Origin of the sequence: Streptomyces brasiliensis (assembly GCF_014647875.1) — a bacterium.
Taxonomy (GTDB): domain Bacteria; phylum Actinomycetota; class Actinomycetes; order Streptomycetales; family Streptomycetaceae; genus Streptomyces; species Streptomyces brasiliensis.
Genome location: NZ_BMQA01000006.1, coordinates 1 through 55,194, shown reverse-complemented (window position 1 = coordinate 55,194; position 55,194 = coordinate 1). Strand labels below are relative to the sequence as shown.

53 protein-coding genes, 1 other RNA gene, 5 pseudogenes and 1 riboswitch (1 of these 60 only partly in view) are annotated in these 55,194 nt (G+C 72.1%); of the genes and pseudogenes, 29 read left to right on the top strand and 30 right to left on the bottom strand.

From position 1 onward, the window contains the following. Together IEZ19_RS11385 and IEZ19_RS11380 are read left to right on the top strand one after the other, a co-directional pair. Window positions 1-823, top strand: the 3' portion of a protein-coding gene (locus IEZ19_RS11385) for a GMC family oxidoreductase (RefSeq protein ID WP_189311258.1). The gene continues 749 nt to the left of window position 1, outside the view; 823 of the gene's 1,572 nt are visible here — the last part of the coding sequence; the start codon falls outside the window, past its left edge; the stop codon is at window positions 821-823. Further along, window positions 805-2,577, top strand: a complete 1,773-nt coding sequence (locus tag IEZ19_RS11380; protein ID WP_189311014.1) for a SpoIIE family protein phosphatase — start codon at window positions 805-807, stop codon at window positions 2,575-2,577. The genes IEZ19_RS11385 and IEZ19_RS11380 overlap by 19 nt, the downstream gene beginning before the upstream one ends. A gap of 43 nt (window positions 2,578-2,620) precedes the next feature. Here the strand turns inward: IEZ19_RS11380 and IEZ19_RS11375 are convergent, their stop codons facing one another. Continuing rightward, window positions 2,621-3,040, bottom strand: a complete 420-nt coding sequence (locus IEZ19_RS11375; protein ID WP_189311013.1) for a DnaJ family domain-containing protein — start codon at window positions 3,038-3,040, stop codon at window positions 2,621-2,623. A gap of 98 nt (window positions 3,041-3,138) precedes the next feature. Here IEZ19_RS11375 and IEZ19_RS11370 point away from each other — a divergent pair, with 98 nt between their 5' ends. Beyond that, entirely contained in the window at window positions 3,139-3,531 is a 393-nt protein-coding gene (locus IEZ19_RS11370; protein ID WP_189311012.1) for a hypothetical protein, read from the top strand. A 16-nt stretch (window positions 3,532-3,547) separates the two neighbouring features. On the opposite strand, the gene IEZ19_RS11365 is transcribed toward IEZ19_RS11370, so the two are convergent. Both IEZ19_RS11365 and IEZ19_RS11360 read right to left on the bottom strand, forming a co-directional pair. Beyond that, window positions 3,548-4,219: an O-methyltransferase gene (locus IEZ19_RS11365; RefSeq protein WP_189311257.1), complete on the bottom strand. Its 672-nt coding sequence runs from the start codon at window positions 4,217-4,219 to the stop codon at window positions 3,548-3,550. A 154-nt stretch (window positions 4,220-4,373) separates the two neighbouring features. Further along, a complete protein-coding gene (locus IEZ19_RS11360; RefSeq protein ID WP_189311011.1) occupies window positions 4,374-5,717 on the bottom strand; it encodes an MFS transporter in 1,344 nt (447 codons plus the stop codon). A gap of 365 nt (window positions 5,718-6,082) precedes the next feature. Between IEZ19_RS11360 and IEZ19_RS11355 the strand changes: the two genes are divergently transcribed. Beyond that, window positions 6,083-8,116, top strand: a complete 2,034-nt coding sequence (locus IEZ19_RS11355; RefSeq protein WP_189311010.1) for a bifunctional glycosyltransferase 87/phosphatase PAP2 family protein — start codon at window positions 6,083-6,085, stop codon at window positions 8,114-8,116. A 25-nt stretch (window positions 8,117-8,141) separates the two neighbouring features. Here the strand turns inward: IEZ19_RS11355 and IEZ19_RS11350 are convergent, their stop codons facing one another. From IEZ19_RS11350 to IEZ19_RS11315, 8 genes are all read right to left on the bottom strand, one after another. Next, window positions 8,142-8,627 carry a GFA family protein gene (locus IEZ19_RS11350; protein WP_189311009.1) on the bottom strand — a complete coding sequence of 162 codons (486 nt, stop codon included), beginning with the start codon at window positions 8,625-8,627 and terminating at the stop codon, window positions 8,142-8,144. 65 nt (window positions 8,628-8,692) lie between these two features. Beyond that, on the bottom strand, window positions 8,693-9,379 hold the full coding sequence (locus IEZ19_RS11345; RefSeq protein WP_189311008.1) for a YoaK family protein: 687 nt from the start codon (window positions 9,377-9,379) through the stop codon (window positions 8,693-8,695). A gap of 115 nt (window positions 9,380-9,494) precedes the next feature. Next, window positions 9,495-9,911 (bottom strand): aggregation-promoting factor C-terminal-like domain-containing protein, encoded by a 417-nt coding sequence (locus IEZ19_RS11340; RefSeq protein WP_189311007.1) that lies wholly within the window; start codon window positions 9,909-9,911, stop codon window positions 9,495-9,497. Window positions 9,912-10,216: 305 nt separating this feature from the next. Continuing rightward, a complete protein-coding gene (locus IEZ19_RS11335) occupies window positions 10,217-11,053 on the bottom strand; it encodes an ECF transporter S component (RefSeq protein ID WP_189311006.1) in 837 nt (278 codons plus the stop codon). Then, window positions 11,050-12,717, bottom strand: a complete 1,668-nt coding sequence (locus tag IEZ19_RS11330) for an ABC transporter ATP-binding protein (RefSeq protein WP_189311005.1) — start codon at window positions 12,715-12,717, stop codon at window positions 11,050-11,052. The genes IEZ19_RS11335 and IEZ19_RS11330 overlap by 4 nt, the downstream gene beginning before the upstream one ends. Then, window positions 12,714-13,877, bottom strand: a complete 1,164-nt coding sequence (locus tag IEZ19_RS11325) for a CbiQ family ECF transporter T component (RefSeq protein WP_189311004.1) — start codon at window positions 13,875-13,877, stop codon at window positions 12,714-12,716. The genes IEZ19_RS11330 and IEZ19_RS11325 overlap by 4 nt, the downstream gene beginning before the upstream one ends. Before the next feature lie 25 nt (window positions 13,878-13,902). Next, on the bottom strand, window positions 13,903-14,535 hold the full coding sequence (locus tag IEZ19_RS11320) for an SCO2322 family protein (protein ID WP_189311003.1): 633 nt from the start codon (window positions 14,533-14,535) through the stop codon (window positions 13,903-13,905). Then, window positions 14,532-15,746, bottom strand: a complete 1,215-nt coding sequence (locus tag IEZ19_RS11315) for an SCO2321 family membrane protein (protein ID WP_189311002.1) — start codon at window positions 15,744-15,746, stop codon at window positions 14,532-14,534. Before IEZ19_RS11315 ends, IEZ19_RS11320 begins: the two co-directional genes overlap by 4 nt. Before the next feature lie 150 nt (window positions 15,747-15,896). Then, window positions 15,897-15,953, bottom strand: a riboswitch (cobalamin riboswitch). 92 nt (window positions 15,954-16,045) lie between these two features. On the opposite strand from IEZ19_RS11315, the gene IEZ19_RS11310 reads away from it, so the two are divergent. Continuing rightward, on the top strand, window positions 16,046-16,705 hold the full coding sequence (locus tag IEZ19_RS11310; RefSeq protein ID WP_189311001.1) for a phosphotransferase: 660 nt from the start codon (window positions 16,046-16,048) through the stop codon (window positions 16,703-16,705). A 14-nt stretch (window positions 16,706-16,719) separates the two neighbouring features. Here IEZ19_RS11310 and IEZ19_RS11305 read toward each other — a convergent pair. Further along, window positions 16,720-17,153: pseudogene (locus tag IEZ19_RS11305) on the bottom strand (nuclear transport factor 2 family protein). On the opposite strand from IEZ19_RS11305, the gene IEZ19_RS11300 reads away from it, so the two are divergent. Together IEZ19_RS11300 and IEZ19_RS11295 are read left to right on the top strand one after the other, a co-directional pair. Further along, window positions 17,143-17,358: a hypothetical protein gene (locus IEZ19_RS11300; RefSeq protein ID WP_189311279.1), complete on the top strand. Its 216-nt coding sequence runs from the start codon at window positions 17,143-17,145 to the stop codon at window positions 17,356-17,358. The pseudogene IEZ19_RS11305 and the gene IEZ19_RS11300 sit on opposite strands and share 11 nt — an antisense overlap. A 3-nt stretch (window positions 17,359-17,361) precedes the next feature. Beyond that, complete coding sequence (locus tag IEZ19_RS11295) at window positions 17,362-17,634, top strand: ferredoxin (protein WP_189311000.1); 273 nt, start codon at window positions 17,362-17,364, stop codon at window positions 17,632-17,634. Window positions 17,635-18,110: 476 nt separating this feature from the next. Here the strand turns inward: IEZ19_RS11295 and IEZ19_RS11290 are convergent, their stop codons facing one another. After that, window positions 18,111-18,761, bottom strand: coding sequence for a TetR family transcriptional regulator (locus IEZ19_RS11290; RefSeq protein WP_189310999.1), 651 nt, complete (start codon window positions 18,759-18,761; stop codon window positions 18,111-18,113). Between the two features lie 209 nt (window positions 18,762-18,970). Here IEZ19_RS11290 and IEZ19_RS11285 point away from each other — a divergent pair, with 209 nt between their 5' ends. From IEZ19_RS11285 to IEZ19_RS11275, 3 genes are read left to right on the top strand one after another with little or no spacing between them, the layout of a single operon-like run. Further along, window positions 18,971-20,380 (top strand): glycosyltransferase family 4 protein, encoded by a 1,410-nt coding sequence (locus IEZ19_RS11285; RefSeq protein ID WP_189310998.1) that lies wholly within the window; start codon window positions 18,971-18,973, stop codon window positions 20,378-20,380. Continuing rightward, the gene (locus tag IEZ19_RS11280) at window positions 20,374-21,108 is read left to right on the top strand and encodes a class I SAM-dependent methyltransferase (protein WP_189310997.1); all 735 of its coding nucleotides are present in this window, start codon (window positions 20,374-20,376) and stop codon (window positions 21,106-21,108) included. Before IEZ19_RS11285 ends, IEZ19_RS11280 begins: the two co-directional genes overlap by 7 nt. Beyond that, window positions 21,105-22,175 carry a prenyltransferase/squalene oxidase repeat-containing protein gene (locus IEZ19_RS11275; RefSeq protein ID WP_189310996.1) on the top strand — a complete coding sequence of 357 codons (1,071 nt, stop codon included), beginning with the start codon at window positions 21,105-21,107 and terminating at the stop codon, window positions 22,173-22,175. Before IEZ19_RS11280 ends, IEZ19_RS11275 begins: the two co-directional genes overlap by 4 nt. A gap of 152 nt (window positions 22,176-22,327) precedes the next feature. On the opposite strand, the gene IEZ19_RS11270 is transcribed toward IEZ19_RS11275, so the two are convergent. Then, window positions 22,328-22,621 (bottom strand): hypothetical protein, encoded by a 294-nt coding sequence (locus IEZ19_RS11270; RefSeq protein WP_189310995.1) that lies wholly within the window; start codon window positions 22,619-22,621, stop codon window positions 22,328-22,330. Between the two features lie 141 nt (window positions 22,622-22,762). Here IEZ19_RS11270 and IEZ19_RS11265 point away from each other — a divergent pair, with 141 nt between their 5' ends. Then, window positions 22,763-23,335, top strand: coding sequence for a hypothetical protein (locus IEZ19_RS11265; protein WP_189310994.1), 573 nt, complete (start codon window positions 22,763-22,765; stop codon window positions 23,333-23,335). Window positions 23,336-23,544: 209 nt separating this feature from the next. Here IEZ19_RS11265 and IEZ19_RS11260 read toward each other — a convergent pair. The 5 genes and pseudogenes from IEZ19_RS11260 to IEZ19_RS11240 form a co-directional block, all read right to left on the bottom strand. Beyond that, window positions 23,545-24,044, bottom strand: a pseudogene (locus tag IEZ19_RS11260) (LLM class flavin-dependent oxidoreductase); the annotation flags it as partial. Window positions 24,045-24,143: 99 nt separating this feature from the next. Continuing rightward, window positions 24,144-24,944: a DUF5336 domain-containing protein gene (locus IEZ19_RS11255; protein WP_189310993.1), complete on the bottom strand. Its 801-nt coding sequence runs from the start codon at window positions 24,942-24,944 to the stop codon at window positions 24,144-24,146. A 159-nt stretch (window positions 24,945-25,103) separates the two neighbouring features. Next, complete coding sequence (locus IEZ19_RS11250; RefSeq protein ID WP_189310992.1) at window positions 25,104-26,066, bottom strand: N-acetylmuramoyl-L-alanine amidase; 963 nt, start codon at window positions 26,064-26,066, stop codon at window positions 25,104-25,106. A gap of 204 nt (window positions 26,067-26,270) precedes the next feature. Next, window positions 26,271-26,921, bottom strand: coding sequence for a class I SAM-dependent methyltransferase (locus tag IEZ19_RS11245; RefSeq protein WP_189310991.1), 651 nt, complete (start codon window positions 26,919-26,921; stop codon window positions 26,271-26,273). Window positions 26,922-27,023: 102 nt separating this feature from the next. Next, on the bottom strand, window positions 27,024-28,763 hold the full coding sequence (locus tag IEZ19_RS11240) for an MFS transporter (protein ID WP_189310990.1): 1,740 nt from the start codon (window positions 28,761-28,763) through the stop codon (window positions 27,024-27,026). A 278-nt stretch (window positions 28,764-29,041) separates the two neighbouring features. Here IEZ19_RS11240 and IEZ19_RS11235 point away from each other — a divergent pair, with 278 nt between their 5' ends. The 3 genes from IEZ19_RS11235 to IEZ19_RS11225 all read left to right on the top strand — a co-directional run bounded on the left by IEZ19_RS11235 (window position 29,042) and on the right by IEZ19_RS11225 (window position 31,895). Next, complete coding sequence (locus tag IEZ19_RS11235; protein ID WP_373296951.1) at window positions 29,042-30,478, top strand: MFS transporter; 1,437 nt, start codon at window positions 29,042-29,044, stop codon at window positions 30,476-30,478. A 65-nt stretch (window positions 30,479-30,543) separates the two neighbouring features. Then, window positions 30,544-31,083, top strand: coding sequence for a SigE family RNA polymerase sigma factor (locus IEZ19_RS11230; protein WP_189310988.1), 540 nt, complete (start codon window positions 30,544-30,546; stop codon window positions 31,081-31,083). Between the two features lie 29 nt (window positions 31,084-31,112). Continuing rightward, entirely contained in the window at window positions 31,113-31,895 is a 783-nt protein-coding gene (locus IEZ19_RS11225) for a hypothetical protein (protein WP_229840217.1), read from the top strand. A 25-nt stretch (window positions 31,896-31,920) separates the two neighbouring features. On the opposite strand, the gene IEZ19_RS11220 is transcribed toward IEZ19_RS11225, so the two are convergent. Further along, window positions 31,921-32,493: a response regulator gene (locus IEZ19_RS11220; protein WP_229840250.1), complete on the bottom strand. Its 573-nt coding sequence runs from the start codon at window positions 32,491-32,493 to the stop codon at window positions 31,921-31,923. Window positions 32,494-32,745: 252 nt separating this feature from the next. On the opposite strand from IEZ19_RS11220, the pseudogene IEZ19_RS52575 reads away from it, so the two are divergent. Further along, window positions 32,746-34,289: pseudogene (locus IEZ19_RS52575) on the top strand (alpha-L-arabinofuranosidase B). Here IEZ19_RS52575 and IEZ19_RS11210 read toward each other — a convergent pair. The 3 genes from IEZ19_RS11210 to IEZ19_RS11200 are packed head-to-tail and all read right to left on the bottom strand — an operon-like array spanning window position 34,267 to window position 37,209. Continuing rightward, a complete protein-coding gene (locus IEZ19_RS11210) occupies window positions 34,267-35,529 on the bottom strand; it encodes a sensor histidine kinase (RefSeq protein ID WP_373296950.1) in 1,263 nt (420 codons plus the stop codon). The pseudogene IEZ19_RS52575 and the gene IEZ19_RS11210 overlap by 23 nt on opposite strands. Window positions 35,530-35,545: 16 nt before the next feature. Beyond that, complete coding sequence (locus IEZ19_RS11205) at window positions 35,546-36,262, bottom strand: ABC transporter permease (RefSeq protein ID WP_189310984.1); 717 nt, start codon at window positions 36,260-36,262, stop codon at window positions 35,546-35,548. Continuing rightward, window positions 36,262-37,209: an ABC transporter ATP-binding protein gene (locus IEZ19_RS11200; protein WP_189310983.1), complete on the bottom strand. Its 948-nt coding sequence runs from the start codon at window positions 37,207-37,209 to the stop codon at window positions 36,262-36,264. The genes IEZ19_RS11205 and IEZ19_RS11200 overlap by 1 nt, the downstream gene beginning before the upstream one ends. A 286-nt stretch (window positions 37,210-37,495) precedes the next feature. Between IEZ19_RS11200 and chsH3 the strand changes: the two genes are divergently transcribed. Next, window positions 37,496-38,356: an enoyl-CoA hydratase ChsH3 gene (gene chsH3 / locus IEZ19_RS11195; protein WP_189310982.1), complete on the top strand. Its 861-nt coding sequence runs from the start codon at window positions 37,496-37,498 to the stop codon at window positions 38,354-38,356. A 15-nt stretch (window positions 38,357-38,371) separates the two neighbouring features. Next, window positions 38,372-38,542 (top strand): annotated as a pseudogene (locus tag IEZ19_RS11190) (short chain dehydrogenase); the annotation flags it as partial. 64 nt (window positions 38,543-38,606) lie between these two features. Here the strand turns inward: IEZ19_RS11190 and IEZ19_RS11185 are convergent. Together IEZ19_RS11185 and IEZ19_RS11180 are read right to left on the bottom strand one after the other, a co-directional pair. Further along, window positions 38,607-38,759 (bottom strand): hypothetical protein, encoded by a 153-nt coding sequence (locus tag IEZ19_RS11185; RefSeq protein ID WP_189310981.1) that lies wholly within the window; start codon window positions 38,757-38,759, stop codon window positions 38,607-38,609. Between the two features lie 96 nt (window positions 38,760-38,855). After that, a complete protein-coding gene (locus IEZ19_RS11180; protein WP_189310980.1) occupies window positions 38,856-40,175 on the bottom strand; it encodes a hypothetical protein in 1,320 nt (439 codons plus the stop codon). A gap of 199 nt (window positions 40,176-40,374) precedes the next feature. Between IEZ19_RS11180 and IEZ19_RS11175 the strand changes: the two genes are divergently transcribed. The 4 genes from IEZ19_RS11175 (at window position 40,375) to IEZ19_RS53025 (ending at window position 43,687) form a co-directional block, all read left to right on the top strand. Further along, a complete protein-coding gene (locus IEZ19_RS11175) occupies window positions 40,375-41,229 on the top strand; it encodes a Nif3-like dinuclear metal center hexameric protein (protein ID WP_189310979.1) in 855 nt (284 codons plus the stop codon). Next, window positions 41,226-41,969: a zinc ribbon domain-containing protein gene (locus tag IEZ19_RS11170; RefSeq protein WP_189311256.1), complete on the top strand. Its 744-nt coding sequence runs from the start codon at window positions 41,226-41,228 to the stop codon at window positions 41,967-41,969. The genes IEZ19_RS11175 and IEZ19_RS11170 overlap by 4 nt, the downstream gene beginning before the upstream one ends. Before the next feature lie 28 nt (window positions 41,970-41,997). Further along, window positions 41,998-43,242, top strand: coding sequence for a bifunctional RNase H/acid phosphatase (locus tag IEZ19_RS11165; RefSeq protein WP_189310978.1), 1,245 nt, complete (start codon window positions 41,998-42,000; stop codon window positions 43,240-43,242). Window positions 43,243-43,438: 196 nt separating this feature from the next. Continuing rightward, window positions 43,439-43,687, top strand: a complete 249-nt coding sequence (locus IEZ19_RS53025) for a hypothetical protein (RefSeq protein ID WP_308428955.1) — start codon at window positions 43,439-43,441, stop codon at window positions 43,685-43,687. Here IEZ19_RS53025 and eda read toward each other — a convergent pair. Both eda and yaaA read right to left on the bottom strand, forming a co-directional pair. Next, window positions 43,674-44,300, bottom strand: a complete 627-nt coding sequence (gene eda, locus IEZ19_RS11155) for a bifunctional 4-hydroxy-2-oxoglutarate aldolase/2-dehydro-3-deoxy-phosphogluconate aldolase (protein ID WP_189310977.1) — start codon at window positions 44,298-44,300, stop codon at window positions 43,674-43,676. The genes IEZ19_RS53025 and eda overlap by 14 nt on opposite strands. A 76-nt stretch (window positions 44,301-44,376) precedes the next feature. After that, window positions 44,377-45,159 carry a peroxide stress protein YaaA gene (gene yaaA / locus IEZ19_RS11150; protein WP_189311255.1) on the bottom strand — a complete coding sequence of 261 codons (783 nt, stop codon included), beginning with the start codon at window positions 45,157-45,159 and terminating at the stop codon, window positions 44,377-44,379. A gap of 148 nt (window positions 45,160-45,307) precedes the next feature. Here yaaA and IEZ19_RS11145 point away from each other — a divergent pair, with 148 nt between their 5' ends. From IEZ19_RS11145 to IEZ19_RS11125, 5 genes and pseudogenes are all read left to right on the top strand, one after another. Beyond that, window positions 45,308-46,744: an RNB domain-containing ribonuclease gene (locus IEZ19_RS11145; protein ID WP_189310976.1), complete on the top strand. Its 1,437-nt coding sequence runs from the start codon at window positions 45,308-45,310 to the stop codon at window positions 46,742-46,744. Between the two features lie 158 nt (window positions 46,745-46,902). Continuing rightward, window positions 46,903-47,727, top strand: a complete 825-nt coding sequence (locus IEZ19_RS11140) for an AraC family transcriptional regulator (protein ID WP_189310975.1) — start codon at window positions 46,903-46,905, stop codon at window positions 47,725-47,727. A gap of 19 nt (window positions 47,728-47,746) precedes the next feature. Further along, window positions 47,747-48,529: pseudogene (locus IEZ19_RS53425) on the top strand (DMT family transporter); the annotation flags it as partial. A 115-nt stretch (window positions 48,530-48,644) separates the two neighbouring features. Next, an RNA gene (rnpB, locus tag IEZ19_RS11130) (RNase P RNA component class A) lies at window positions 48,645-49,047 on the top strand. A 140-nt stretch (window positions 49,048-49,187) separates the two neighbouring features. Beyond that, window positions 49,188-50,321 carry a lipid II:glycine glycyltransferase FemX gene (locus IEZ19_RS11125; RefSeq protein ID WP_189310974.1) on the top strand — a complete coding sequence of 378 codons (1,134 nt, stop codon included), beginning with the start codon at window positions 49,188-49,190 and terminating at the stop codon, window positions 50,319-50,321. A 27-nt stretch (window positions 50,322-50,348) separates the two neighbouring features. Here IEZ19_RS11125 and IEZ19_RS11120 read toward each other — a convergent pair whose 3' ends face one another. Next, window positions 50,349-50,696 (bottom strand): MazG-like family protein, encoded by a 348-nt coding sequence (locus IEZ19_RS11120; protein ID WP_189310973.1) that lies wholly within the window; start codon window positions 50,694-50,696, stop codon window positions 50,349-50,351. A 23-nt stretch (window positions 50,697-50,719) separates the two neighbouring features. Next, window positions 50,720-51,265, bottom strand: coding sequence for a DoxX family protein (locus tag IEZ19_RS11115; protein WP_189310972.1), 546 nt, complete (start codon window positions 51,263-51,265; stop codon window positions 50,720-50,722). A 142-nt stretch (window positions 51,266-51,407) separates the two neighbouring features. Between IEZ19_RS11115 and IEZ19_RS11110 the strand changes: the two genes are divergently transcribed. The 3 genes from IEZ19_RS11110 to IEZ19_RS11100 all read left to right on the top strand — a co-directional run bounded on the left by IEZ19_RS11110 (window position 51,408) and on the right by IEZ19_RS11100 (window position 54,075). Continuing rightward, window positions 51,408-51,734, top strand: a complete 327-nt coding sequence (locus tag IEZ19_RS11110; protein ID WP_189310971.1) for a nuclear transport factor 2-like protein — start codon at window positions 51,408-51,410, stop codon at window positions 51,732-51,734. Window positions 51,735-51,792: 58 nt separating this feature from the next. Continuing rightward, window positions 51,793-52,794 (top strand): aldo/keto reductase, encoded by a 1,002-nt coding sequence (locus IEZ19_RS11105; RefSeq protein ID WP_189310970.1) that lies wholly within the window; start codon window positions 51,793-51,795, stop codon window positions 52,792-52,794. Between the two features lie 108 nt (window positions 52,795-52,902). Continuing rightward, entirely contained in the window at window positions 52,903-54,075 is a 1,173-nt protein-coding gene (locus IEZ19_RS11100; RefSeq protein ID WP_189310969.1) for a D-alanyl-D-alanine carboxypeptidase family protein, read from the top strand. A gap of 291 nt (window positions 54,076-54,366) precedes the next feature. Here the strand turns inward: IEZ19_RS11100 and IEZ19_RS11095 are convergent, their stop codons facing one another. Then, window positions 54,367-55,125 carry an SDR family oxidoreductase gene (locus IEZ19_RS11095; RefSeq protein ID WP_189310968.1) on the bottom strand — a complete coding sequence of 253 codons (759 nt, stop codon included), beginning with the start codon at window positions 55,123-55,125 and terminating at the stop codon, window positions 54,367-54,369. Between the last annotated feature and the right edge of the window lie 69 nt (window positions 55,126-55,194).

Here is a 55,194-nt window from a genome sequence, read left to right as displayed (position 1 = left end):
GGTGCTCACCGCCGGCAGCATCGGGACCGCGCAGCTGCTGATGCTCTCCGGCATCGGCCCGGTGGGACACCTGAGCCGGATGGGCGTCAAGACCGTCCTGAACCTCCCGGGTGTGGGGGCGAACCTGCACGACCACCCGATCGCGTACGTCGTCTACGGCGCGGCGCGGCCCGTACCCGCGGGGGCCAACAACCACGGCGAGGCCCACGGCCTGGTGCGCACCCGGGACGGGCTGGACGGGCCCGACCTCCAGATGCTGTTCATCGACGCTCCGGGCCACATGCCCGTGGGCGAGGTGCCCGCCCTGGGCCAGGGGTACACGATCGGGATCTCCCCGATGCGGCCCCGCAGCCGCGGTACCGTCCGGCTCGCGAGCACGGAGCCGGGCGCGCTGCCCGTCGTGGACCCGAACTACCTCTCGGACGAGCGCGATCTGACCACGATGGTCACCGGCCTGCGGCTGGCCCGGGAGATCGGACAGGCAGGCGCCGTCGCGGGCTGGCGCGGCCACGAGGCGCAGCCGGGGCAGGGCGTCACCGGGGACGCCGACCTGCGGGCGTACGTGCGGCGGAACCTGGCCTCGTACATGCATCCCGTCGGTACCTGCCGCATCGGCCAGGACGCGCAGGCCGTCGTGGACGCCGAGCTGCGCGTCCGCGGCATCGCCGGACTCCGCGTCGCCGACGCCTCCGTACTGCCCTCCATCCCGTCGGCCAACACCGTCGCCACCGTCTACGCCGTCGCCGAACGCGCGGCGGAGCTGCTCCGGCGACAGGGCCGCCGCGGCGCCGGAGGCGCACCGTCATGGCAGCACACACGCTGAACCGCGCGCCGGTCCCGGCACAGCACCTCCTGAAGCGCATCGTGGACATCGCAGGACCGGCGCTGAGATCCCTGCTCACGCACTCCGCCGTAGGACTCGCCGTCTGGGACCCCGCACTGCGGTGCGTGTGGGTCAACGACACCCTGGAGCGCTACGACGGGATCCGTCCCAAGCAGCGGCTGGGCCGCCGGGCGGGCGCGGCGCTGGCCGGTGACGCGGAGGCGCTGGAAGCGGTCATGCTGCAGGTATTGCTGACCGGCACACCCGTGACCGGCCGCGAGTACCGCGTGTCCCGGCCGCACGGGAGCCGCCGTGCGCGCCGCGCGCACGCGCTGTCCGCCTCCGTCCTCCGTCTCGACGACGCCGACGGCCGGACGCTGGGCGTGTGCCTGGTGGTCATGGAACTCACCGAGAGCCGGTGGGCGGAGGACCGTCTGGCCCTGGTCAGCGAGGCCGGCGCCCGGATCGGCACCACCCTGGACGTCACGCGCACGGCACAGGAACTGGCCGAGTTCGCGGTCCCGTTGCTCGCCGACTACGTGACCGTCGATCTCACGGAGGCGGTGCGGCTCGGTGAGGAACCCCTGGATCGACTCGGCCCGATGGGCGGACGCGTCCCGAGGTTCCGCCGCGCGGGTGTGGCCTCGGTCCACCCCGGCACCCCGGAGTCCCTGTGGAACCGCGGCGAGGTGGTCTACGTACCCCACGACTCGCCCTTCACCCGGGTCCTCAACTCCGGGCGGCCCCTGCTCCAGCCCGTGCTCGAGACGGGCCCGGGCACCTGGCTGGACGAGGACCCGGCGCGGGCCGAGCGGATCCGCGTCATGGGCATGCACTCCCTGATGGTGCTGCCGGTCCACGCCCGGGGCGTCCTGATGGGCGTGGCGGTGTTCGTGCGGACCGACAACCCGGCGCCGTTCGACGAGGGCGATCTGCTCTTCGCCGAGGAAGTGCTCGCCAGGGCCGCGCTGAGTCTGGACAACGCCCGGCGCTACACCCGCGAGCGCGCCGCGGCCTTGGCGCTCCAGCGCAGCCTGCTGCCGCGCCGGGTGAGCGGCGGGAAGGCCCTGGACGTGGCCGCCCGCTATCTCCCGGCCGACGTCGAGGACGGGGTCGGCGGCGACTGGTTCGACGTCGTCCCGCTGCCCCGCGGACGCGTGGCCATGGTCGTCGGCGACGTCGTCGGGCACGGCATCAACGCCGCGGCGACCATGGGCCGGCTGCGTACGGCCGTACGCACCCTCGCCGACCTGGACCTGCCGCCGGACCAACTGCTCACCCAGCTCGACCGGACGGTCCTCCGTCTCGCCGAGGAGGACGCCGACGGCTCCGTCCCAACCGTGGGCGCCACCTGCATCTACGCGGTGTACGACCCCGTGACGCGGCGCTGCACGATGGCGCGGGCCGGGCATCCGCCGGCGGCCGTCGTCGGCCCCGACGGCACCGTCGCCTTCCCCGACGTCCCCTGCGGGACACCGCTCGGCCTCGGCATGCTGCCGTACGAGTCCGCGGAGTTGGAGGTGCCCGGCGGCAGCCTGATCGCCCTCTACAGCGACGGGCTCGTCGAGGACCGCCACGAGGACATCGACGCCGGGATGGAGCGCCTGCGCAACGCGCTGGCCCGGCCCGGCCTCCCGCTGGCGGACCTGTGCTCGGCGATCGTCGACACGCTGCCGGCCAGAAGCCCGTCCGACGACGTGACCCTGCTGCTCGCCCGCACTCACGCGACCCGTGATCCGGCCTTCGACGACTGAAGTGCCGACACCGGTCGCGAACCGGGCCCAGGCCGGCGGCCTCTCAGCCCTTCCCGACCGCGTCCGCCCGGCGCTCCCGCCACTCACGTACGACCTCTTCGACGTCGTACGGCTTCTTCCCCAGCGGGGGCCCGGGCGGGGGCTTGAACATCATGTCGCGGATCTTCACGTTGACATCGGTGATGATCTTCCGCACGATCCGCTCCGACGGAGCCGTGTAGGCCGCCGCGAGCGCGTCCTCCGCCTCCTTGCGCAGAGCCAGGGCAGGCGGCAGGACCGCCAGGCCCTCGCGGACCAACTTCCGTCTGACCCACCACAGTTCGTCGTACGACGTGTCGGTGCCCGGCGGCAGCGGCTCCCCCGCGCCCGCGAGCCGGTCGAACTCGCCACGCCTCTGTGCGTCACGGATCTGCTTGTCGGCCCAGGACTCGAACGGGACGCCCGGCGGCTTTCGCTCGGTCATGAGTCCATTGTGCCGGACGGGACCCGGCCGGGCGTTTTATCATGCGGCGGCGGTCACCGAACCGGCCGCCGCACCAGGACGTTTCAGGGGGATCGCACGTGCTCGAACTCACCATGGCCACCGTCTCCGGGGCGGACGCGGGTGCCACGGCCGGCATGCTCATGGCCGACGCGCCCAGCGAGCCCGGCGCCGTGCTGCGGGTCGGCCGGGACCGGGCCGTGTGCCGTCTCGTGACACCCGACGACTGGCTGTTCGTCTCCCGTGTCCACCTGGAGTTCCTGTGCGGGCCCGACCACGTGTGGCAGGTGACCTGGCTGCGCGGCTCCCAGGCCGAGCCGTCCTCCGAGGTCCGGCTGACGGTCGGGGAGTACGCCCAGGCCCTCGCCTACGGCGGCAGCGTACGGCTGCCCCGGGGCGGCTCCGGCGAGGTCGTCATCGTGGACCGCAGCGAACCGCGCAGCGTCAACGTCGGCTTCTACCACGAGATGTAGCACCCACCGGGGAGCCTCAGGCGAGCACCCGGGCCAGCGCGAAGCCGTCGTACCCCTTGCTGCCCACCGTCTGCAGGGCCGTGCCGGTCAGCCTCGGGTGCGTGGCGATCATCTCGATGGCGGCGCGGGTGCCGCGCACGTCCGGCTCGATGCTCTCGGAGTCGACCACCCGGCCGCCGCGCACGACGTTGTCCACCACGATCAGGCTGCCCGCGCGCGTGAGCCGGAGCGCCCACTCCAGGTAGTGCGGGTTGTTGGCCTTGTCGGCGTCGACGAAGACCAGGTCGAACGGGGCCGGGTTCTCGTCGGCCAGCTTGGGCAGCGACTCCAGGGCCGGGCCCACCCGCACCTCGACGACCTTGTCCAGCCCGGCGCGGGCGATGTTGCGGGTGGCGATCTCGGCGTGCTTGGCGCTGTACTCGAGCGAGATCAGCCGGCCGTCGGCCGGCAGCGCGCGGCCCAGCCAGATCGTGCTGTAGCCGCCGAGCGTGCCGATCTCCAGGATGTGCCGGGCGTCCTGGATCTGGGCCAGCAGCTGCAGGAACTTGCCTTGGTTCGCCGTGACGTTGACGTGCGGCAGCCCGGCGGCCTCGCTGTCGCGCAGGCAGGCCTGCAACGCCTCGTCGTCGGGCGAGAGGTGCGTGGTGAAGTAGAAGTCGACGTCGTCCCAGAGCTGCGAGCCGCTCATTGCGCCCATGCCTTTCCGTGTCCCACTGGTCGAGTACCCCGATTCCGCCGTCGGCGGAGGCCGGCCATCGCCAGTGTCCCCCGGTCGCTCACGAGCCACGCCGGTATCCGCGCGACCGGGCCCGCACGGATCACCTGCCGCGACGAGGGTTCGCTCAGATCCGCTCCACAGAAGTCGCCGAGCCCGGCAGCGGGCGGCCCGCCGACTCCGCCATGCGCCACACCGCGAAGCCGCCGATCACGGCTGCCGCCATCATGTAGTAGGCGGGCATCATCAGGTCGCCGGTGGTGCCGATCAGGGCCGTGACCACCAGGGGAGTCGTGCCGCCGAACAGGGACACCGAGACGTTGAAACCGATCGACAGGGAGCCGTAGCGGACCCTGGTCGGGAACAGGGCCGGCAGTGCCGCGGGCATCGCCGCCGTGAAGCAGACCAGCAGCAGGCCGAGGGCGCCCATGCCGAGGGCGACGGCGAGCAGGCTGCCCTGGCGGATCAGCAGCACGGCGGGGACGGACAGGAACAGGAAACCCGCGCAGCCCGCCGCGATCACCGGGCGGCGGCCGATCCGGTCCGTCAGGGCACCGGCGAACGGCTGCACGATCATCATCAGCACCATCACGCCGAGGACGACGAGCAGGCCGTGCGTCTCGTCGTACTTCAGCTCACCGGTGAGATAGCTGGGCATGTACGACAGCAGCATGTGGTCGGTGACGTCGAAGACCAGGACCAGGGCCACGCACAGCAGGAGGGCCCTCCACTGGCCCGCGACCATCTCGCGCAGCGGGACCTTGGGCCGGTTCGACTCCGCCTTCTCGGCCTCCGCCACGAACGCCGGGGTCTCCTCCAGCCGCATCCGCAGATACAGGCCGATGATCCCCGTCGGGCCGGCGATCAGGAACGGGATCCGCCAGCCCCAGGACACCAGGCCGTCCGACGACAGCAGCGCCGTCAGCAGCGTGACCAGGCCGGCGCCGCCGATGTAGCCCGCCAGGGTGCCGAACTCCAGCCAGCTGCCGAAGAAGCCGCGCTTCCTGTCCGGCGCGTACTCGGCGATGAAGGTCGACGCGCCCGCGTACTCACCGCCGGTCGAGAAGCCCTGCACCAGACGTGCGGCGAGCAGCAGCAGCGGCGCCCCGACGCCGATCGTCGCGTACGACGGGATCAAGCCGATCGCGAACGTGCCCGCGGCCATCATGATCATGGTGAGCGCGAGGACCTTCTGCCGGCCCACGCGGTCGCCCAGCGGCCCGAAGATCATGCCGCCCAGTGGCCGGACCAGGAACGCCGCCGCGAAGGCACCGAACGTGGACAGCAGCTGCGCGGTCGGGTTGCCGGACGGGAAGAAGACCTTGCCCAGTGTCACGGCGAGGTAGCTGTAGACGCCGAAGCCGAACCATTCCATCGCGTTGCCCAGCGCGGCGGCCTTCACGGCGCGCTTCACGAGGGCCGGGTCGGTCACGGTGACCTGCGGGGCCTGGGGTGCCTGAGGGGTCTTCACGGGGCGGGGGACAGCAGCGGCGGCCGGCAAAGCGACGCTCGCTCACCTTTCGACGGGGACATGGGCAAGGCCCGCACCATGGCGGACCGAAAATCGACCATAGAGGGACGTCCCTCGCTGACGTGACGTATAGATATCGATGCGCAGCGCAGCGAACCCCGGCCTGTGCAGGTGCCTATGTCGGCCTCCGTGCCTGTTTCCGGACAGGCCCCTGTGATCCATCTCGCGCTGCACGGACGCAACCGCACCCCCCTAGCACTATCGTCATCCGGACAAAAGGCGAGCAGACGTCAGGTGAGGCACGGATTGCCTGCGTCTCTCTCCGGGGCACGTGCGGGTACGACGGGGCGGGAGGCCGACGAGGCGTGGCGAACGTGGAGCATAGCGGGCGACCGGCGGATGCTTTCGGGGGTGCGACGGCCAGGCCACGTCTCACGGCGGTCCGGCTCGGACTGTGGGCGGTGGTCGCCGTCCTCGCCGTACGGCAGATGGCCGTCGTCCTGAGCACCCCCAGCGGACAGAGACTCACGGACCTGGAGACCTGGGTCGGCTCCGACGGCGTCCTGCACGTCACCGGCTCGCTCTACGACTCCAGCCGCTTCACCGGCACCCCCTTCGGAGGCCTGGTCCTCAAGCCGCTCACCCGCTCCGCCGAGCAGGCACTCGGCTGGGGCTGGACGTTCGGCACGCTGCTCCTGGTCGTCGCGCTCGGTGTCGTCGCCGCCCGAGCCCTGCCTCAGCCCGTCAGCCGCCGCACCTCGCTGCTGGCGGCACCGGTCGCGATCAGCCTGCTGATGCTGTCGCTCCCGGTCCGCAGCACCCTGTGGCTGGGCCAGACGAGCATCATCCCGGTGCTCCTGGTCCTGCTGGGCTGCTTCGCGGTACGCGGCGAACGGGCCGGCGGCGTGTGCATAGGCATGGCGGCGGCGCTGCAGCCCACGATCCTGCTCTTCGCCCCGCTCCTGTGGCTGACCGACCGCCGCCGGGCGGCCGCGTCCACCGTCGGCACGTTCACTGCGGCGACGGTGCTCGCCTGGGCCGCGATGCCGCACGACTCGTACACGTACTGGGTCCACCACATGGCCGGGGTGGGCCTGGGCGGCAAGGCGGACGACCTGGCCAACCAGTCCCTGCACGGCGCGCTGCTGCGGGTGGGCCTCACCGGCCCGCTGGAGATAGCTCTCTTCCTGCTGCTGGGCGCGGGGGTCGCCTTTCTCGGCCTGCGCCGAGCCGTCCACTACGCACGCGACGGCCAGCTCCTCCTCGCGGTGGCGATCACCGGCTGCGCGGCGGTGGTCGTCTCCCCGACGACGTGGCAGCACCAGTTGGTGTGGGTCCTGCTGGCGGTCGTGGGCCGGGTGGGCCAGCGAGCCTCGGACCGCTACGTCTGGCCGGTGGCGGTGGTCCTGGTCACCACGCTCCCCGCGAAGATGATGCTGCCGAACATGCCGGTCGTGTACCCGCTGCGGGACAACATCGTGCTGCTGGCGGCGGTGGGGGCGGCGACGGCCGTACCGTTCCTGTCCCGCGAGTCGCCGTACTACCGATCCCCGATACCGACGGAGTACGCGGAGCCGGTGCCGGCGCGTTTCCGGCACGTTCCTTTGATTCCTTACCTGCGCCGCGTGTTGACGCGCCCGAACCTGCTCCTGGAGCTGCTGCTGATCCGCGTGACGTACGCCGCGTATCAGCGGGTGCGGCTGGCGGCGACCGGCGGCAGCAACGAGGAGGGGCGGGCGACGGCGGAACGCCACGGCGACCTGCTCCTCGACGTCGAACGCTTCCTGCACGTCGACCTCGAGCACGCCGTGAACCACGCGGTGGTGAAGGTGGACTGGCTGCGGGCCTTCTTCGACTTCTACTACGAGTCGTTCCACTTCGTGGTCCCGCTGAGCGTGCTGGCCGTGCTGTACTGGCGCCGCCCGGTCGACTACCGCTGGGCGCGGTCGTCCCTGGGCTTCGCGACGCTCCTGGCCCTGGTCGGCTTCTGGCTGTTCCCGCTCGCCCCGCCGCGCCTGATGCCGACGCTGGGCATCATCGACACGGTCCACGGAGTCCAGGACTTCTCCAAGCCGGACTACGGCACGCTGACGGCGCTGACCAACCAGTACGCGGCGATGCCGTCACTGCACTTCGGCTGGTCGCTGTGGTGCGGGGTGGTGATCGCGGTGCTGGCGCCGAAGTGGTGGATGAAGGCGCTGGGGTTGTTGCACCCGCTGTTCACGGTGTCGGCGATCGTGGCGACGGGGAACCACTGGGTGCTGGACGCGGTGGGCGGTGCGGTGGTCGTGGGCGCGGGGTTCGGTCTGTCGTACGTCTTCCAGGGGCCGCGGGCGAGGAGTGCCACGGCGGTGACGGCGAGGGAGGAAGCACGTCGAGTGACCGTGGGCAGCGGGTGACCCGGCGGTGGGGGTGCGCGGTCGCTCACCGGCAGCCGGGTCCGCGGCCGCCGGCGCTGCTCATGGTCCACTCCTTGTTCGCGTTGCCGTCGAACCTCGCCCGGTGCGGGTCCGGTTCGATCCAGTCCTGGGCTCGGCGCCACCACACCTCGGCGGACGGCTTCAGCCCCGTGGGGTCGTCGAGGGTTCCGGCTCTGACGATGACGAGATCGGGCCGTTCGTGAAGGACCGCGAAGATCGGAGCACCGCACTCGCCGCAGAAAAGCCTGTCCCGCAGGTTGCCGTTCTCGGCTCCGACGGTCCGGTAGGACTTGGGCGTTCCCTTGATTTCCAGGGAATCGCGCGCCACCAGAACATTGACCGAGAACGCAGCACCGCTGTTTCGCCGGCACTGACCGCAGTGGCACAGGACGACGGTCTCGGGCTCCGCGTCGAATCGGTGACCGACCGAGCCGCACAGGCAGTGCCCGGTTCGCGCCCCGTGGGCGGGCGCCGACCCGATGTCAGTCATGGTCCTCCCCGGGGTGCAGCCCACTCCAAGTCAGCGCCCGCTGATGTGATCGACGGGTATCGCTCTCAGTCCTGTCCGGATGTCAGCAGGGCCAGGACGGCCGATGTCACCGCCGCGATCAGCAGCGGGAGGCCGAGGCCCTGGTGGCGCAGGAGGAGTCCGCCCGCCGTGGCGCCGATCAGCAGGGCGACGACGGCGCCGGCGCGGCGGAGGAAATGGCGGCCTTCGCCGTGGGGGTCGTCGGAGACCAGGCCGGTCATCGTCGTGGTGAGGACCGTGGTCGTCGTCAGGGAGGGCACGCCCAGCTTGCGGACCGTCGCGTTGCGGATGCCCATGGCGAGGGCGGTGAGACCGATCAGTGCGTACGTCGTAGCGTCCGCGTGCGGCTCCGCGAAGGCCACCGCGGCCGCCACACCCACCAGCACGGCCTCCACACCGAGCGTCGCCCGCGCCCAGGTCCGGCGCGAGCGGCCCTTGAACCACGTGGCCACCCGGCCGCCGGCATACGCGCCGACCAGGAAGCAGGCCAGCGAGGTCGCCGTGTGCGCCACCGAGAAGCCCGGCGTACCGGCCATGGCGAAGCCGAGCACCACCACGTTGCCGGTCATGTTGGCGGTGAAGACATGGCCGAGACCGAGATAGCTCACCGCGTCGATCAGTCCGCTCACCACGGTCAGGAGCAACAGCACGGGTACGAGCCCGATGCCGCGGGCCTCCGGGGCGGGGCCGGTCGTCTCGGTCGTCGCCGCCATCGGTCCTCCGGTCGGCCGGGCGATCAGTGGGCCTCAAGTTCACCACGGCCGGGCGGACGTACGAACGCACCCCCGCCCGGTGGGGGCGGGGGTGCGTCGGAGAGCGGGGGGCGGCTCAGTACCAGTGGTTGGTCTGCCAGAAGTTCCACGCGTCGACAGGGCTGCCGTAGCGGGTGTTCATGTAGTCCAGGCCCCACTTGATCTGGGTGGCCGGGTTGGTCTTCCAGTCGGCGCCGGCCGAGGCCATCTTGGAGCCGGGCAGCGCCTGGACCAGGCCGTAGGCGCCGGAGGAGGCGTTGGTGGCGGTGTGGTTCCAGCCGCTCTCGTGTTCAACGATCTTGCTGAACGCGTTGAACTGCGCGGCGTCCGGGATCATCTTGTGCGCGATCGCCTGAGCGGAGGAGGCCGAAGTGGGCGTGGCGGCCTGGGCGGGAACCGAGGTCAGAGCCATGCCGGCCGTGGCGGCGGCCACGGCGGCGGCGGCGAGGGCCTTCTTCGGGGAAGCGATGCGGCGGATGAAGGAGACGGACACAGAAAACCTCTTCGTCGGGGACAAGGGGTCGCGGTGGGCCCGAATCCCCGATCGAGTCGGTGGGGGCGTACACCTGGCTCCGCGGACCTCGAGGGCTTGCCGGTGCCTTGCGACGAGATCCAGAGAAGCAGGCCTGAGAATCGTCCGCAATCACCCCTTTTACTAGTTGTGGCCGAATTGGCGGCAAAGGTCGGCTGTGTGACCTGGCTCGCAAAACGCAGGTCAATGGGGGTGCCTTACCGTGCATATCGGACAAGTTGCACTACGAACCGGCGTCGTAGGTGATCCGGGTCATGTGGGGTGCTTCACGGTTCCGGAGCCTCGAATGTGGCCCCGGTCTCGAAGGCGGCCCGTCGTGTGGCCCGGCGCAGCGCGCGCAGCAGCGCCGGGCCGAGTGCGAGGGTCAGTACGACGGTGCAGACGGCCCGGCCCAGGTCCCAGCCCAGCGAGGTGGCCAGGCAGTACGCGACGAAACGGGCCAGGTTGGCGGGGACGCCGGCGTGCGCGTCGAAGGCGATGTTCGAGGCGAGGGCGCCCATGAAGGGCCAGCCCGCGAGGTTCATGACCGTGCCGTAGGCGAACGCGGCCAGGAAGCCGTAGCAGGCGAGCAGGGCGAGTTCGGCGCGGCCGCGCAGCCGGTCCGGCGCCGGCAGCAGCCCGGCCCCCATGGTGAACCAGCCCATCGCCAGCATCTGGAACGGCATCCAGGGGCCCACCCCGCCTGTGAGCAGCGCCGACGCGAACATGGTGAGCGAGCCGAGTGTGAAGCCGAAGCCCGGGCCGAGGACGCGTCCGCTCAGCACCATCAGGAAGAACATCGGCTCGATCCCGGCCGTGCCGGCCCCGATCGGCCGCAGCGCGGCCCCGGTCGCGGCGAGCACGCCCAGCATGGCCACCGCCTTCGGACCGAGCCCCGACTCGGAGATCGTCGCCGCGACCACCGCCACGAGGAGCGCCAGCAGCCCCGCGAACAGCCAGGGCGCGTCCTGTGCGTGCGCGCCGATCTGCGAGGACGGCGGCGCGAGAAAGGGCCAGCCGAACGCGACGACACCGACGGCGCCGACCAGGAGGAGGGCGGCGGTGGAGCGGGGGCCGAGGCGGACGGGGCGGGCTTGCGGAGTGGGGCTCGCGGTGGTGGTCATGCGAGCGCCTCCCGGACCTGGGCCACCGTGAGCCACTCCTGCGGGGCGAGGATCTTGGTGACCTGCGGGGCGAAGGACGGTGAGGAGACGACGATGCCGGACGTCGGGCCGTCCGCGATGACCTCACCGTCGGCCAGCAGCACCACCCGGTGGGCGATCTCCGCGGCCAGCTCCACGTCGTGCGTGGCCAGCACGATGGCGTGCCCCTCGGCGGCGAGTTCGCGCAGTACGGCGACCAGCCGGGCCTTCGCCGCGTAGTCCAGCCCACGCGTCGGCTCGTCGAGGAGGAGCAGGGGCGGGCGTGCGGTCAGGACGACGGACAGGGCGAGCGCGAGGCGCTGGCCCTCGGAGAGGTCGCGGGGGTGAACGTCGTCGGCGACGCCCGGGAGGAGGACCGACACCAGTGCCCGGCACGTCCCCGGGCCGGCGCCCGCGTCCCGCTCGGCGGCGGTGCACTCGGCGGCGACCGTGTCGGCGTACAGCAGATCACGCGGCTCCTGCGGCACGAGCCCGACGCGGCGCACCAGGTCGCGGGGCGCGGCGCGATGCGGAACGGCTCCGCCGACGCGGACGGAACCGGTGGTGGGTTCGACGAGCCCGACGAGAGCGCTCAGCAGCGTCGACTTTCCGGCACCGTTACGGCCCATCAGCGCGACGGTCTCGCCGGGGGCGACGGAGAGGCCGACGTTGCGCAGAGCGTCGACGCGGCCCCTGCGGACGGCGAGGGAGCGGACTTCGGCGATCTGTGCGGGAGCCGGGTCGGGGGTGCGCTTGCGGAGGAAGCGGCGGGGGGACGGGAGGACGGGTGGCGCAGGTGCCGGACCTGGCTGCGCGCGGGGTGCCTCGCGGTCGGCCAGGCGCGTGCGCAGGTCGGTGGCCCGGCGGCGGGCGTCGCGGACGGTGAGGGGGAGGGGGGACCAGCCCGCGAGGCGGCCCAGGCCGACGACCGGCGGGTACACCGGGGAGACGGCCATGACCTCGGCCGGAGTGCCGAGGACGGGCGCGGCTCCCGGTTCGGGCATGAGGACGACCTGGTCGGCGTACTGGATCACCCGCTCGAGCCGGTGCTCGGCCATCAGTACGGTCGTACCGAGGTCGTGCACGAGGCGCTGCAGAACCGCGAGGACCTCCTCCGCCGCGGCCGGGTCGAGAGCCGACGTCGGCTCGTCGAGGACCAGGACGCCGGGGTGCGGGGTGAGGACCGAGCCGATCGCGACCCGCTGCTGCTGGCCGCCGGAGAGCGTGGCGATGGGCCGGTCGCGCAGATCGGCGAGCCCGAGCAGGTCCAGGGTCTCCTCCACCCGGCGTCGCATCACGTTCGGCGCGATGCCCAACGACTCCATGCCGTAGGCGAGTTCGTCCTCGACCGTGTCCGTCACGAAGTGCGCGAGCGGGTCCTGCCCCACCGTGCCGACGACGTCGGCGAGTTCACGCGGCTTGTGCGTACGGGTGTCACGGCCGGCCACAGTGACCCGGCCGCGCAGAGTGCCGCCGGTGAAGTGCGGCACGAGTCCGCCGACCGCGCCGAGCACGGTCGACTTGCCGACGCCGGACGGCCCGACGAGTAGGACGAGTTCGCCTTCCGGCACCTCGAAGTCGACTCCACGGACCGTGGGTTCGGCGGCGCCGTCGTACGTCACGCTGACATCCTCGAAGCGGATCACGACGGCTCCCGGGGTACGACGAAGGCGGGCAACAGGGCGAGGAGTACGGCCGCCGCGGGCCACAGGGGCAGGGTGGGCGCGGTGAGCGGGACGACACCGGGGTGCAGGGTGGAGGAGTCGCGCACGGACGCGAGGGAGAGCAGCGCGGCGACGGCGACGCCGGACGCGGTGACCAGCCAGGCGCGCATGTCCCAGGGGTCGGGGCGGTACCGGGTGCGCGGCGAGCGGCGGCCGCCGAGACGCAGACCCGCGAGAGCGGCGACGACTCCGGCGAACAGCACGGGCAGACCGTAGGTGCCGCCCTCGGCGGTGAGCAGTCCGTACGTTCCCGCGCAGACGCCCAGCAGGCCGCCGAGCGTGAGGGCGGTGGTCGTACGGCGGACGGGGGCGGGGACCTCGGCGGTACGGCCGTATCCACGGGCGTCCATCGCGGCGGCGAGGGAGACGGACCGTTCCAGGGCACCTTCGAGGACGGGGAGGCCGACCTGGAGGAGACCGCGGATGCCGCTGTCGGGGCGGCCGCGGAGCCGACGGGCGGCGCGCAGCCGCTGGACGTCGGCGATGAGGTTGGGCGCGAAGGTGAGCGCGACGACCACGGCCACGCCCATTTCGTAGAGCGCGCCGGGGAGGGACTTGAGGAGCCGGGCCGGGTTGGCGAGGGCGTTCGCCGCGCCTATGCAGATGAGGAGGGTGGCGAGGCGGAGGCCGTCGTAGAGGGCGAAGACGAGTGATTCGGCTGTGACCCGGCCGCCCAGGCGGATGCCCTGCGCCCAGTGGGGGAGGGGGACTTCGGGGAGGGTGACGAGGGTGTGGGTGCCGGGGATGGGGGAACCGAGGACCACGGCGAAGGCGAGGCGGACGAGCAGGACGGCGAGCGCGAGTTTGGCGAAGGCCGAGTAGGAGCGGGACCAGGGGGCGGTGGTGCGGTGCGTGGCCACTACGTAGCCCGCTGTGGCTATGAGGAGGGCCAGGAGGAGGGGGTTGGTGGTGCGGGTTGCTGCGGTGCCGAGGGAGAGGGACCAGAGCCACCAGGCGCCCGGGTGGAGTCGTCCGCGGGACTGGCGCCGGGCGGGGGTGGGGACGCTCGTCGGTGCCGGCGGGGTGCCGTCCGCGCCCGCCCTCCCCCATGCTCGGCTTCGCCCGGGCGGGGGCGCCCCCATCGCCCTGCGGCCCGAGTGCCCGCGGCTAGGAGCGGGAGTTGTTTCGCGCACGCCACATCGCCGCCGCTCCCACGAGTACCACTGCCCCTGTCCCGGCCCACAGTCCCAGTGACGGGCCCTTGTCCGGAGTCGTCGTCTCCTTCGGCTTCGTCTCCTGTGCCACCTGCTCCCCGCAGCCCTTCGCCGGATATCCGGCGATCGCGCACAGCAGGGCGTTCGTGTCGTAGCGCAGGGGCTTGGCGACCGAGGCGAGGGCCTCGGCCGTCGTTGCGTCCGGGGACACCTGGGCGCAGGCCGTTCGGGGCTTCGGTGGCGTTTCGCCCGACGGGGCATCCGTGGCCGTACCGAAGTCGATGACCAGCGCCACCCGCTTACTGCCCTCCTTCGCCGGCGTCTTCGCGCAGATCGAGGCGAAGTCCGCCGCGCCGCGCGGTTGCGTCGCGTCGGACGAGTCCTCGCTCACCGCGAAGCGGAAGCCCTGGACGTCGCCGTCGGAGGGGCGGGCCGTGGACGGGCCCTCGGTGGCGTAGGTCCAGCGGGCGCCGTCCCGCTCCCAGAACGACCAGTAGCGGTAGCCGACGGCCTGCGCCTGGACCGCGGTTCCCAGGACGAGGAACGCGGTCAGGAGCAGGAGTGCGGTCCGGCGGGCGGCGGTCACAGCTGCTGCTGCTTTCTGCGGCCGCTGAGCAGGAAGCCGATGCCGATGCCGGCGACGAGTCCGGTACCGACGATCCACCAGACGTTGATGCCGGAGTCGCCGTCGTCCTTCTTCGTCTCGGACTTGGCCGAGTCCTTCGCGGCCTGTGGGGCGGGGCCCGTCGCGTTCAACGCCCGTACCAGGTCCGTGCCGCCGAAGTCGCGGGGATCCGTGCCCATGGCGTCGGCCGCGAAGATCAGCTGGGCGTAGGCGGCCGGGCCGCTCTGCTTCGCCCAGGCCGCGGCGTTCTTCTCCAGCCACTCCAGGGGCTTTTGAGCCTGCTCGGCCCCGCCCTGCGCGGCGAGTGCGACGACGGCGTCCGCCGTGTTGCCGTAGTCGGGCTGGGCGGGGGCGCCCGGGAGCGCGGAGGTGAGGTGGCCGTCCTCGGCGACGGCGTGCGCGAGGTACGAGGCGCCGCCCGCGGCCGCCTGGGCCGGGGTCGGCTTGTCGGAGTCGGTGCAGGCGGCGTCCGCCTTCCGCCCCGCCCCGGCGTCGAGGCCCTGCCCCAGGACACCCACCACGGCCGCCGCGGTCGCGTCCGCGTTGGCGGTGAGCTTCCCCTTCTTGTCGGGCTGGTAGGCGAAGGCGCCCGCATCGTCGCCGGTGCAGGGGAGGGCGAGCTTCAGGAGTGCGTCGTAGGGGGACTTGCTGCCCTTGACGACGTCGGCGGGCTTCTGGCCGGCCGCGGTGAGGGCGCCGATGACGACGGACGTCGAGTTCGCGTCGCTGGGCCCGCCGGCGGTGTAGCCCCACCCGCCGTCGGTGTTCTGCACGGACTTCAGCCAGCCGACGGCCTTGGCTGTGGAGCCGCTCTGCCCGCCGACCGCCTGCAAGGCCTGGACGGCTGCCGCCGTGCTGTTGGTGTCGACCATCACCTTGGAGTCGCAGGCCTTGGCGGGGTCGGGGCGGAAGGCGGGGAAGGCGCCGTTCGCGCACTGCTGTCCGGTCAGCCAGTCCACGGCCTTGGCGGCGGGAACGTAGCCGGTCGAGCGCTGGGCGAGCAGGGCGAGGGACTGGCGCCAGACGCCGTCGTACTTGGGGTCCGTGCTGCCGTACAGCCCGGACGGGAGCACGGGGGACGCGGACGGCGACGGATCGGCGGCCAGGGCGGGTGATGCGGCGGCGAGCACGCCGACGGCGGCCAGAGCCGCTGCGCTGCGACGGACGTTCATGGTCGGCGGGTGCCTCTCCCTGCGGGGAGTCGGGCAGCACGGGACGGAACCCACCCCGGGCGGCTCGGCTCCGTATACCTCGACGGTGCGGTGCGCTGGCGGGTGCCGGCGCACATGAGCCGGTCAACGTCCCCTACGAGGCAGTCCGGCTCACCGCGCTCTCGGCGGCTCACGGTTGCGGGTCAGCGCCGGAATTGCACCGGCTTCCCCCCGTACGGGTGTGATGACGACCTGGCCACTCTACCGGGCCGTAGCCGGAGGGCTGAGGGGCGGCCGTGCGCGGTCGTACGGTGTGCGCCATGACGATGGGGAGACTGCTCGGCTCGGGGCGCTCGGCCGACGTGTACGAGATCGACGAGGGGTGGGTGCTGCGCCGGGACCGCGAGGGGCGGGGGGACGCGGCGGCCGAGGGGGCGGTGATGACGTACGTACGGGAGCACGGCTATCCGGTGCCGCGGGTACGACCGTCCGGCTCCCGCACGGATCTGGTGATGGAGCGGCTGCCGGGCCCGACCATGCTGACCGCGCTCATGGAGGGTTCGCTGGACCCGGCGGAGGCGGGCACGGAGATCGCCCGGCTCCTGCGCCGGCTGCACGCCGTCCCGGGCAGGGACGTGGCCGACCCATCCGCCCGCGTCCTGCACCTGGACCTGCACCCGGACAACGTGATCCTCACGCCCGACGGCCCCCGGGTCATCGACTGGACCAACGCGGAGAACGGCCACCCGGGCCTCGACTGGGGCATGTCCGCGGTGATCCTCGCCCAGGTCGCCGTCGGCGCCGATCCGCTCGCCGACCCCGCCCGCGCGATCCTCGCGGCCCTCCTCGCCGACCCGTCCGACCTGACACCGGCCGGTCTGACCGGTGCCCGGCGCCGCCGCGCGCTCAATCCGACGATGAGCAGGCGGGAGGTCGAACTCCTCGGGGAGGCCGAGGACTTGATACGGACCCTGCTCTGACGGACGGAACGGCTTCAGCCCGCCCGCGGGGTCGGGCCGCCGAACGGCAGGTGCAGGACCCGGGTCGCCGGCGGCCGTCGACGCGGCGGAACGTGTCCTCGTGGTCGCCGACTTGTACGGGCGGGCCGGCGGGGACCATGCCGCCCTCGTGTCCGTCGACGCGGTACGTCGAGTACGAGGTGGCGGTGGCCGTGTCCGGGCCCGTCACCGTGACCAGGACGTTGGACATCAGGCGGCGCGAGAGCCGGTCGGCGGGCCGTGAGCCGAAGTAGGCCCGAAGCGCGTCCCGGCCCTCGATCCGGCGCCCGCCGTCGGGCCACTCCCAGGTGCCGTCCTCGGTGAACAGGTCGGCCACCGAGGACGGATCACCGAGGTCCAGACGGCTGAGGACGAGCAGGATGACGTGTGCGCAGGCGTGCCGGGCGAGGAGGCTCTCCGTGAGGTCCATGAGCCGCTGTCCAGCAGCCACGGGCCGAATCGGGCGAGCGTTTCACACCGCGACGTACGTCACCGGGTCGCTCCCCGTCACCGGTTCCGCCCGGCCCTGTTTCACCAGCCGCCGCAGATGCCTGGGGCGGGAGTTCGGACCCGAGGGCTACGGGGAGTACCTGGAGCACAAGATGATCCACCTCCCGGCCGGCTGGGAGGCGTGAGGGATGGGGGGACCTCCCGCGCGAGCGCATTCGAGCGCAGGGGCGGGTGACCGCTGGCACGTCCAGGTCGACCGCTCCGTCTGCATCGGCTCGGCCCAGTGCACCCACCACGCCCCCGACGCGTTCACCCTCGACACCGGCCGCCAGTCCCGTCCGGCGTCCCCGGACACGGACGCGAGCGAACCCGTCCTGACGGCGGCGGAGAGCTGCCCGGTGGAGGCGATCGTGATCACGCTGGTGGGGAGCGGGGAGGGGGTGTTTCCGCCGGAGGAATAGGGGGCGGCGCCTCCTGCGTGACCCCGGCCGACGACGCGTCGTCGGAGCAGCCGCGATGTCACCGACGAAACACGGCAAAAACGTCAGCCCCTGCCATGTGCCGGTGCCGTGCGACACCGGACGATCACCCTGACGCAAGGCCGGCGAAGGGCTCGCCGCCGAGCCGAGGGTGTGTCGGACCTGCCGCTTTTCGCGACGGTCCGCGATATCTCGGGACTGCGGCCTCCCCTCGAAGCCGAAGAAAAAATGCACTTCGGGGGGTTCCGTATCCATCTGTCCGGTCTATGCTGGAAATGACCTACGAGGCGAGTGAGGGAGTTCGACCGGAGTAGCCGACTTGGGCGTGACGCTGCGGCATCCGCCGAGGCCGACGTCGACGGTCGGGCTGAGAGGCCGGAAGGCAGCAGTTGGGCCGGAAGGCGACCCCCAATACCTGATCCGGACAATGCCGGCGAAGGGAACCCGTCTCGTGGGTCCTACTTGTGCCCGCCGGGCTCCCCCGGTGTCGTCAGGTCGATCAACCGGCACACCGTCTCGATGTCGATCTTGACCTGGGCGATGGACGCGCGGCCCGAGAGCCAGGTGATGAGCGCCGAGTGCCAGGTGTGCTCGATGACGCGGACCGCCGAGAGCTGCTCCGGCGTGGGGTTCTCCAGACCCGTCGCGTCCAGGATGATCGCCGTCGTCTGACGGGAGACCTGGTCCACCTCGGGCGAGACGCTGCGGTCGGCGAAGGTCAGGGCGCGGACCATCGCGTCGGCCAGGTGCGGCTCGCGCTGCAGCGCGCGGAACGCCCGCATCAGGCTCTCCGTGACCCGCTCCGCCGCCGTGTCACCCGTCGGCGGCTTCTTGCCGAGCGTGCCGTGCAGATGCTCCAGCTGGTCCTGCATCGTGGCGACCAGGAGGTGCACCTTGGACGGGAAGTAGCGGTAGAGCGTGCCGAGGGCGACCTGTGAGGACTCGGCGACCTCCCGCATCTGTACAGCGTCGAAACCGCCCCGGCTCGCCAGCTGCGCGCTCGCGTGCAGGATCCGCCGACGGCGGGCCTCCTGCCGCTCGGTGAGGGGCGGCGAGGCCGGCTGTCTGGCGTGGGCGGCAGTGGCTTCCACCTTGGCTTCCGCAGGCATGGGCACCGTTCCGTGACAGTCGGTGAGGGCAGGTGATCACACAGCATGACAGGGGTCCGCGCCGTGGCGCGAATCACCTGATCCACTGCTCACAGCACCCCTACCTGCCGGTAGATTCAGAGCCTCTTGAACGATCAAGTCTGAAACTTGTTCTAGATTAGCGTCCCGAAGTAGTCTCGCGGGAAAGCGCAGGGAGAAGGGGGTCCAGAGTGACCGCTGAGGCCAGGGGTGCGGGTGCCCGGCAGGACTCCGCAGCCGACGGCGAGCGACCGCTCAACATCGCGCTTCTCACCTATAAAGGGAACCCGTTCTGCGGCGGACAGGGTGTCTACGTACGGCACCTCTCGCGCGAGCTGGCCCGCCTCGGCCACCGGGTCGAGGTCATCGGCTCCCAGCCCTACCCGGTCCTCGACGAGGGCGCGGACCACCGCGACCGGCTGAGCCTGACCGAACTGCCCAGCCTCGACCTCTACCGCCAGCCCGACCCCTTCCGTACGCCCGGACGGGGCGAGTACCGGGACTGGATCGACGCGCTCGAAGTGGCGACCATGTGGACCGGCGGCTTCCCGGAGCCGCTCACCTTCTCCCTTCGGGCACGCCGTCATCTGCGCGCGCGGCGTGGTGAGTTCGACGTCGTGCACGACAACCAGACGCTGGGATACGGCCTGTTGGGCGACGTCGGTGCGCCGCTGGTCACGACGATCCATCACCCCATCACCGTGGACCGGCAGTTGGAGCTGGACGCGGCCCAAGGCTGGCAGCGCCGCTACTCGGTGCGCCGCTGGTACGCGTTCACGCGCATGCAGAAGCGCGTCGCCCGGCGCCTGCCGTCCGTGCTGACGGTCTCCGGCACCTCGCGGCAGGAGATCGTGGACCACCTCGGCGTCTCCCGGGACCGCGTCCACGTCGTCCACATCGGCGCCGACACCGACCTCTTCTCGCCGGATCCGTCCGTGCCCGTCGTACCGGGCCGGATCGTCACCACGTCCAGTGCCGACGTGCCGCTCAAGGGCCTGGTCTTCCTCGTCGAGGCGCTGGCGAAGGTGCGTACGGAGCGCCCCGACGCGCACCTCGTCGTCGTGGGCAACCGGCCCTCGGAGGGGCCGGTGGCGCAGGCGGTCGAGCACTACGGCCTCGAGGGCGCCGTCGACTTCGTCAAGGGCATCTCCGACGCGGAACTGGTCGGCCTGGTCCGCTCGGCCGAGGTCGCCTGCGTGCCGTCGCTGTACGAGGGCTTCTCCCTGCCGGCGGCGGAGGCGATGGCGACGGCCACGCCGCTCGTCGCCACGACGGGCGGGGCGATTCCCGAGGTGGCGGGGCGGGACGGGGAGACATGCCTCGCCGTGGCGCCGGGTGACGCGGGAGCGCTGGCCGCCGCTCTGGTACGGCTGCTGGGCGACCCGGAGCTGAGAGTGCGCCTCGGCCGGGCCGGCCGTGCGCGGGTGCTGGAGCGCTTCACGTGGGCCCGGGCGGCGGAGGGCACGGTGTCCCACTACCGCGACGCCATGGACCGCTCCGCGAGCACGCCCCCGGGCCGCGCCGTGGCCCCGCACGCTCCCGCCACCCTCGCCACCGAGCAATTCGCCGCATCCGACCCCGAAAGCAGGGCCACGTGCTGACCGTCGACTTCTCCCGGTTCCCGCTCGCCCCGGGCGACCGCGTCCTGGACCTCGGCTGCGGGGCCGGGCGGCATGCCTTCGAGTGCTACCGGCGCGGCGCGCAGGTCGTGGCCCTCGACCGCAACGGCGAGGAGATCCGCGAGGTCGCCAAGTGGTTCGCGGCGATGAAGGAGGCCGGGGAGGCGCCCGCCGGGGCGACGGCCACCGCCATGGAGGGCGACGCCCTCGCGCTGCCCTTCCCCGACGAGTCCTTCGACGTCGTGATCATCTCCGAGGTGATGGAGCACATCCCCGACGACAAGGGCGTCCTCGCGGAGATGGTGCGCGTCCTGAAGCCGGGCGGGCGGATCGCCGTCACCGTGCCGCGCTACGGCCCCGAGAAGGTCTGCTGGGCGCTGTCCGACGCCTACCACGAGGTCGAGGGCGGGCACATCCGTATCTACAAGGCCGACGAACTGCTGGCGAAGATCAGAGAGGCGGGCCTGCGGCCGTACGGCACGCACCACGCCCACGCCCTGCACTCGCCGTACTGGTGGCTGAAGTGCGCCTTCGGCGTCGACAACGACAAGGCGCTGCCCGTGCAGGCGTACCACAAGCTGCTGGTCTGGGACATCATGAAGAAGCCGCTGGCCACCCGGGTCGCCGAGCAGGCGCTGAACCCGCTCATCGGCAAGAGCTTCGTGGCGTACGCGACCAAGCCCCACCTTCCCCGGGTGGACTCCAAGTGACCACTCCCCGGACAGAACACCTCGTCCTGCCCGGGGTCCTCACCGCCGAGCAGGCTGCCGCGACCGTCCGCGGCATCCTCGCCGTGCAGCGGGAGGACGGTGGCATTCCGTGGTTCCGCGGACACCATCTGGACCCGTGGGACCACACCGAGGCCGCGATGGCCCTGGACGCGGCGGGGGAGCACGCGGCGGCCGAGCGGGCGTACGGCTGGCTCGCCACGCACCAGAACGAGGACGGCTCCTGGTACGCGGCGTACGCGGACGGGGCGCACGACGACGTCACCGACCGCGCCCGCGAGTCGAACTTCGTCGCCTACATAGCGGTGGGCGTCTGGCACCACTACCTCTCGACCGGCGACGACACGTTCCTGGACCGCATGTGGCCGTGCGTGTACGCGGCCGTCGAATGGGTCCTGCGGCTCCAGCGGCCCGGCGGGCAGATCGGCTGGCGGCGCGAGGACGACGGCACGCCCACCGACGACGCGCTGCTGACCGGCAGTTCGTCGATCCATCACGCCCTGCGGTGCGCGCTCGCCATCGCCGAGCAGCGAGAAGAGCCGCAGCCGGACTGGGAGTTGGCGCTCGGCGCGCTGAGGCACGCGATCCGCCGGCATCCGGAGCGGTTCCTCGACAAGGACCGCTACTCGATGGACTGGTACTACCCGATCCTGGGCGGCGCGCTCACCGGTCCGGAGGCCAAGTCCCGTATGGAGGAGTCCTGGGACCGCTTCGTGGTCCCCGGCCTCGGTGTGCGCTGCGTCGTGCCCAACCCCTGGGTCACCGGCGGCGAGTCCTCCGAACTCGCCCTGACCCTGTGGGTGATGGGCGAGTCCGACCGCGCGCTGGAGATCCTCCAGTCCATCCAGCACCTGCGCGACACGGAGTCCGGCCTGTACTGGACGGGCTACGTCTTCGACGACGGCACCGTCTGGCCCCGCGAACTCACCACCTGGACGGCGGGCTCACTCCTCCTGGCGGTGGCGGCCCTGGGCGGCCACGAGGCCACGTGCGCGGTCTTCGGCGGCGAGTACCTTCCCACCGGCCTGGACCCCGACTGCTGCGCCTGAGCGCTTCGCTGGAAGTGCCGCGATATTCCGTCGTCCGTCCGCGCCGGCATCGTGGCTGGTCGCGCTCGGACGGCGGAGCCGCATGTCGATACGGTCCCGCGCCCTTCGGGGCGCTGCCGAACCGCAGCGACATGATCGGCCCGCGGCGCGGCTCAGTGCCGGTGCAGCCGGTTGGCGACGGCGTGGCCGACGAAGAGGTAGACGACGGCGGCGAGGCCGTATCCGGCGACCACCCGGGCCCATGCGTCGTCGAACGTGAACAGATCGTGTGACCAGCCCGCGAGCCATGCGGCAACGTCGTGCACGAACTGGACGAGATCGTTTGCACGGTTCGCGTCCAGCAGGTACATCGCGATCCACAGGCCCAGCACGAAGGCCATGACGTCGGCCACGATCGCGACGACCGTGCCGGCTTGGTTCGTTCCGTTGCGATATCGAGGGGACATGTCCTTCGGCTTGCCGCTGACGCCCCGGTGAAACAGGAAAGGTGAATCCGGTTCCGGTTTCCCCCAAGTGGCGTAACCGGCCGAGTTGCGTGACGGTGGCTGGGGGGACAACTGCTCGCGGAGAGAACCCCGGAGGACCTCGTGTCCGTACCGATAGGGCGCCTCGTCGTGGCGCTCACGCTGTGCTGTGCCCTGCTCGCCGGTGGTACCACCGCTTGTGCGAGCGGCGAGACCACCGGCCGGGACTCCGCGGCCGTCGTGGCCGCACCCACGCCCAGTCCCAGTACGTCCGCGGAGAAACAGAAACTCGCCAAGACCCGCTTCGTACTGAACGCGGGCCTCGCGGCCGGAGCGACCTACCAGTGGATCGTGAAGCCGTGGAAGGCCGGGAAGTTCAAGAAGGGAGCCCACGGACGCAGGCGCGCCCTCGTCAAGGCGGGACTCGCCGGGGCCTTCACGTACAACCGGCTGAAGGCGGCCCTGCGCAACGCCCAGGGCGACCCCCTGCTGTCCAAGGCCGTCGCACCGCTCACGTCCGGCATCGACGCGCTCAAGGACCTGCCGAAGAAGCTGCGCAAGGGCGACAGCACCGACTCGGTGGCCGGTTCCTTCGACGACATCATCAACAACGTCAAGGATGCGGGAAAGAGCGCGGGCGTCGACGTGAAGAACAAGGTGCCGTCCACCTCTCAACTCACGGGGTCTCAGCGATAGGTGACATTGCGTCAAATCGGCACGGCCGTCCTGTCGTTCGTCCCGACTTCGCCCGGTGTTGGTTCTTCCGACGGTGACTGTTGGGTGTGGTTCCTGATGATTCTGCCCCCGGAGAGGCAGGAGCGCAGGTGTCCGACGCCAGATTCGTTACCACCGAGGAGCCCCGGCTCACCATCAGCCCAGGAACCCGGCGCCGTCTACCGCGCCGGGTCCTGCTCGTGCTCCCGGGTAATCGGCTTGAGCGGCTTGCCGAGGCCGGTGCCGTCCGGACCCCGGTAGGGGAGGGGGTGGAAGCGGCCGTCCGAGGCCACCGGTGCCTCGCGGCGCAGCACCTGCCGTACGACCTCGACGTACTCCCGGGTCGAGGCCAGCGGCGACGCCGGGAACGGCCGCCCGTACCAGCCCTCCACCACCTGCGGCCCGGACAGCCCGAGTCCCAGCATCACGCGCCCGCCCGAGAGATGGTCCAGGGTGAGCGCGTGCATCGCCGTCGTGGTGGGGGAGCGGGTAGCCATCTGCGCAACCGCCGTACCCAGTTTGATCGTTGACGTCCGCGCGGCGATCCAGGTCAGCGGCGTGAAGGCGTCCGAGCCCCAGACTCGGCCGTCCACACCGAGTCGTAGCCGAGCCGCTCCGCCTCCCGTGCCGGCGGCACATGGTCCGCGGAGGGGCCGCGCCCCCAGTAGCCGAGTGCCGGTCCGAGCCGCATGCCCATCTCCTGACGGTACATCAGATATCGGAGGAGGCGACTGTACGGCAACGGCCCCCCGCCCGGAAGGGCGAGGGGCCATGCGCGACGCCCGCGGGCTCAGCCGCGCTGGATCCCGGACGTGTCCTGCAGCACGCCGCGGCGGCCGTCCTGGGTCTGCGCGATCAACTGCTGGCCGCGCTGTTCTACGGCGAGGTACCAGGTGCCCGGCGCCAGTTCGGCGATCGGCGTCGGCGAGCCGTCCTCCGAGAACAGCGGACGCGGCACCGGCACGGCGAACCAGAACGGCGAGAAGTCCGGGGCCGGGGCGGCCGGCTGGGGCTGCTGCCCGTACGGCTGCTGCGGCTGAGCGCCGTACGACGGCTGCTGGGCGCCCGGGTAGCCGTAACCGGCCTGCGGCTGCGCGCCGTAGGGTTGCGGGGCGGCGGGCTTGGGCGCCGGGATCAGACCGGCCTGGAGGGCGGGGACGAGCGGGGTGGCGACGGCCGCCGCGGCCATGACGAGGGTGGCCACCAGGGCCAGGACGAGGCCGATCCCGGCGCTGGGGCCGTTGCCGCCGCCCTGGCCAGGGAGGTTGTCGGCGGCGCCCGCCGGGTCGATGACGTTGCCGAGCGCGCTCCATGCGGCGAACACCGTGAACGCGACGCCGAACGGGCCGAGGTCGAGACCGGCGACCTTGCGGGGCTGCGGCAGCGCGCGGGCCGCGACGACGAGCGCGGCCCCGATGATCCCGGCCAGCACGACGCTGAGCAGGACCGGTCCGCTCTTCCAGAGGCTCGGGAGGTCGAGGCTGTCCGGTGCCCCGTCGTACGAGTAGTTGTCGAGGAACGACGCGATGAACAGCAACACCGCTGCTCCGATCACCACGCCGTCGCCTCGACTGAGGGAGCGGATATTCACTTCAGGTGTCCTTCGTAGGTCGTCTCGTGGTCGTAGAGGCGTCGCTGTCACCCTGTCGCCCTCGGGCCCCGGTGTGAAGCGCGGGGGTGGCCCCTCATCGTAGGGACGACATTATCGTCCGTACGATCACGGTGTCCGCCGGGATCGGCAGGCCGGTGCCTACCCGCGCAGGAAACTCACGATTCCCTCAGAGATCCCCTGCGCCGCCTTCTGCCGCCACGCGCCGCTCTTCAGCAGCGCCGCGTCCTTGCCGTCGCGCATGTTGCCGCACTCGATGAACACCTTCGGGACCGTGGACAGATTGAGACCGCCCAGGTCGGTCCGGGTGTCCAGGCCCGTACCGCCGCCGATGTAGTTGGAGGGCGCGCTGCCCGTGACGCGCACGAAGCCGCCCGCGATGCGCTCGCCGAGGTCGCGCGAGGGGCCGACGATCGGGCGGGTGTCCGCGGCACCGGCGTGCACGGAGCCCGGCAGGATGACGTGGAAGCCGCGGTTGCCGACGGCAGAGCCGTCCGCGTGGATGGAGATCGCCGCGTCCGCGCGCGAGGTGTTGCCGATACGGGCCCGCTCGTCCACGCACGGACCCCACGGCGGCTCGTCCCCGTCGCGCGTCAGCTTCACCGTGGCGCCCTCCTGCTCGAGGAGCGTGCGCAGCCGGTGCGAGACGTCCAGCGTGAACCGGGCCTCCGAATAACCGTCGTTGGTGGACGTCCCCGTCGTGTCGCACTCCTTGCGGCTGTTGCCGATGTCCACCTTCCGGTTGATCTCGGCGGTGTGGCGGTAGTTGCCGGAGTTGTGCCCAGGATCGATCACCACGACCTTGCCGGCGAGGGGGCCGGTGCCGGCTGGTGCGGAACCGGTGCGCGCGGTGCCGGGCTTCTTGCCGTCGTCGGCGGGGGAGGAGGACGCACTCGGGGTGCGTGAGGTGTCGGTCGCCGACGTCAGGGCGCCCCCTGGCTTGGCCGAGTCCCCCGACCCGCCGCCCCCGGTCGCGCCCACCGCCTCGTACACGAGCCAGCCGAGCAGCGCCCCCGGCACCAGTGCGGCGAGCGCCACGGTCAGGGGGGCGCGGCGGGGCCGGCGCGGTTGCGGGGGATCGAAGTCCGGGCCTACGTACGACACGCCTGCCACCCTAGCGGCCGGTCTGTTCGCCCACCGGCGCCGTGCGCCGGGCGGGTGGACCGCCGGCGGGCCGTAAGGCGCCCACTTGCCCGAGCATCTTGCGCCCCGCCGCCGTCGACGATCAGGAGCAAACCGATCAAAAGGCCCGCAGACGCACTCCGTCCGATGTGAGGGCGAGATCACAGTCCCACACCGAGGCGTCTGTCAGATGCCCGCCCCCGTCCGCCGCAGCACGCGCAGCGACCCGGTGACGGAGGTCTCGGTGAAGGCACCCGACTCCAAGGCGCGCAGGTACACGCGGTACGGAGCCTGCCCGGTGAACTCGTCCTCCGGCTCGGGGAACACGTCATGGATGACGAGCAGACCGCCCTCGGCCACATGCGGCGCCCAGCCCTCGTAGTCGGCCGTGGCGTGCTCGTCGGTGTGACCGCCGTCCACGAAGACGAGCCCGAGCGGCGAGTTCCAGATCTTCGCCACCTGCGGGGAGCGCCCCACCAGGGCCACCACGTGCTCCTCGAGCCCGGCCTTGTGCAGGGTCCGGCGGAAGGCGGGCAGGGTGTCCATCAGACCCACCTCAGGGTCGACGGTCTCCGGGTCGTGGTAGTCCCACCCCGGCTGCTGCTCCTCACTGCCCCGGTGGTGGTCCACGGTGAGCGCGGTGACCCCGGCCTGCCGGGCGGCGTCCGCGAGCAGAAGGGTGGACCGCCCGCAGTACGTCCCGACCTCCAGCAACGGCAGCCCCAGCTCGCCCGCCTCCACACCGGCGCCGTACAACGCGAGCCCCTCGTCCACGGGCATGAACCCCTTCGCGGCCTCGAACGCGGCCAGGATGTCGGGCTTGGGTGCCGCGGGCATGGGGTTCCTCTCGGTCGTACGACGTTCTCGGCGCCCCATGCTGTCGCACCCCCCGCCGCCGGGGCGACAGGGGGTGCGGGTGGTGTGGATCTCAGCCGGCTGTTACGCGTTGACCGTCTCGCCCGGCAGGGAAAGGTCCAGGTCGATCGTCCCCGCGGTGCCCGTGTGGGTTGCCGAGGAGGCGTGCGGGCCGTGGCCCGTGGCCCTTGCCGCCAGGACGTAGGCGCCCTCGGACGGGACCGGGAGGGCGTAACTGCCGTCCTCGCGGGAGAGCGTGGCGCCCGCCTGGCGGCCCCGGCGGTCGATCAGGGTGACCTTGGCGCGGGCGACCGGGGTGCCGGCCGCGTCCAGGACCCGGCCGCGGAAGCCGCGCAGCGCCTCCTCGGCGTGCGCGAGCCCCGCGTCCTCCTCGCTGCTGGCCCGCAGCTGGGTGTGCTGGGCCGCGCGGCTCTGCTTCGGCAGGAAAAGGGCCAGGAGCAGGCCCAGCGCCACCGCGCCGGTCGCGATCAGGAAGGAGACGTGGAAGCCGCGCATCGTCGGGATCGCCACCCCGCCCACGGTGTGCGCGGTGTTGGCCAGCACCATGCCGATCACGGCACTCGACACCGACGTGCCGATGGACCGCATCAGCGTGTTCAGGCCGTTGGCCGCGCCCGTCTCGGACGCCGGGACCGCGCCGACGATCAGCGCGGGCAGCGAGGAGTAGGCGAGGCCGATGCCCGCACCGAGGATCACCGCGATGACGAGGCTCTGCCACGGGGCGCTCATCAGGCCGAGGCCGGCACCGTAGCCGATCCCGATGATCAGCATGCCGAGGATGAGGGTGACCTTGGGGCCGTACTTCGCCGAGAGACGGGCGTAGACGGGCGCGGTGAACATCATCGTCAGGCCGAGCGGCGCCACGAGCAGACCCGCAGCGACCATCGACTGGCCGAGGCCGTAGCCGGTCGCCTTCGGCAGCTGGAGGAGCTGGGGCAGGACGAGTGAGACGACGTAGAAGGAGACGCCGACCATGATCGACGAGAGGTTGGTGAAGAGGACGGCCGGGCGGGCCGTGGTGCGCAGGTCGACCAGCGGCGCCTTCAGGCGCAGTTCCAGGACGCCCCACAGGAGGAGGACGACGGCCGCGGCACCGAACAGACCGAGCGTGGTGCCCGAGGTCCAGCCCCAGTCGCTGCCCTTGGTGATCGGCAGGAGGAAGAGGACCAGGCCCGCGGACAGGCCGAGCGCGCCCAGCAGGTCGAAGGTGCCCTCGGCGCGCGCCGGGGACTCCGGTACGACGAGGAGGGTGAGGGCGATGGAGAGGACGCCGAGACCGGCGGCGCCGTAGAACAGGGCGTGCCAGTCGGCGTGTTGCGCGACCAGGGCCGCGGCCGGCAGCGCGAGCCCGCCGCCGACGCCGATCGAGGAACTCATCAGGGCCATCGCGGAGCCGAGCCGCTCGCGCGGCAGCATGTCGCGCATCAGGCCGATGCCGAGCGGGATCGCGCCCATCGCGAATCCCTGGAGCGCACGGCCGGCGATCATTGTGAGCAGCTGGCTGGTGAGCGCGCTGATCAGGGCGCCGACCACCATCACCGCGAGGCTGAGGATCAGCATCCGGCGCTTGCCGTACAGGTCGCCGAGGCGGCCCATGATCGGGGTGGCCACCGCGCCCGAGAGCAGGGTGGAGGTCAGGACCCATGTGGCGTTGCTCGGCGCGGTGTCCAGCAGTTGCGGCAGGTCCTTGATGACCGGGACGAGCAGTGTCTGCATCACCGCGACCACGATGCCCGCGAAGGCGAGCACGGGGACGACGGCCCCGTTCGCGCTCCGGGCGGGCTGGTCGGTCGTGTGCGTCATTGAGTAAGGCCTCCCGCGTGACATAAGTGGTGGAGGAACCTCGTATGCACAGGCAACTATTCCGTTGCTTCGGGCCTCTAAGGAATTCTTGACCGACCCATGGGTTTCTGATTTTCCGTCAGGTGCAGGACGTCGATGAAACCTGTTCGACCTGTCGACGGTGCTCGGTCCGGCGCGTTGGTGGAAGGTGGCGTGGGCCGGGGTGGCGGTCTAGGTCCTACGACCGAGGTGCAGGTGGGGCGAAATCCCGATGCAAGGGCCGTAACCGGGTTGAGAGCATGACACCCATGCTGGAAGCCGCCGACACCACTCCGCTGTCCCGGCGCATCGCGCCCCCCACCTGGCTGGTGGTGGCACTCGCCTGCGCCGGACAGTTCCTGGTCGTGCTGGACGTGTCCGTCGTCAACGTGGCGCTGCCGTCCATGCGGGCCGACCTGGGGCTGAGCGCCTCGGGACTCCAGTGGGTGGTGAACGCGTACGCCATCGCCTTCGCGGGGTTCATGCTGCTCGGCGGGCGGGCCGGCGACCTCTACGGGCGCAAGCGCATGTTCCTCGTCGGCCTCGGCCTGTTCACGCTGGCCTCGCTGGGCGGCGGGCTGGCCCAGGACGGCTGGCAGTTGCTGCTCGCCCGGGCCGTGCAGGGACTCGGGGCGGCGGTGCTCGCGCCGTCGACGCTCACGCTGCTGACCGCCGCCGTGCCGGAAGGCGCGGCACGGGCGCGGGCCATAGCCACCTGGACCGCCGTGGGCGCGGGTGGCGGCGCGGCGGGCGGGCTCGTCGGCGGGGTGCTGGTGGACGTGCTGTCGTGGCGCTGGGTGCTGCTCATCAACGTGCCCGTGGGTGCCGTGGTGCTGGCCGGATCGCTGGTCCGGCTGGTGGAGAGCCGCACGGGGGACGGGCGGCGCCTCGACCTGCCGGGCGCGCTGCTGGTGACGGCCGGGCTCGCGACCCTCGCCTACGGGATCGGGCAGACCGAGGCGGAGGGGTGGACGGCGGCGGCCACGCTGGTGCCGCTGGCCGCCGGGCTCGCGCTCCTCGGACTGTTCCTCGTCGTCGAAGCGCGTACGGCGGTCCCGCTGATGCCGCTCGGACTGCTGCGGCTGCGCGCGGTCGCGTCCGCGAACGCGGCGATGCTGCTGAGCGGTTCGGCGATGTTCTGTATGTGGTACTTCATGACGCTCTACGCCCAGAACGTGCTGGGCTACTCACCGCTGGACGCCGGACTGGCCCTCGTGCCCAGCTCGCTGGCCGTGGTCGCGGGCTCGAAACTGGCGCCGCGGTTCATGCGGGTCGCCGGGGCGCGGACCGTGGCGACGTCCGGCACGCTGGTGGCCGCCACCGGGTTCGCCTGGCAGTCGACGATGAGCGCGCACGGGGAGTATCTGACGGCGATCATGTTCCCGGGCATCCTGATGATGCTGGGCGCGGGCCTGGCCGCGACCCCGCTCGCCGCGCTGGCCACGTCCGGGGCGGCGCCGGGGGAGGCCGGACTGGTCTCCGGGCTGATCAACACGTCGCGCACGATGGGCGGTTCGCTGGGACTCGCGGTCATGTCGACGATTGCGGCGGCCCGCACGGGCGGCGACGGCGGGGCGGGGGCGCTGACGGACGGATACGCGCTGGCGTTCCGGACGAGTACGGCGGTGCTGCTGGGCGGGGCGGCGGTGATGGTGGTGTGGCTGCCGAGGAGGGTGGCGGCGGGGACGCCGAAATGATGTCCGTGAGGTGAGGCAACGGTCCGGGGTGTTCGTGGACTCCTCTTTACATCTAGGAGGTGCCCATGGGGGATCGGAACACGGCTCGGGACGAGGAGTTCCAGAGCTTCGTCGTCGGCCGCTGGCCACGGCTGATGCGTACGGCATTTCTCCTCACGGGGGAGCAGCACGCCGCCGAGGACCTCGTCCAGTCGACGCTCGAACAGGTCTATGTGGCCTGGCGCAGGGTCGGCTCGGCCGATGACCCGGAGGCATACGTACGGCGCGTGATGATCAACGCGCACGCGCGCAAACACCGCAGAAGGCTCAAGGAGTTCCTGGCTCCGAAGGACGACTCGGGCCTGGTGCACGAGGTGCCCGACACGGGCGACAGCATCGCCCAGGCCGACGACCGCCGCGCCCTGCTGACGGCGCTGGCCCAACTGCCTGCGCGGCAGCGGGAGGCGGTGGTCCTGCGGTACTGGGAGGACCTGACGGAGACGCAGGCGGCCGAGGCGATGGGCTGCTCGGTCGGCACGGTCAAGAGCAACGCGGCCAAGGGGATCGCGAAGCTCCGCGCCATACCGGGACTGGCCGAGACGGTGACGCAGGGAGGGCGGAAGTGACGAGCGCTGACCGGGAGAGGAAGCACGACATGACGCAGACGGACATCGCCCTCCTCCTCGCGGACGCCGCGGACGAGGTCGAGATCGGCATAGCCCCGGTGCAGGCAGTCATCCGCGGCGGCCGGCGCCGCAGGGCCCGGCGCTGGGCGGTGGCGGGTGCCACGGCACTGGTCCTCGCGGGCTCGACGGGCGCAACGGTGGCGCTCACCGGGCTTCACGGCGGAGGCGACGGGGGGACGGTGACGCCGGCGACGCGGTCGCCGGCTCCCGACGGTCGGCAGGTGGAGCTGCCTCAGCGGACCGAGCTGGCGAAGGGCACGGACCGCGGCACGCGGTGGCGGGTCGTCGTCGACGTCTGGGAGGCGCCGCGCAACGAGGCGGAGGCCCGGGTGCAGCTCGACGCGATGCACACGTTCAAGGAGGCACCGGCGGACGTGCGCAGGGCGGCCGATCTGGTCGGCAAGGAGTCGTACTTCGTGAAGCGGGGCCTGGACGATGACTTCGGGCAGGTCGTGCTGCAGAACACGCGGCCCGCGACGGACGCGGCCCTGTCGGGCAGGGACATCCAGACGGAGGCCATCCCGCTCCGGCCCGCCGACCCCCAGCGCCTGGTGATCGGCCAGGTCGCGGTCACCGCCCGACAGGTCACCTGCACCTGGCAGAACGGCACGACGAGCGTCGTCCGGGTGCTGTCCGAGGAGTACGAACCCGGGGACATGGTGATCCGCCCGCTGCCAGGGTCCTCGGACAACTGGTTCGTGTGCCTGGCCCCGAAAGGCACTGCCTACAAGTCGGTGGAGGTGACCGAGTAGGGACGGCCGACGCGCGGCGGCGCGGTCACAGCCACCCCTGCTGCCGCGCCTCCCGCATCGCCTCCATCCGGTTGCGGGTGCCGGTCTTGCCGATGGCGGAGGACAGGTAGTTGCGGACCGTAGACTCCGACAGATGGAGCTTCGCCGCGATGTCGGCGACGGTCGCGCCGTCCACGGACGCCTTCAGTACGTCGCACTCGCGGGCGGTGAGCGGACTGGGCCCGGCGCTGAGCGCGGCGGCGGCCAGCGCCGGGTCGACGACGGTCTCGCCGGTGAGCACGCGCCGGATCGCCACGGCCAGGTCCTCCACCGGCCCGTCCTTGACGAGGAAGCCCGCCGCCCCCGCCTCCATGGCCCGGCGCAGATAGCCGGGCCGGCCGAAGGTCGTGAGGATGAGCACCCGGCAGTCGGGCGCCTGCTCGCGCAGCTCGGCCGCCGCGTCCAGGCCGCTCAGACCCGGTAGTTCGATGTCCAGGAGGGCCACGTCGGGCCGGTGGGCCAGCGCGGCGTCCACGATCGCGTCCCCCGCCGCCACCTGTGCGACGACCTCGATGTCCGGCTCCATGCCGAGCAACAGGGCGAGGGCCCCGCGCATCATGCCCTGGTCCTCGGCGAGCAGAACCCTGATGTTCTTCACGGACCAAGCCTAGCCAACCAAAGAATCGGCATTGTCCGGTCCATGGGGTTGACGCCCGACGGGGGCGCAAAACAATCGCCTCTGCGTTTCCGGTAATTGTTCGGAATTACGACTCCGAACGGGTTCGGCATTTCGATCGAACCATGTTCGGGATATCGGACAGGCCTGTCGGCCAGACCCGCACAGTCCTCCGAGCAACCGAAGAGGTGCACCTTGTCACGACACCCCGTCCGCCGCCTGAGAAGGGCCGTCCTCGGCGCGCTCGCGACCGTCGCCGCCCTCGTCGTCGGCCTCGGTGCACCGCAGGCCGCCGCCGCGAGTTCGCTGCCCTGCGACGTCTACGGCGCCACGGGCACCCCTGCGTCGCCGCGCACGGTCTCGTCCGCGCGCTGTACGCCTCGTACAACGGCCCGCTCTGCCAGGTGCAGCGAGCCTCGGACAACGCCACGACCAACGTCGGACTGCTGACCGCGGGCGGCTGTGCCGACGTAGCCGCGCAGGACTCCTTCTGTTCCGGTACGACCTGCATCATCACCAGGATCTACGACCAGTCGGCCCGCCACAACGGCCTCACCGTCGAGGGCGCCGGCGGCCGGGGCGGCCGATGTCGACGAGCCCGCGGACGCGCTGCCGGTGACCGTCAACGGTCACCAGGTCTACGGCCTGGAGATATCCGCCGGGATGGGCTACCGCTCCAACTCGACCTCGGGCGCCGCCGTGAACGGGCAGGCCGAGGGGATGTACATGGTGACCTCCGGCACCCACGTCGACAACCGCTGCTGCTTCGGCTACGGCAACGCCGAGACCAACGACATCGACACCGGCAACGGCCACCTGGACGCGATCAATTTCGGCGCCGAGTGCTGGTTCTCGCCGTGCTACGGGCAGGGGCCGTGAGTGCAGGCCGACCTGGAGAACGGGCTGTTCCAGTCGGACGCCGGATACAGCAAGAACACGTCCAACGCCGGAACCGGACCGCTGCCGTTCGTGACCGCGCTGCTGAAGAACAACGGGCAGAACCACTTCGCTCTGAAATACGGCAATGCGCAATCCGGCGGACTCACGACCACCTATTCCGGAGGCGAACCCACTGCCGGCGGCTACTCGCCGATGCACCAGGAGGGCGCCATCGTCCTGGGCACCGGCGGTGACAACAGCAGCGGCTCGATCGGGTCCTTCTTCGAGGGCGTGATGACCTCCGGCATTCCGACCGATGCCGCCGCCGACGCCGTCCAGGCCGACATCGTGTCCGTCGGGGACGGCGGGCCGACCGGCAGCACCGGATCACTTAACCCGGGCTCGGAGATTTCGCTGCGCGCGACGACGTCCTGCTGCACACCGACTACGTCCGCCACCAGAACGACGCGGCCCTCATCTTCCCGGTGACGTCGGGCAGTCCGGTCCTGGACAAGAACGACGCCACCTGGATCGTGCGCCGGGGACCCGCGAGCAGCTCCTGCGTCTCCTTCGAGTCGCGCAACTACCCGGGCGACCTCCTGCGGCACTACGACTACCGGCTCCACCGGCAGCCCATGGACGGCACCGCCCAGTTCCGGGCCGACGCCACCTTCTGTCCGCAGACCGGGAAGAGCGGCACGGGCACGTCGTTCGCCTCCTACAACTACCCGACCCGCCATCTGCGCCACTACAACCTGAACCTCTGCACAGCGAGCAACGGGGGCTCGAACGCCTGGGACAGCGCGACCTCCTGGGCCGGCGACGTGAGCTGGGCGGTCACCTCGCCCTGGGCGCCGTAGCCAGGACGATGTCCGGCAACTCCGCTGGTTCGACGGGGAGTTCGGCCTTGACCGTGAAACCGCCGCGCGGCGACGGGCCGGCCCGCAGGGAGCCGCCCGCCGTCGCGAGGCGCTCGGTCAGCCCCTTGAGACCAGTGCCGCCGATGCCCTGCCGGGGCTGGGTGACCTTCGCGCCGGTGCCGTTGTCCGTGACCGTGAGCCGTACACGCTCGGCTGCCGAGTCGACGGTGATCTCGCAGCGGCTGGCGTCGCTGTGCCGGACGACATTGGTGACGGCCTCGCGGACCACCCAGCCCAGCAGGGCCTCCGTCTGCGGGGCGAGCGGGGTGCCGGACTGCCGCACCACCGGCTCCACGCTCGCCGCGGACAGGGCCGAGTCGGCACGGGCCAGCTCCGTGGCCAGGCTGCCCTCGCGGTAGCCGGTCACCGCCTCGCGGATCTCGGTCAGCGCCTGCCGGCCGACGGACTCGATGTCGCCGATCTGCGCCAGCGCGGCGTCCGTGTCGCGCGGGGCCAGCCGGCGGGCCGCCTCGGACTTCACCACGATCACCGAGAGGGTGTGGCCGAGCAGGTCGTGCAGATCGCGGGAGAAGCGCAGGCGCTCCTTCTCGACCGCGCGGCGGGCCAGCTCCTCGCGGGCGGCGCGCAGCTCCCGTACGGCCTCGGAGAGGGAGAGGATCGCGGCGGTCACCATCGTCGCCAGGAACGTGCTGTACGCGATGTTCACCGCGTCCCACCCCTCCCGCACCCCGGAGACACCGCCCGCGAGAGCGCTCAGCGCCAGTCCGGTCCGGCCCAGGTGCGGCCCGCGCAGGATCGCGCCGACCGCGAGTCCGAGCAGGGGGAAGAACAGCAGCCAGTTGCCGCCGTAACCGATGGCCAGAACACAGGTCACCAGGGCCATCAGCAGCAGCGCCACCCGGGTGGAGATTTCCGCGCGCTTGTGCGGGTCGAAGGCGCGGAACACGACGTAGATGTACAGCGAGTTGAAGGTGAGCAGGCCCAGGCCACCGACCCACGGGTTGGGGGTCTGCCCCTGGAGGAGGTTGGAGAGACAACCGAGGCCCATCAGCAGCCAGGGCAGCAGCGCGAACCCGGTGGGCGGGGGACCCGGGTGCACCTCCCCGTCCTTCCAGGCGTCCTTCTGCGCGGCCTTGTACCGCCCCATTTCCTCGCGCCACTCGGACCGCGCCGACTGCCACTCGTTCATCTGGCACGAGACCCTGCTCCACCACGGCATGTTCCGCTCCCCCCGGTCAGATGTTCTCGGCGCTGCGGCGGTACGACAGGACAGCGTACGAACCGAACGCCAGCAGCCAGGCCGCCAGCACGAGCATCGCACCGGGCGCCGGGGAGTGTCCGTCGGCGACCGAGGTGCCGAGCTGGGCGAAGCGGTTGGTGGGGGTGTACGCGGACAGGGAGCGCAGCCAGTCCGGGAACAGTGTGATGGGGAACCACAGGCCGCCCACCACCGCCAGACCCAGGTTGCACACCATGTTCGCCACACCCGTGGCCGGGCCGGTCAGCCGGTAGCCGTTGCCGAGGCCGAGCAGCGTGAAGGGGATCGAGCCGAGCCACAGCAGCAGCGTGATCACGGCCCACTGCCAGGCCGCGAGCCGTACGCCGTTCACCAGGCCGCCCGCCGCGAGCACCGCCACGATCGCCGGCAACACCGTCACCGCGCCGGTCAGCGCCCGGCCGGTGACCACCTGGCGCGGGGTCATCGGCGTCACCCTGAGCTGACGCAGCCAGCCGACCGCCCGGTCCTCGGCGACCGCACCGCCGGTGTTCAGCGCCGAGCCGACCGCGCCGTACGCCGCCATGCCGACCATGGAGGCGGTCTTCCAGGCGCCGTCGTTCTCGCCGATGTTGGTGAACAGGAGGTACATCATGACCGGCATCGCGATCCCGCCGATCACGAACCCCGTGTCGCGCAGGGTGCGGCGTACTTCGAGGCGCAGATAGTCGGACATCACACCAGCTCCACTTTGGAAGGGCGGGAGGTTTCGGAGGGAGGGGAGGTTTCGGTGGGACGGGAGGTGAGGGCCAGGAACGCGTCGTCCAGGGAAGCGCGGACGACCTCCAGACCGCGGATCGCGCCCAGCCCGGCCAGGGCGATCACCGTCGCGTCGGAGTCGTCCGTGCGCAGCCGGGCCCGGCCGCCGAGCACCTCGACCGACCGTACGCCGGGCAGCAGGGCCAGGCCGTCGGTGCCCTGTCCGGCCAGGTCGAAGGAGACCAGGTTGCCGCCCGCCGCGCGGCGCAGCTCCTCGCCCGTGCCGTCCGCGACGATCCGGCCGCGGTCGACGACCACGATCCGGTCGGCGTGGGCGTCGGCCTCCTCCAGATAGTGCGTGGAGAACAGTACGGTGTGGCCGCGGTGCGCGTAGGCCCGCATCGAGTCCCAGAACGCGTGCCGTGCCTCCACGTCCAGGGCCGCGGTCGGCTCGTCCAGGACCAGCAGCGCCGGGTTCCCGGCGAGCGCGACGGCGAACCGCACCCGCTGGAGCTGCCCGCCCGACAGCCGGTCCACCCGGCGCCCCGTCAGCTCGGCGATCCCGGCCAGCTCCAGTGCCTGCGCCACGGGCAGCGGGGCCGGATAGCGGGAGGCCACGAAGCTGACCAGCTCGCCGACGGTGACCCGGGGGACCGCGCGCGCCTCCTGGAGCATGGCGCCGACCCGGCCCGCGCGCACGGACCGTTCCGGGGGCGCGCCGAAGAGTGCGACGGTGCCGGTATCCGGCTCGAGCAGGCCGAGCAGCAGCGCGATCGTGGTCGACTTCCCGGCGCCGTTGCGGCCCAGCAGGGCGACAGTCTCGCCGCGTGCGATCTCCAGATCGATGCCGTCGACGGCGCGGACCTCGCCGTACGTCTTGACCGCCCCCGTGAAGGACACGGCGGTGTTCTCCGTCTGTGTCATGGCTATGACGATACGGACGCGGGTGCCGAGTCCGGCAGATGCGGTTGTCCGGACTCGGGCAGTACAAATGTCACGGTCGGCTGTATCTGACATCTCGTCAGGAGCCTTCACAAGTGCCGGACGTTCGGCTATACAGGGGGCGCCGGACTGGAACGCGTTCTAGGCCGGCCCGTGGCGACCTCGGTGCGGTCGACGGTGCGGACGGCCGCGCCGGGGTCTCGAAGCCGCCCGCGGGCAGCCGTCAATGTGCGGGACCCCTTGTTCCGCCGCCCACGTCAGGAGCCGTATGCCCATCGACGCAGCCAAGGCCCTCGCCGCCGAACCCCGGACGAGGGACGTCGCCTGGGACCACAAGGACGTCCAGCTCTACCACCTCGGCATCGGCGCCGGCCGCCCGGCCACCGACCCCGACGAGCTGCGCTACACCCTGGAGTCCCGGCTGCACGTCCTGCCGAGCTTCGCCACCGTCGCGGGCGGCGGCAAACCCGGCGTGATCAGCGGTCTGTCCATGCCCGGCATCGACGTCGACCTCGCCAAGGTCCTGCACGGCGGCCAGTCGCTGACGATCCACCGCCCCATCCCGGTCCGGGGCACCGCGACCGCGACCGGCCGTATCGCCGCCGTGTACGACAAGGGCAAGGCGGCGGTTCTGGTCATGCGCACCGAAGTCGCCGACGCCGACGGCCCGTTGTGGACCAACGACGCGCAGATCTTTGTACGCGGAGAAGGCGGCTGGGGCGGCGACCGCGGGCCCTCCGCCCGCCTCGACCCGCCCTCCGGCGAGCCCGACCGGATCGTCGAGCGTGCCGTCCGTGAGGACCAGGCCCTGCTCTACCGGCTCTCCGGCGACTACAACCCGCTGCACGCGGACCCCGAGTTCGCGGGGCTCGCCGGGTTCGACCGGCCCATCCTGCACGGCCTGTGCACCTACGGCATCACGCTCAAGGCCGTCGTCGACACGCTGCTCGGCGGAGACGTGACCCGGGTGCGGTCGTACACCACACGGTTCGCCGGGGTCGTGTATCCGGGGGAGACCCTGCGCATCCGCATGTGGCGCCCGGCGAGCGGCGGGGTGCGGGTCGCCGTGAGCGCTGTCGAGCGCGAGGACGCGCCCGTCCTCGCCGACACCGTCGTCGAACACACCTGAGCACAGTCTTCGAGGGGCGGCATGGTCGCGATCGTCGAACGGCCGCGGGTCGGCGCGAAGTTCGACAGCAAGCAGGACACCTTCAACTACGACGAACTCGACGAGCTGCTCACCCCCCACTATGCGGACCGGCCGGCGGGGGAGACGTTCGCGGCGGCGGAGGTGCTGGGGCTCGAACGCCGGTGACCGTGGTGCCGGTGACACCAGAAGGGGGCCACCCGTGCGGATGGCCCCCTTCCTCTCGTACTGTTCAGGCAGCCGACTCGGCCTGCTCCGGCTTGCGGTGGCGGCCGTGCGTTGCCGCGTCGGCGTCCTGGCCCGAGACCGGGCCCCGGTGCTTGCCGTGACCGTCGGGCTCCTGAGAGCCGGCGGACAGCGGCTGCGTGGTGCTGGTGTCGCTCATCGGAAGTATTCACCCCGTCAACATGATCTTTCTTACAGCCGGGTGAGTTTAACCGGCACACCTCGGGCCGAATCCAGGCGGGCACGCCGACCGCCACTAGTTCGTTACAAGACGTCCCAGAGGTGCCTCCCGGAGCGGCACAGGACGGGACACAACCGGCCCGGCGGAGTCCGGTTCGCCCCCTTCCGGTTCGGCGTCCTGCGGTTCCGCGCCGCCCGATCGAGAGGCGCCCGAGCCCGCGGCTGCCGGCGGGGAGGCCTCCGATCGGGAGCCCCTCGGTCGTGAGCCCGCCGGTCCGGATCCTCCCGGCCGTGGGCCCGGCAGAGTGGGGCCCTCCGGTTCCGAGGCTCCCGCCCCCGCCGCGCCCGCCGAGAATTCCGATGGCTCCGGTGCCCGTGGCACCACCAGCGCTGCCACGCCGCACGGCACCTCCGCCGTGGCGTACGGCAGGCGCAGCACCTCGTCCGCCGTCCACAGCCCCGTCCCCGTGAGCCAGCCCTCCGGCGCCGGAAGGTGATGCACATGCCGCTCGGACGGGCGCCACATCCCCACCCAGCTGCCGAACGCCCCGTCGACGCGCAGCGCCACCATGCAGTGCTCCGGCGTCAGCACCTGCCCCGGCTGGATCGCGAACGGCGTCACCGCGCACTCCGCAATCCGCAGGCTCTCCGGGAAGCGCACCGGCAGCATGCTGCCCAGGACACCCCAGCCCAGTCGTTCCTGTCCGGGTGAGGGCGCGTCCGAGCGGATGAGCAGCAGGCCGCTGTCCGGGTCGGCGAGCAGCAGCCGGTCATCGCTGTCCGGCGCGATCTGCAGCAACGGGGACACCTCGCCACCGCACCCGAGGTCCACCACGACCGCCTTGGTGCGTCCGCCCACCTCCCGGTCCAGGGCCAGCATGCGCCCCGCCCGGTCCAGCCAGACCCCACCCGAGCAGCGCCCGGGGATCTCCGCCAGCTGCTCCGGCCCGAAGGTGCCGCCCGCCACGAGCCACACCGCGGTGGAGCGCGGGCCGACCGCGAGGGCGTACGCGCAGGCGCCCCCCGGCGCCGGCGGCAGCAGCCGCAGCCGGGTCGCGGGGTCCGGGCACCCGACCGCGCCCAGCGGCAGCTCGCCGGTGCCGGGGCCGGTCGGGTACAGCAGCGAGAAGGCGTGCCGTCCGTCCACCAGGCGGTGGATCAGGACGCGTCCGTCGCCCATCGGCTGCACCTCGGTGCCGGGCTCCTCGGGCTGGTTGCCAGGGAGCGGCACGGCGTACGGCTCGGGGCCGTCCAGGGTCCAGCGCTCCGGGAAACAGGAGCCCTCGTCCAGCGCGAGGCGTGCGGCGTAGGCGCCGTCCGCCGTGATGGTGCAGCCCGCTTCCGGCATTCCGTCTTCCTCACCGGCAGCCGAGGTCTCGATCGCACACGCCGTCATGGTTCGGTCACCTCCGGCGACGAACCTAGTTTTCGCACGCACAGACGTGGGAACGGCGAGCGGCCGTTTCACCCGCAAGGGTGGCCACGCGGCGGTTCGCCTGAGGAGACGGGGACGGATGTGCTGCGCGCGGACCCACCGGTCCCTTCCGGCACGGAGCCGGTACATCCCCGCAGAACAGGCAGGTAGCCTTTTCCCCGTGCCCCGTCTGTCTGAAGTCATCGCCGAGCTGGAAGCCCTGTGGCCCGCCGAGCGGGCCGAGTCCTGGGACGCGGTCGGCACGGTCGTCGGTGACCCCGACCAGGAGGTCACCCGGGTCCTGTTCGCCGTGGACCCGGTGCGGGACGTCGTCGACGAGGCGGTGAAGCTGGGCGCCGACCTGCTGGTCACCCACCACCCGCTCTATCTGCGCGGGACGACGACGGTCGCGGCGTCCACCTTCAAGGGCCGCGTCGTGCACACGCTGATCAAGAACGACATAGCGCTGCACGTCGCCCACACCAACGCCGACACGGCCGACCCGGGCGTCAGTGACGCGCTGGCCGGGGCGCTGGACCTGCGGGTCGTACGGCCCCTCGTACCGGACCCCACCGATCCGGAGGGCCGCCGCGGCCTCGGCCGGGTCTGCGAGCTCGACCACCCGCTCACCGTCCGCGAACTCGCCACCCGCGCCGCCGAGCGGCTGCCCGCCACCGCGCAGGGCATCCGGGTCGCCGGCGACCCGGAAGCGGTCGTCCGCACGGTCGCGGTCAGCGGCGGTTCCGGCGACAGCCTCTTCGACCAGGTCCGGGCGGCCGGCGTGGACGCCTTCCTCACCGCGGACCTGCGCCACCACCCGGCCTCCGAGGCCGTACTCCACAGTCCGATCGCGCTGCTCGACGCGGCGCACTGGGCCACCGAATGGCCCTGGTGCGAGCTGGCCGCATCCCAGCTCGACGAGATCTCCGACCGGCACGGATGGGACCTGCGCGTCCACGTCTCGAAAACGGTCACCGACCCCTGGACCGCCCACGCGGCGTCCAACCCGACGCACACCCCTGGAGCCCCCAACTGAACGCCGCGCCCGCCGACCAGATCCGACTCCTCGACGTCCAGAACCTCGATGTACGCCTGCAGCAACTGGCGCACAAGCGGAAGTCCCTGCCGGAGCACGCCGAGATCGAGTCGCTGACCAAGGACGCCACCCAGCTGCGCGACCTCCTCGTGGCCGCGCAGACGGAGGAGAGCGACTGCGCCCGCGAGCAGACCAAGGCCGAGCAGGACGTGGACCAGGTGCGCCAGCGCGCCGCCCGCGACCAGCAGCGCCTCGACTCCGGCGCCGTCACCTCCCCGAAGGACCTGGAGAACCTCCAGCACGAGATCGTCTCCCTCGCCAAGCGGCAGGGCGACCTCGAGGACGTCGTCCTGGAGGTCATGGAGCGCCGCGAGGCCGCGCAGGAACGTGTCGGCGAGCTGACCGAACGGGTCGCCTCGGTGCAGGCGAAGATCGACGACGCGAACGGCCGCCGGGACGCCGCGTACGAGGAGATCGACCGCGAGGTGGCCTCGGTCACCAAGGAGCGCGAGGTCGTCGCCGGGGCCGTCCCCGCGGACCTGCTGAAGCTGTACGACAAGCTGCGCGAGCAGCAGGGCGGCATCGGCGCGGCCAGGCTGTACCAGCGCACCTGCCAGGGCTGCCGCCAGGAGCTGGCCATCACCGACATCAACGAGATCCGCGCGGCGGCGCCCGACACGGTGGTCCGCTGCGAGAACTGCCGCCGCATCCTGGTGCGTACGGCCGAGTCGGGTCTGTAGAGGCTTCGGGACGTAAGGGGTGCGCGGCGTGCGGGAGTTCATCGTCGAGGCGGACGGCGGTTCGCGGGGCAACCCGGGGCCCGCGGGCTACGGCTCCGTGGTGCTCGACGCGGCGTCGGGGGACGTCCTCGTGGAGGCCGCCGAGTATCTGGGCGTTGTGACGAACAACGTCGCCGAGTACCGGGGCCTGATCGCCGGCCTGCGCGCGGCGTACGGCCTCGACCCGTCGGCGACGGTCCATGTCCGCATGGACTCCAAGCTCGTCGTCGAGCAGATGTCGGGCCGCTGGAAGATCAAGCACCCCGACCTGAAGCCGCTGGCGACCGAGGCGAGCCGGATCTTCCCGCCCGAGCGCGTGACCTGGGAGTGGATCCCGCGCGAGCGCAACAAGCACGCGGACCGACTGGCCAACGAGGCGATGGACGCCGGCCGCAGGGGCGAACAGTGGTCGGCGGCGGACTCGACGGCGGCCCTGGACCCGGCGGCCCGAGCGTCCGCACCGGCCACGAAGGCGACCGAAGCCGGGCACGGTGGCGCCGACGTACGTGCCGCGCGTTCCCTCGCCGAGGGCGCCGCCAAGCCCGCAGCCACCACCGGTGCCGCCGAGTCCGCCACGACCACCGGCTGGTCCGCCTCCGCCGACCTCGGAGCGCCCGCCACCTTCGTGCTGTTGCGGCACGGTGAGACCCCGTTGACGCCGCAGAAGCGGTTCTCCGGCAGCGGTGGCACCGATCCGGCCCTCTCCGGCATCGGGCGGGAGCAGGCCGAGCGGGTCGCGGCGGCGCTGGCCCGGCGCGGCACCATCCAGGACATCGTCGCCTCGCCGCTGGCCCGCACCCGGGAGACCGCCGCCATCGTCGCCGCCCGTCTCGGCCTCGACGTGACGATAGACGAGGGGCTGCGCGAGACGGACTTCGGGGCCTGGGAAGGGCTCACCTTCGCCGAAGTGCGCGAGCGCCACCCGGACGATCTGAACGCCTGGCTCGCCGACCCCGAGGCCGAACCGACCGGCGGCGAGAGCTTCGCGGCGACCGCCATCCGGATCGCCGCCACCCGGGACAAGCTGGTCGCGGCGTACGCGGGCCGTACGGTCCTGCTCGTCACGCATGTCACCCCGATCAAGACGTTCGTCCGCCTCGCCCTCGGCGCCCCGCCCGAGTCCCTGTTCCGCATGGAGCTGTCGGCGGCCTCGCTGTCGGCGGTGGCCTACTTCGCGGACGGCAACGCGAGCGTGCGGCTCCTCAACGACACCTCACATCTGCGCGCGCTCTGAGGATGCGCGCACTGTCCGCGTCCGCCGGCAGGAACGCCTCCAGGTGCAGCTCGGCTGGGGGTCCCCCCTGCTCGAGCGAAGCCGAGAGCTCGGGGGAGTGACGTCGACGGCCGTGGCGAACGACGTCAGTGTGGTCAGCAGCCGCAACTCGCCCTCCGCGCACCGCAGTCGGAGCGGCACGGCGAATCCGAGGTAGTTGTCGTCGGGAGTGTGGGGCGGTACGTACCCGGAGAGTTCCGCGGTCAGCGCGTCCAGTTCCGGATCCGGGCTGCGCACGGCCCGCGCCCGCAGGTTCTCCACGATGTGCCGCCCCCACGCCGCCAGGTTCACCACTCGCGGTGCCATCCCGCGCGGATGCGGCTTCGGTCCCGAGGAGGTGCGGGCGGCCTATCGCTCCTACGAGAGCGGCGCGGCCTTCGGCAAGGTCGTCATCAGGATCGCCTGAGCTCCGCCGCCTCCCGGGCCAGCGTCTCGACCCGCGTCCAGTCGCGGGCCGCCACGGCATCCGCCGGAAGCATCCAAGTACCGCCCACGCAGCCGACGTTGGGGAGGGACAGGTAATCCGGGGCGTTCGCCGGTCCGATGCCCCCGGTGGGACAGAACCGGGCCTGCGGGAGCGGACCCGCGAGCGACTTCAGATACGCCGTGCCGCCGGCCGCCTGCGCCGGGAAGAACTTCATCTCCCGCACCCCGCGCTCGAGGAGCGCCATCACCTCCGACGTGGTCGACACCCCCGGCAGGAACGGCACCCCGGACTCCCGCATCGCTTCCAGCAGTACGTCCGTCCAGCCGGGGCTCACCAGGAAGCGCGCCCCGGCGGCGACACAGTCGCCCACCTGCCCCGTCGTCAGGACCGTACCGGCGCCGACCACCGCGTCCGGGACCTCGGCGGCGACGGCGCGGATCGCGGCGAGCGCGGCGGGGGTGCGCAGCGTGACCTCGATGGCGGGCAGCCCGCCCGCGACCAGCGCCCGCGCGAGCGGTACGGCGTCGGCGGCGTCCTCGATCACGACGACGGGCACGACGGGCGCGAGAGCCAGCACAGAGGAGGTGGGCATGCCGCACATCCTCCACGGCGGAAGCAGCATACGCAAAGGTCATTGCGCATGCTGCAACGATGCTCGAGCGGAGGCCCTAGCGAACCTCGTCCACCAGTACGTCCAACGACCACGGCTGCCCCGCCCGGGCGGGCGCCTGCGCCTCCACGACGTACCCGAGGTCCCGCAGCGCCTCGACCAGCCGGGCCGGATCCTTGGGCGCTGACCCCGACGACAGCAGGCTGCGCACGATCCGTCCCTTCGTCGCCTTGTTGAAGTGGCTGACGACCTTGCGGGTCGGTGCGTGCAGCACCCGCACGGTCGCGGTCCGCCCGGCGACCTCGCCCTTCGGCTTCCAGGCCGCCGCGTAAGCGGAGGAGCGCAGGTCGAGGACGAGTCCGTCACCCGCCGCCTCCGGGAGAGCGTCGGCCATGGGCGCACGCCAGTGCGTGCCCAGCGCGCCCAGACCGGGCAGCTTCACGCCCATCGAGCAGCGGTAGGAGGGGATGCGGTCCGTCAGGCGCACCGCGCCCCACAGCCCGGAGAACACCAGCAGCGACCGCGCCGCGCGCCGCTTGGCGGCCGGGTCGAGGGAGGCCAGGTCGAGCGCGTCGTACAGAACGCCTGTGTAGATCTCCCCGGCGGGCCGTGCGCCTGCCGTGCGCAGCCCGGCGTTCTTCGTGACCTCGCCCCGCAGACCCTCGCTCAGCCCGAGCGCCTCGCGCGCCTTCTCCTCGTCGCCCGCGCACAGCTCGACCAGCTCGTCGAGGACGGCCCCGCGGGCGGTGGTCAGCCCGGGCAGCGCCAGCGACTCGAGCCGGATCGGGGCGCCACGACCGGAGGACGCCTTGCCTTCGGAGGGCGGCAGCAGGACAAGCAACACGAACTCCTTCTCTAGACCTCCGCGCCAGCGTACGGCGTACGGCACCCGGGCCTCGGCCGCGGTACACGGCTTGCGCCCGCTCCGAGTGCGAGGACCGCCCCGCACACGAGGTGCCTCCCACCCGCCCCGGTCCTACGCTCGCTGTATGCCCCGCCGCCACATTCGCGTGACCGGTGCCCCCGAGGCCCCGCTCCGGGCCGCGCTCGCCGCGCTGCGTGTCGAACTCGGTGTGCCCGAGACATTTTCGGCCGACGTGCTCACGGAGGCCGAGCGAGCGGCGAAGGCGCCCGTCCTGCCGTCCTGCGACGCCACGGACATCCCCTTCTTCACCCTCGACCCGCCCACCTCCATGGACCTCGACCAGGCGATGCACCTGTCCCGGCACGGCGGCGGCTACCGCGTGCGCTACGCCATCGCCGACGTCGCCGCCTTCGTCGTACCCGGCGGAGCGCTCGACGCGGAGGCCCACCGGCGGGTGACCACCCTCTACTTCCCCGACGAACGCGTCCCGCTCCACCCGACCCTCCTCAGCGAGGGCGCCGCCAGTCTGCTCCCCGGCCGGACCCGCCCGGCCGTCGTGTGGACCGTCGACCTCGACGTCGACGGACGCACCCGGGCCGTCGACGTCCGCCGCGCCCTCGTCCGCAGCCGGGCCAAGCTCGACTACGCGGGCGTCCAGAAGCAGATCGACACCGGCACCGCCGAGGAACCGGTCGCGCTGCTCGAACAGGTCGGCGAGGCCCGCGAGCGGCGGGAGGCCGAGCGCGGCGGGATCTCGCTCAACGTGCCCGAGCAGGAGATCGTGGAGGTCGACCACACCTACCGGCTGACCTACCGCGCCACGCTTCCCGCCGACCGCTGGAACGCCCAGGTCTCCCTGCTCGCAGGCCTCGCGGCGGCGGAGCTGATGCTGGCCCACGGCACGGGCGTTCTGCGCACCCTCCCGGCCGCCCCGGACGGGGCGGTGGCCCGTCTGCGCCGCACGGCCGTCGCCCTGCACATCGACTGGCCGCACCACGTGTCGTACGCGGCACTGATCCGCTCCCTCGATCCGCACCGCCCGGAGCACGCGGCCTTCCTCCAGGAGTGCACGACCCTGCTGCGCGGCGCCGGCTACACGGTCTTCCGGGACGGCGCCCTGCCGACGATCACCACACACGCCGCCGTCGCCGCGCCGTACGCCCACTGCACTGCCCCGCTGCGCCGCCTCGCCGACCGCTACGCCGCCGAGATCTGCCTGGCGGCGGCCGCAGGGCAGACCCCGCCCGGCTGGGTGCTCGCCGGGCTCGACGCACTGCCCAAGCAGATGGCCGACGGCTCCCGACGCGCGGGCACGGTCGAGCGGGAGAGCGTCGACATCGTCGAGGCGGCCCTGCTCAAGGACCGGGTCGGGGAGGTGTTCGACGGGTGCGTGGTGGAGGTGGAGCGACGCCAACCCACCCACGGAACGGTGCAGTTGGTGTCCCCGGCGGTCATCGGCCACATCCGGGCCACCGACCCCCTCCCCCTCGGCGAACGTCTCCGCGTCCGACTCGCCCAGGCCGACCCGGGCACGACGAAGATCCTGTTCGAACCGGTGTGAGAACGGCCGCGCCTTCGGCCACGGACCGTGCGCCGCCCCGCACCGCCCCTCGTGCGCGCCGGTGGCGGCGGCCCGGACCCGGACCTGTGGACCTGGCCGGGGCATGGAAGCGGGTCCTGAAGGCGTTGTGTGTCACGGAGCATACGAGGGGGCGTGGAATGGCCGAGCAGGCACGGTGGACCCGGGCGCGGATGGGGACGTGCGGGCCCCCGTTCGACCTGCTGACCGCCCGTTTCCAGCGGCACGTCTACGCCCCGCACGCGCACGAGGAGTTCACCATCGGCGTCTGCGTCGGCGGCTCCGAGGTCATCGACTACCGCGGCGGCCACATCCGTACGGGCCCCGGCTCGATCGTCGTCCTGGCCCCCGGCGAGATGCACACCGGCGGCCCCGCCACCCCCACCGACGGCTACGCCTACCGCGCCCTGTACGCCGACCCCGCCCTGCTCGCCGGTGGCACCCTCGGCGGCGTCCCGCACTTCCGTGAACCCCTCCTCGACGACACCGAACTGGCCGCCGCCTTCCGGCTCGCGCACACCGAACTGAGCACCTGCCCCGACCCCCTGGAGGCCGAGTCCCGCCTCCCCTGGCTGCTGACCGCCCTGGCCCGCCGCCACTCCACGGCGAGCGCCGCGTCCGACAGGATCCCGGATGCGGCCGCGATCGCCCTCCGCGTGCGCGACCGCCTGGCCGACGATCTGATCACGCCACCCACCCTGGCCTCCCTCGCGGCGGATCTGGGCCTGTCCCGCTACCAACTCCTGCGAGCCTTCCGTACGACGATGGGGATACCCCCCTACGCCTGGCTCGCCCAGTACCGGGTGACCCGGGCACGCGGCCTGCTGGAGGCCGGGCTGCGCCCCGCCGAGGTGGCCGGGCTCGTGGGCTTCGCCGACCAGGCGCACCTCACGCGCTGGTTCCGGCGGGTGCTCGGGGTGACCCCGGCGGCGTACCGCAACAGCGTTCAAGACAGCCGGTGGTGAGGGGACCGAGACTCGCCGCATGACTGCACGCGGCTGGTTCCTGTTCTCCCTGATGGGAGTGGTCTGGGGCATCCCCTATCTGATGATCAAGGTGGCGGTGGAGGCCCCTCTCTCCCCGTCCATGGTGGTGTTCACGCGCTGTGCCCTGGGCGCCGCGCTCCTGATCCCCTTCGCGATACGCGGCGGCGGCCTGATCCGGACCGTCCGGACCCATTGGCTGCCCATGCTGGCCTTCGCGTGCATCGAGATCATCGGCCCGTGGTTCACGCTCACCGACGCCGAGCGCCACCTGTCCAGTTCTACGGCGGGCCTGCTGATCGCAGGCGTACCGATCGTCGGTGTCGTCCTGGCCCGCTTCTTCGGCGACACGGAACGGCTGGGCGCACGACGGGTGACGGGCCTCGCCCTCGGCCTGGCGGGCGTGGGCGTCCTCACCGTCCCGCACCTCACCGGGGGCGACGCGCGCTCACTGGCGGAGGTCTTCCTGACGGTGCTGGGGTACGCGACCGCGCCCCTGATCGCGGCACGGTGGCTGAAGGAGGTACCGACGCTACAGCTGACGGCGCCCTGTCTGGCGCTGGCGGCCCTGGTCTACGCCCCGGCCGCGGCAGCCACCTGGCCGGCGGAGGTGCCGGCCGCGTCGGTCCTGACCGCCCTCATCGGCCTGGGCGTGATCTGCACGGCGCTCGCCTTCGTCGCCTTCCTGGAACTGATCAAGGAGGCGGGCCCGACCCGCGCGACGGTCTTCACGTACGTCAACCCGGCGGTGGCGGTGGCGGCGGGGGCCCTCTTCCTGGACGAGCCCTTCACTCTCGCCATCGCGGTCGCCTTCACCCTGATCCTGGCTGGCTCGGTCCTGGCGACAGCCGCCGGTCCTGACAAAGGCACACGCCCGGTAACATGGTCGACACGGCAGACGAGCCGGGCGGACGGCCGCGTGGAGTCCCCCTAGGGGGCTTCCCGAGGAACGTCCGGGCTCCACAGGGCAGGGTGATGGCCAACAGCCACCCGGGGTGACCCGCGGGACAGTGCCACAGAAAACAGACCGCCGGGGACCTCGGTCCCCGGTAAGGGTGAAACGGTGGTGTAAGAGACCACCAGTGCCCAGGGTGACCTGGGCAGCTAGGTAAACCCCACCCGGAGCAAGGTCAAAAGGAAACACCCCGGTGTTTCTGCGCGGACGTTCGAGGGCTGCCCGCCCGAGTCCGCGGGTAGACCGCACGAGGCCGACGGCAACGCCGGCCCTAGATGGATGGCCGTCGCCCCGGGCTCCGCGAGGAACCCGGGGAACAGAACCCGGCGTACAGCCCGACTCGTCTGCCTCCCGGTGCCCGGCATCCGGTACATCGCACTCGTCGTTCCGCCGGTTGCCCTGCGCACCGTCCATACTCCGGCGGATCCCGTCGTCCCCGACGCGCCTCCGCGATCAAGTCCAGGCGTGGAGTGCGACCATGCCGGGCATGAGCGATCAGAAGTACACGGTGAAGCGCATCAGCCGGGAGCAGCATCTGGACTTCGTCACCGCCCGTCCGTCCGTCAGCCATATGCAGGTCCCCTCCTGGGCCGCCGTGAAGCCGGACTGGCGGGCCGAGAGTCTGGGGTGGTTCCGGGAGCGGGACGGGGCGCTCGTCGGGGCCGGGCTCGTGCTGCTGCGGCCCTTGCCCAAGCTCAAGCGGTATCTCGCCTATCTGCCCGAGGGGCCGGTCATCGACTGGAGTGCGCCGGATCTGGAGGCCTGGCTCGTGCCCATGACCGCGTACCTCAAGCGCCTGGGCGCCTTCTCCGTCAAGATGGGGCCGCCCGTCGTGGCCCGGCGCTGGGACGCCGAGCGGGTCAAGGCCGCGATCGCCGATCCGGGTGCCGGGCGGCTGCGGGACACCGAGGCCACCGTGCGCGAACCGCCTGCCGTCGACGTCGCCGACCGGCTGCGCCGCATGGGCTGGCAGCAGGCCGAGCCGGGCGGTGAGGACGGCTTCGCCGCCGGGCAGCCGCGGTACGTCTTCCAGGTGCCGTTGGCCGGCCGGACGCTGGAGGACGTGCAGCGCGGCTTCAACCAGCAGTGGCGGCGCAACGTCAAGAAGGCCGAGAAGGCCGGCGTGACGGTCGACCGCGGCGGTTACGACGACCTCGCCGAATTCCACCGCATCTATCTCGAGACCGCCGAGCGCGACCGGTTCATCGCCCGCCCCCTCGCCTACTTCCAGCGCATGTGGACCGCGCTGAACGCCGAGGATCCCGACCGGATGCGGCTCTATCTCGCCCGCCACGGCGGCGAGCTGCTCGCCGCCGCCACCATGCTCACCGTCGGCGAGCACGTCTGGTACTCCTACGGCGCCTCCACCAGCCGCAAGCGTGAAGTGCAGCCGAACAACGCGCTGCAGTGGCGCATGCTGTGCGACGCCCACGCGCTCGGCGCCGCCGTCTACGACCTGCGCGGCATCACGGACACCCTGGACGAGGACAACCACCTGCTGGGCCTGCTGCGCTTCAAGGTCGGCACCGGCGGCGAGGCCGTCGAGTACCTGGGGGAGTGGGACTTCCCGCTCAACCGCGTCCTGCACAAGGCCCTCGACCTCTACATGGCCCGCCGCTGACCGTCAGCGGTGCGCGACCGTCACGATTCATGCTCGTCCCAGCGACCGCTCCGTGACCCTCGTCAGGTGCCGCGTGAACACCTCACGTACGTCGGGCGTCAGCGTCCGCAGCGCCACCAGTGCCGTGATCACCACGTCGCACAACTCGGCCTGCACGTCCTCCCACTCGTGCGTGACGCCCTTGCGCGGGTTCTGGCCGGTCGCCCCGATCACCGCCTGGGCGACCTCGCCGACCTCCTCCGAGAGCTTCAGCACGCGCAGCAGGACGGCCTCCGGATCACCCTGGCGCCGGTTCTCCTCCAGCCAGGCCCACAGCTCGTCGATCGAGGTCCAGAGGTCCGCCGGTGCCGTCGTGCGCGCGTCCTGATCAGTCATGCACGCAGACTGCCACCCCGGCGCTACTCCTCGAACAGCGACTCCTGCTCACCCTCCGTCCGCCTCCGTACCCGCTGGTTGCGCGCCCCCACCACCACCGCTGTGACCGCCGCCGTCATCCCCAGCGCCGCCGGGACCATCCAGCCGCGGTCGAACACATGGCCGAGGCAGTGGTCGAGGGAGAGGCGCCCGGGGCCGGCGACCGCGAGACCGGTGGCGGCGAGGCCGAGGGTGGCCGCGTGTTCGTAGCCGCCCTCCTGGGCGAAGAAGCCGTTGGGCGCGTGCACCGCCGCCGCGCCCGTCATGGCGCCGGCCGCCGCCGCGCCCGCCGCCGGCGTCGCCAGGCCCAGCGCGAGCAGCGTGCCGCCGCCCATCTCGGCGAGCCCCGCCGCCGTGGCGCTGGCCCGGCCGGGCGTATAGCCGACGGACTCCATGAACTGGCCGGTCCCCTTGATGCCGTGCCCGCCGAACCAGCCGAGCAGCTTCTGCGCGCCGTGCGCGGCCAGCACCCCGCCGGTACTCAGTCGGAGCAGCAACAGCCCCAGATCACGTCGGTCGTAACACGTCACGGCGACTCCCCATGCGGTCGGGTCGACGGCAGGACCACGGATCCCGCCCAGGTGTCCACCGTCGCACCGGTGCCACCTGTGCAGCCCGTCCGGGCCGCCGTTCGGGTGGCGGAGCCGCGGACGCGGTGTGAGTCTGGCTGGCATGACGATTCAGACTGCCAAGCTCAGCGATCCGTCCGTCCGGGCCTTCGTCACCGCCGTCAACGCCCATGACCGCGAGGGCTTCCTGTCCCTCCTCGCGCCGGGCGCGACCATGGCGGACGACGGGTCCGACCGGGACCTCGACGAGTGGATCGACCGGGAGATCTTCTCCTCCCACGGTCACATGGAGGTCGACAACGAGTCCCACGGCGGTCGTGCGCTGGTGGCCCGCTACCGCAACGACACCTGGGGCGAGATGCGGACCACGTGGTCCTTCACCGTCGAGGACGACGGGCGCATCTCCCGCTTCGAGACCGGGCAGGCCTGACAGTTCGCAGCCGCCGGGGGTTGCCCTCGCGTGCGCTTCAACTCCTACCGTCCAGGTCATGGAGACCAACACCGGTACCACCACCAGGACACTGGGCCGCAGCGGCATCGAGGTCAGCGCCCTCGGCTTCGGCTGCTGGGCCATCGGCGGCGAGTGGCAGGCCGCCGACGGCCAGCCGCTCGGCTGGGGCAAGGTCGACGACGACGAGTCCGTACGGGCCGTGCACCGCGCCCTCGACCTCGGCGTCACCTTCTTCGACACCGCCGACACCTACGGCGCGGGGCACAGCGAGCGCGTCCTCGGCCGTGCCCTCGGCAAGCGCCGGGACGACGTCGTCGTGGCCACCAAGTGGGGCAACGTGTTCGACGAGGACACCCGCACCCTGACCGGCAGCGACGACTCACCCGGGTACGCCCGCCGCGCGCTCACCGCCTCCCTGCGCCGCCTCGGCACCGACCACGTCGACCTCTACCAGTTCCACCTCTCCGACGGCGACCCCGGTCGCGCGGCCGAACTCCGCGACACCTGCGAGGAGTTCGTCGCCGAGGGGCTCGTGCGGGCCTACGCCTGGAGCACCGACGACCCCGACCGCGCCGCAGTCTTCGCGCAGGGCGCGCACTGTACGGCCGTACAGCACGCGCTGAACGTCCTCCAGGACGCACCCCGACTGCTCGCGCTGTGCGAGGAGCTGAACCTGGCGAGCGTCAACCGCAGCCCGCTGGCGATGGGTCTGCTCTCCGGCAGGCACACCGCCGGGCGGGTGCTGGAGGCCGGGGACATCCGCAACACGCCGCCCGCCTGGCTGCAGGGTTTCAATCGGGACGCAGGCGCCGACGAGGACTGGCTCGCCAGCGTCGAGGCGCTGCGGGACGTCCTCACCAGCGACGGCCGTACGCCCGCCCAGGGCGCCCTCGCCTGGCTGTGGGCGCGCAGCCCGCGCACCGTGCCGATCCCGGGGTTCCGCTCGGTCGCGCAGGCCGAGGAGAACGCGGGCGCCCTGGCGAAGGGGCCGCTCACCGCGGGGCAGCTGGCCGAGGTCGACAGGGTTCTCGGCAGGTGAACGCGAGCAAGAGCGGAAGGAATCGGATTTTCATAAGTCTGTAAATTCCTGGGCCGTAGAGGGTCTCGTGTCGGGAAACCCCTGGTGGGTGGCGTGTACGGTCCCGGAATGCGCGATTCCTCTCGGCTCACGCGGCGTGCCGCCCTCGGTCTTGCGGCCGCCGCCCTTCCCCTGTCCGCGGCCGCTCCGGTCTCCGCCGCCACGAGAGTCGTCGGCGGGGAGCGGCTGGCCCGTGACGGGATCCAGGTCCGGGGCGCCGGCGGGCTGCCCGGGACGCTCACGGCGCGCGCCTGGCTCGTCGCCGACGGCGCGAGCGGGGAGGTGCTGGCCGCGTACAACGCGCACCGGCGGCTCGCGCCGGCGTCCACGCTGAAGATGCTTTTCGCGGACACCCTGCTCGGGAAGTTCGCGCGCACCGAGCGACACCGGGTGACCGACGCCGACCTCGCCGACATTCCCGCCGGCTCCAGCCTGGTCGGGGTCAGGGCCGGGGTCACCTACAGCGTCGAACAGCTGTGGCAGGGCGTGTTCCTGCGCTCGGGGAACGACGCGGTGCACGTGCTCGCCCACATGAACGGCGGGGTCGCGAAGACGGTCGCCGAGATGCAGGCCAGGGCCCTGGATCTGCAGGCCCTGGACACCCATGTGGTCAGTCCCGACGGTTTCGACCACCCGGGCCAGCTGTCATCGGCGTACGACCTGACGCTGTTCGCCCGGCACGGGCTGAAGGACGACGACTTCCGCGCCTACTGCCACACGCGCGTCGCGGACTTCCCGGCGGGCGACGGGAAGACGTTCCAGATCCAGAACACCGACCGGCTGCTGACGGGGGCGTGGGGCCTGGGCGCGTACGAGGGCCTGATCGGGGTGAAGAACGGCTACACCAGCGACGCCGGCAACACCTTCACCGGCGCCGCAACTCGCGGCGGCCGCACCCTCCTGGCCACCGTGATGCATCCCACCCTCGGCAGCAACGCCGTCTACGAGGAGACCGCCGCGCTGCTCGACTGGGGCTTCGGCAGGGGGAGTTCGGCCCGACCGGTGGGCATGCTCGCCACTCCGCTGAGCGAGGGCGGCGCGAGCGCGAGCCCGACCCCCACGCGCACGCCGGGCCGCGCGGAGGCGGGCGCCGCGGCCCCGGTCGCGCAGGGCCCGTCGTCCTGGCGCCTGCTGGAGGGAGCCACGGGTGTGGTGGCGGTCCTGGGAGCGGGCGCGTTGGCCCTACGGCGACGCAGGGCGACGGAGGGCGGGGATGCCCGGAGGGGCAGACACCGGGGGTGAGCCGCGCAAAGCCGCCGCTCTTCTCACCACCGGACGGAAATGCGCGGCAGCCGTTCCACCCACCGGTGCGTACCCCGCGGTCCCTCGCGAGGTCCACCCCCAACCCGGTGCGGTGGAACGGCTGCCGACTCCCCCTCGGTGTGGTCCACGGAACTCGTGTGTCCCAACTGTGAAGCTCTCGTGTGGGAAAGTTGAGCATAAGGCCCCGACCGGCCGCAATGGTGCGGAGGTTTCAACTCCGTTTGTGCAAATTGACGAGTTGACGAATTCCGGCCCCTGTCGTGGGAGCGCTCAGCCCCGCCCCACGTACGGCATCACCGTCGCCAGCACCGTCGCGAACTGCACGTTCGCCTCCAGCGGCAGCTCGGCCATGTGCCGCACGGTGCGCGCCACGTCGGCGACGTCCATCACGGGCTCCGGCGCGAGCTGACCGTTGGCCTGCAGCGTGCCCGTCTGCATCCGGGCCGTCATGTCGGTGGCCGCGTTGCCGATGTCGATCTGCCCGACGGCGATGCGGTACGGCCGCCCGTCCAGCGACAGCGACTTGGTCAGGCCGGTCAGCGCGTGCTTGGTCGCCGTGTAGGCCGCCGAGTGGGGGCGCGGTGTGTGGGCGGAGATGGAGCCGTTGTTGATGATCCGGCCGCCCTGCGGGTCCTGCTCCTTCATCTCCCGGTACGCCGCCTGCGCGCACAGGAACGCCCCGTTGAGGTTGGTGTCCACCACGTGCCGCCAGGCGTCGTACGACAGTTCCTCGACCGGCACGCCGCGCGGCCCGGACGTGCCGGCGTTGTTGAACAGCAGGTCGACCCGCCCGAAGGCGTCCCGTGCGGCGGCGAAGAGCGCCGCCACGTCCTCCGGCCGCGCGACATCGGTGCGTACGGCGAGGGAGGCGGCCTCGGGCACCAGGGCCGCCGTCTCCTCCAGCGTCTCCGGGCGCCGTCCGGCCAGGGCCACCGACCAGCCGGCGCGCAGCAGTTCCACGGCGACCGCCCGCCCGATGCCGGAACCGGCGCCGGTCACCACCGCGATCCTCGATTGCTTGGCATTCATGGGCCGCAGCCTAGTAGGGCTTTGTTAGGTTCTGTGGTGGGGTTCGGGTGTGGGGGCGGGTTGGCCGCA

Coding starts and splice junctions, on each gene's coding strand:
- IEZ19_RS11240 (WP_189310990.1), bottom strand. CDS start 28,763: ATGACGCACACGACCGACCAGCCCGCCCGGAGCGCGAACGGGGCCGTC.
- IEZ19_RS11125 (WP_189310974.1), top strand. CDS start 49,188: ATGAGCGATCAGAAGTACACGGTGAAGCGCATCAGCCGGGAGCAGCAT.
- IEZ19_RS11270 (WP_189310995.1), bottom strand. CDS start 22,621: ATGTCCCCTCGATATCGCAACGGAACGAACCAAGCCGGCACGGTCGTC.
- IEZ19_RS11315 (WP_189311002.1), bottom strand. CDS start 15,746: ATGAACGTCCGTCGCAGCGCAGCGGCTCTGGCCGCCGTCGGCGTGCTC.
- chsH3 (WP_189310982.1), top strand. CDS start 37,496: ATGCCCATCGACGCAGCCAAGGCCCTCGCCGCCGAACCCCGGACGAGG.
- IEZ19_RS11140 (WP_189310975.1), top strand. CDS start 46,903: ATGGCCGAGCAGGCACGGTGGACCCGGGCGCGGATGGGGACGTGCGGG.
- IEZ19_RS11225 (WP_229840217.1), top strand. CDS start 31,113: ATGACGCAGACGGACATCGCCCTCCTCCTCGCGGACGCCGCGGACGAG.
- IEZ19_RS11235 (WP_373296951.1), top strand. CDS start 29,042: ATGACACCCATGCTGGAAGCCGCCGACACCACTCCGCTGTCCCGGCGC.
- IEZ19_RS11105 (WP_189310970.1), top strand. CDS start 51,793: ATGGAGACCAACACCGGTACCACCACCAGGACACTGGGCCGCAGCGGC.
- IEZ19_RS11310 (WP_189311001.1), top strand. CDS start 16,046: ATGACGATGGGGAGACTGCTCGGCTCGGGGCGCTCGGCCGACGTGTAC.
- IEZ19_RS11295 (WP_189311000.1), top strand. CDS start 17,362: ATGGGGGGACCTCCCGCGCGAGCGCATTCGAGCGCAGGGGCGGGTGAC.
- IEZ19_RS11245 (WP_189310991.1), bottom strand. CDS start 26,921: ATGCCCGCGGCACCCAAGCCCGACATCCTGGCCGCGTTCGAGGCCGCG.
- IEZ19_RS11180 (WP_189310980.1), bottom strand. CDS start 40,175: ATGACGGCGTGTGCGATCGAGACCTCGGCTGCCGGTGAGGAAGACGGA.
- IEZ19_RS11120 (WP_189310973.1), bottom strand. CDS start 50,696: ATGACTGATCAGGACGCGCGCACGACGGCACCGGCGGACCTCTGGACC.
- IEZ19_RS11325 (WP_189311004.1), bottom strand. CDS start 13,877: ATGGGGGCGCCCCCGCCCGGGCGAAGCCGAGCATGGGGGAGGGCGGGC.
- IEZ19_RS11220 (WP_229840250.1), bottom strand. CDS start 32,493: ATGATGCGCGGGGCCCTCGCCCTGTTGCTCGGCATGGAGCCGGACATC.
- IEZ19_RS11230 (WP_189310988.1), top strand. CDS start 30,544: ATGGGGGATCGGAACACGGCTCGGGACGAGGAGTTCCAGAGCTTCGTC.
- IEZ19_RS11290 (WP_189310999.1), bottom strand. CDS start 18,761: ATGCCTGCGGAAGCCAAGGTGGAAGCCACTGCCGCCCACGCCAGACAG.
- IEZ19_RS11200 (WP_189310983.1), bottom strand. CDS start 37,209: ATGACACAGACGGAGAACACCGCCGTGTCCTTCACGGGGGCGGTCAAG.
- IEZ19_RS11110 (WP_189310971.1), top strand. CDS start 51,408: ATGACGATTCAGACTGCCAAGCTCAGCGATCCGTCCGTCCGGGCCTTC.
- IEZ19_RS11185 (WP_189310981.1), bottom strand. CDS start 38,759: ATGAGCGACACCAGCACCACGCAGCCGCTGTCCGCCGGCTCTCAGGAG.
- IEZ19_RS11100 (WP_189310969.1), top strand. CDS start 52,903: ATGCGCGATTCCTCTCGGCTCACGCGGCGTGCCGCCCTCGGTCTTGCG.
- IEZ19_RS11335 (WP_189311006.1), bottom strand. CDS start 11,053: ATGACCACCACCGCGAGCCCCACTCCGCAAGCCCGCCCCGTCCGCCTC.
- IEZ19_RS11095 (WP_189310968.1), bottom strand. CDS start 55,125: ATGAATGCCAAGCAATCGAGGATCGCGGTGGTGACCGGCGCCGGTTCC.
- IEZ19_RS11145 (WP_189310976.1), top strand. CDS start 45,308: ATGCCCCGCCGCCACATTCGCGTGACCGGTGCCCCCGAGGCCCCGCTC.
- IEZ19_RS11365 (WP_189311257.1), bottom strand. CDS start 4,219: ATGAGCGGCTCGCAGCTCTGGGACGACGTCGACTTCTACTTCACCACG.
- IEZ19_RS11205 (WP_189310984.1), bottom strand. CDS start 36,262: ATGTCCGACTATCTGCGCCTCGAAGTACGCCGCACCCTGCGCGACACG.
- IEZ19_RS11375 (WP_189311013.1), bottom strand. CDS start 3,040: ATGACCGAGCGAAAGCCGCCGGGCGTCCCGTTCGAGTCCTGGGCCGAC.
- eda (WP_189310977.1), bottom strand. CDS start 44,300: ATGCCCACCTCCTCTGTGCTGGCTCTCGCGCCCGTCGTGCCCGTCGTC.
- IEZ19_RS11350 (WP_189311009.1), bottom strand. CDS start 8,627: ATGACTGACATCGGGTCGGCGCCCGCCCACGGGGCGCGAACCGGGCAC.
- IEZ19_RS11210 (WP_373296950.1), bottom strand. CDS start 35,529: ATGCCGTGGTGGAGCAGGGTCTCGTGCCAGATGAACGAGTGGCAGTCG.
- IEZ19_RS11380 (WP_189311014.1), top strand. CDS start 805: ATGGCAGCACACACGCTGAACCGCGCGCCGGTCCCGGCACAGCACCTC.
- IEZ19_RS11345 (WP_189311008.1), bottom strand. CDS start 9,379: ATGGCGGCGACGACCGAGACGACCGGCCCCGCCCCGGAGGCCCGCGGC.